Below are 52,996 nucleotides of genomic sequence, written 5' to 3' on the forward strand. Positions count from 1 at the left end.
CACCTATACATCACGAATCTACCGAGAGAGGAGTTTCTCCCGGCGGATCTAGCGACGCTGTATCGGTGTCGATGGGAAGTAGAAACGTTGTTCCGTGAGTTGAAGACGCAGTACGAACTGGACGAATTCGACACGAACAACCCTGATGTCGTGAAGATTCTACTGTACGCAGCGTTGCTGTCACTGCTGGTGAGTCGTGAGTTGTTGGATCTGGTCACTGAGCAGGCCGACGATGAGATCGTGTTTCCGCCGGAACGCTGGGCGGCGACCTTCCGGTCGCACGCCCAGCTCATCCTTCACGAACTCGGTGAGTACCTCGGTTACTCGCCACCGCCGTTGTTGGAGCGGCTAATCGAAGATGCCCAGAAAATCCACCAACAACGACCGATCTTACAAGAGACGCTCGCTACCGCTACACAACCGAGGTGTGAGTCTTAGCTAAAGACGAATACGATTACGAATTGATTAGTAAACGGCCAGTAAATCGTCCCACCCAAATACGCCCGGTTCATTTTGAGACCACATCAGCAACCTCTCATCAAAACTGATATCAGGTTAGTACAGAGGGGATAGTTTGTTTGACTGCGGTGCCTGTAGGATTTGCCACCCGGCCAAACAATCAGTTCCTCTCCCAGTCTGCTAGTGTGCCGAAATACAGAACTGTTGTCGGGGATAACGACACTCATAGTGACTTACACGCCGGTTTCTCACCTTACTTCCGGCAACCTGCTTCCCTTTTGTCGGACTACTGTCGGTGTATGACTCATCGTTGTCATAGCGCCCATATTTGCAGTGACTAATAGTGCATATTGGTACGCTGTCCGGCATGAAACCATCAAATTTGATAATTTCATACACAGGACTATTATTTCTGAGCGCTTTCTGAAGGCATGGCAAATAGTAACTTGACAGGTGCTGGAAACATCGGGGACAAAGACACCGCCGCTGGCGATGGTGGTTTCCTCTCGACCATCCCGAATGGGAGTTCAATCCCCGACGAGACGTGGCAACGCCGCCACAAATATTTCATCATCACAGTCCTTGCGCACATTCCGTTCCTGCTCGCTCTGGGACTTATCGAGACGGCACAGAGTCCGATCATCGGCGCAACCATCCCCGCTGTGCCGACCGGACGGGTGTTTCTTCAGATCGGTATCATTGCTGGGTTTGCGTTCGCTGCAGCCCTTCCGCAACTAGGCCGTCGAGTGCGAACTGTGCTCGCGGTCACAGCCCTCGCGTTCTGTACCGGCACGCTCGTGCACTTCAGCGGCGGGTACATTGAAGCGCACTTCCACTTCTTCATCGCAATCGGCATTGCCGCGGTCTATGAAGACTGGATTCCGTTCGGCATTGGCATCGCGTACGTCATCGCGAGCCACATCATCTTCGGCATCATTGACCCCACGTCGGTCTACAACCACACGGCAGCGCAACTGAACCCCATCGCCTGGGGCGCTGTCCACGGTGGTTTCGCCGCAATGCTGGCTATCGCACTGACAATTCACCTGAGTTCTATCGAGAAGTCTCGACAGAAGGCACAGACGGAGATTGAGCGCGCCCGTAAACGCGCGAACAAGATCGATAACCTCGAAGAAGAGCGGGCCGAAATCGAACAGCAGCGCGAGGAAGCGCAACGCCTCAGAGACGAGGCCGAGCAGGAGCGTGAAGAGGTCGCCGCGCTCAACAGCCATCTCGAACTGAAGGCCCAGACGTACAAAGACGCGATGGAGGAAGTGGCAGACGGCGACTTCACAACACGCGTCGATTCGGACAGTATGAACGACTCGATGGCTGAAATCGGCATCGCGTTCAACGGTATGGCGGACGAACTCGAAGCGACGCTCGGCGAGATTCAGTCGTTCGCAGCTGCCGTCGATAGGCAGGTCACGGAGTCCGATTCAGCACTGCGGGAGGTCGCAACGGCGAGCGACGGTGTGAGCGGTTCTATCCAACAGATCGCTGCCGGCGCTGATGAACAGCGGGGAATGGTCGAAGAGGCGAGCGCCGAGGTCTCGAACTTTTCAGCGGCGGTGGAGGAGATTGCTGCATCGGCTGATGAAGTCGCACAGACCTCTGCCGACACCGCAACAATCGCGACTGATGGGCAATCACTCGCCGAAGACACGTTAACTGATGCCCAAGACGTCAAGGCGTCGATCGATGAAACCGTGACGACAGTGACCGAACTCGACGACCAGATGACGGAGATTGCGACGATAGTGGACTTCATCTCTGACATTGCGGAACAGACGAACATGCTGGCGCTGAACGCGAACATCGAAGCGGCCCGCGCGGGGAACTCCGAGACGGGAGATGCAGGCGATGGCTTCGCTGTTGTGGCTGACGAGGTCAAGACACTGGCCGACGAGACACAGGAGTCTGCAGGCAATATTCGAACCCGAATCGAAAACATTCAGGACCAGACCGGCACTGTTGTCGGTCAGGTCGAACGGGCGAGCGAGCTAGTCGAAAAAGAGATCGAAGCCGTCGAGCGGTCCGTCACTGCGTTCGAGCGGGTTGCTGAGAACGCGGCGGAAACCGATACCGGCGTTCAGGAAATCAGCGACACGACTGATAGCCAGGCAGCGACCAGTGAAGGTGTTGTGTCGATGATCGATGAGGTGGCGGAGATCAGTGTCGAGTCTGCCGATGAAACGGAATCCGTGTCCGCGACGGTCGAAGAACAAACTGCCGCTATCACTGAAGTGAGCAACCGGATGGAGTCGCTGTCTGAGCAGGCACAGCAGCTCGAAACGCTGGTCGGGTCATTCACTGTCAGCACCGACGCTGCTCAGGCACAGTAGCCAGAGTTTCTCCAAATTTCCAGTTTCCGTCTGCACCAACTCCTACAGTTTGTGGCCACTGGCGAAACGCGCACTTACTCTGACTCGGAAACGTCCACAGTCAGGACCGGCACGGACGACTTTGTGACGACCTTCTGTGCTGTGCTCCCGAGCATATTCTTTTCGTATTCGTCTGCCTGCGTTCCCATCGTGATCAGGTCAATGTCGGCGTCGGAAACATACGACACAATGCGGTCCGCTGGTTTGCCCCGCTGAATCGCTGTCGAGACTTCGATTCCGTCCTGTTCCAGCGTCTCTCGGACGGCCGATGTGGCCGCTTCGCCCTCCGCTCGCATGTTCTCAAGCACTTCGTCCTGCATCTCGTCGGCCATCGACAGGAACGCCCGGTCGTCGATGACATACAGCGCGTGGACGGTAACGTCCCGTCCGTCGGCAATATCGAGTGTGTGTTCCAGTACCTGTTTCATTGACGCACTTCCATCCGTTGGAACGAGAATATCGCTATACATCGTTCGTACAAATCAAGTTGTCACAAACATCCCTTTCGGTTCTACCCAGGCGTCCGAACTACGGTCGCGATAGCGCGAGCGGTGATGCTGCTGTGTGGCCCGGTCCCGTTTGCACCCAGTCACAGATAGCCGAGTCGCTCCAACCGCGACTTGACGTCTATGTCGTCAAAGCCATCGATGTCGTATTCGGCCATTTCGTCTTCTCCGGCAGCGAGTGCAGTAATGTCGAGTGACTCACTGTGCTCTGCGGAGTCAGCGACAACGTCGGCCGGCGGGCGGTCGATAGGGGTCCCGTCGCTGGGCTCGGACCGCCGACCATGCACGACCGATTCGTACTCGTCATCCCCCCACGCTGCGCGCTTGTAGACGGTGTCGCCGGGTCCGTCTTGGTACACGAGCGACGCAGACTGTCGGAATCGGTCCGGTTCGTCGGTGTACTGTTCGGCGTACTCCGCCGTCTGCCCGGTCGGTGGTGCCTGATACGCAGTCGTCTGCCCGTTTGGTGCGACGAACAACCCGGAGTCGTCCGCTTCGCCGTCGAAGGCAGCCAGCACGGCGTCGGGAAATCGCGCCAACGTCGCCAGGGACTCGATCCGCCGCCCCTCGGTCTGCCCCGGTCCGCTGACGACCAGTGGAACGTGAAACAGTTCCTCCTGTGTGCCCATGCCGTGCATAACGGCCGGTGGCTCAGTAGCTGCCTGTGGCGGCTCCCCGAACCCGTCGCCGTGGTCCGACGTGATGACGACGAGCGTATCGTCCAGAACCCCTCTCGCCTCCAGAGCACCGATGACCCGCTCCAGAATGGCATCGGTCTGTCGAATCGCCCCGTCGTACAGCGGTTCGAGCAGTTGTCCGACGCCCGCCGGGAGTTGCTCCCCGTAGACGCTCCACTCCCACTTGATCGGGAGTTCGTCGTGCATCGCCCAGTAAAACTCCGTGCCCCACGCATCGTAGGCGTCCCGCGTCGCGTACGGCATGTGCGCGTCCATCAGATTCAGACACGCAGCCCAGGGCTCCGGTTGTTCGTCAGTCCACTCCATCAGCCTGTCAGCGTACCAGAACCCGTCGACACCGTTGCGGGTCTCAGATGGGTCGTCAACGGCTGTCGAATCGGGGCGCTCTGTAACGACTGTCTCGAAGCTGTCGCTGAGTCCGGACGGATGCACCGTGAGATACGGGTTCTCGGTGAAGACACCGGTCTCGTAGCCTTCGTCGTGGAGGAAATCAAAGATAGTCTGGCCGGGTTCCAGCCGTTCGGTTATCCGGAGTGTGTGGCCCTCGGACGGAACGCCGGTGAAGAGGCTCGTATGGGCCGGCAGCGACCAGCTCGCGGTCGTCCGTGCCTGCGTGTACACCGTCGCCTCACGAGCGAACGCTTCGAGGAAGGGTGTGGTCCTGCGTCGATGACCTAACAGCGAGGTGTTCGCCGCGCGTACGCAGTCGAGAACGACGAGTAATACGTTTGGCCGACCCATTGTCAGGCTTTAGAAGGTCTCCACGGCAAAAGTATGTTCTGTAATCGGGATTCTTACTGTCGTACTGGTGACCCGTGTCGACACGTCCATGGGAGAGGACCGCCGTACAGAACCGGGTGCTTCCGTGCCACCCGGCAGGACTGATTTTGTACCAGTGAGTACAGGGGTCACTGCCTACTTCGCCAGCACTCGTCACCGCTAAACGTTCTGCGCTACGGGAGTTTACCATCAAATAGGCGACACATAAACAATCAACAGACAGTGTCCCAGACCCCGCGGGAGTATATTTTATATGGGTCGACAGTCTGATGAGTAATACGTGGTCAAATCAACGGTCCGGTTTCCCGAAGCGGTGATGGACTGCGTCGAGGAGATGGTCGAAGAGGGTGTCTTCTCGAACAAGTCCGAGTTTCAGCGCTTCGCCGTCGAGTACGTCCTATCGGAAATCGAGGACTACGAACCCGAGATGGTTGATTTCGACGAACTCCAGAAAGAGGTCTTCCAGCACCAGCCGGTCTCCAGTCGGGCCGAGATGTCGCCGGAGATCAACGAGAACTTCTACGAGAACGCTGCGCGCGTCCGCCAGTTCGCAATCCGCGGTGACATCGAGACGGCAGAGGAGTACATCGACACTGCCTACCCCGTTACTGACCCTCGCTGCTTGCTCCTCGACGACTTGCTTGAATCCTATCGACAGCGCGAAACCGGCGACGAATAGGGTCCAGATCTGAGACGCAGTTGCCTCCCCGTATTTGATTGAGTAGTCTCCGGAGCGTCAGTCGTCGTCAGCGCGGGCCTCTGGCGTTCTCTCCGAGCGTGGCCCGGCGGCGTGGCCCTCGTGGGCCAGCGCCGTCGCGAACAGCTCTTCGGAGACGGCAGGCACCTCTGTCTCTTCGACTGCCCCCTCGGAATCGATGTCGTCGACTGAACGCGGGTACTTCCTGAGGTCCTTGTGGATAGCGATGCCCGCGTCCGCGCCCTCACCCATAGCGACCGGGATCTGGTTGTGGCCCGGGGCGAGGTCACCCACGGCGTAGACGCCGGAGACACTGGTCTCGCCGTGGTCGTCGACAGCGACCGTCCCGTCATCGTTTCTCTCAAGCCCCAGTTCATCGGCCAGTGCCGCGTGATAGTCCGACCCCAGCATCGGGAAGCCGCCCTTGTACTCTCGAACGCTTCCGTCTTCGAATTCGTAGGCCGATAGCCAGCCGTTGTCGTCGGTCTGCTTCCCGGACATCTCCGTCTCGACAATCTCGACCGGGTGATTGTCGAGCATCGTCTGCGTCTCGTCGCTCCACTCGGGGTCCTCGCCGCGAGTCAGGATGTCCACGTCGTCGGTGTAGTTCAGCATAATCATCGCGACGTGAGCCGCGGACTCGCCGGTGCCCATGACGAACACCGGTTCGCCGACGAACATGAACGCGTCACAGTGGAGACACCAGTGTAGTCCCTTCCCGGTCCGTGGCAGCGGGGGGTCCGGCCGCTCGTCGGCGAACCCGGTCGCCAGTACGACTCGCTTGACAGTCAGTTCGTCGTCGCTCGTCGTCACGGTGAAACCGTCCTCGTCGGCGAGTGAGTCCACCGACTCGACGAAGCCCCGCTCGTAGGTTCCGCCGTAGTCCTGGACCTGCTCGCGGGCCGTCTCCAGGAACTCGTTGCCCGAAACGTCCTCGGTGACGCCAATGACGTTGTGCGTGTCGGTCATCATCGCAGCGCGGCCCCCACCGCGGTTGATAACAACCGTATCCATCCCCAGTCGGGTGGTGTATAGCGCGCTCGTCAGCCCGGCCGGGCCACCGCCGACCACGGCGACATCGTAATCGTACTGCCCGTCAGTATACATCACCATATCGTACGTGCTCAAGCAATAAAAACAGCAGAACGGCGGCGACCGACGCGGCAATTTAGCGCTGGCGAGTCACGCTCTGAGTGGCGCAACGACAGGCTCGCTGGCACCTCACTCATCCGGGGCCAAGGGCTGCGATGTCGGCCCCGACTGTCGCCTGTGCATCGGCCGGATTCGGATCACTGTCAGCCAGATGCGTCCACTCGTGTGCGGGCAGTGCCGACAGATGGTCCGTGATTGCGGTGCTGTACGGAGTCGCTTTCACGGTGCTTTCGCTGTTGCCCCAGATATGGTTGATGACGGTCATCGAATCGATGCGTACCTCGACTGATTCGGGGTCACACCGCGCAGCCAGCGCCTGCAGGCCGAGATGGAGTGCGGCGTATTCGGCGACGTTGTTGTTTGTCCGGGAACCGACCGGTCGGCCGAGCCGGGCAATCGGTGTCTCGTCCGCCTGAATCACCGCTCCGGCTCCGGCCGGCCCGTTACTGTGTGCGCTGCCGTCCACATAGAGGACGACCCGTGACGCGTCGGCATCAGTCGCGGCCTGCTGTGCTGGGGGCGAGCCCGATTCGAGAAGTTCGTCGACTGCAGTCCGTATCTCCGCAGCGGATGTCGCCGGATCGAATAGGCCACCGTAGCCAGCTACGGCACCATTGATTGCATCGATAGCAGGGGTGAGTTCATATCGATACAGTGCAAGCAGCTCGTCGACCCGCGTCGCCAGCGGCGAGAGTGTCTCCGCCGGGAGACGCTCTCTATCACTCGCCGTCGTATCGTGACGGTCCATCAATAGCGCGTAGCCGCGGACGGGTAAAAGGTACTTGGCTGTGACAGGCCCGAGATGGCCAGCGGCGTATCGTAAGTACTGGCTGTTGAGCGAGCATTTTCCCCGGAGTCAGGACCGCAGTTAACAGCGCTGAGACCGTAGCCGTGGCTACAATGGACAGACGAGCGTTCCTTACTGCGAGCGGGCTTGCGGTCGCGGGCACAGTGACTGGCTGTAGTGCCCCCAGTAACGGCCAGCAAGGGGACGGCACGACAGCGACGGATACCGGACAGGGAGACAACGGGGCGACTGGTGTGGCCGTCGAGACCGTCGCCGACGGACTCGAAGCGCCATGGAGCGTCACGCCGCTGCCTGACGGCTCACGGCTGTTGGTCACAGAACGCGTTGGTCGCGTGGTGCTGGTCGACCCGGCGGACGGCACGACCACACCGGTCAGTAACGCACCGTCGGTGTACGCGAGCGGACAGGGCGGGATGCTGGATACAGCGCTCCATCCCGACTTTCCGGACCCGTCTTGGGTCTACCTGACATATTCGGGGGCCAATGACAGCGGTGAGTCGGCCACCCATTTAGGCCGTGGTCGCCTGAACGTGGCTGACGCGCACTTCGAGACGTTCGAACAACTGCACGTCGCCGAGCCGTTCGTCGACTCCGACGGCCATTTCGGGTCCCGCGTCGTGTTCGGCCCTGACGGCCTGGTGTACATGACTGTCGGCGACAGACAGTTCAAGGACTTCGGCCCCGACCACGTCGCACAGGACCGGACGAACGAACTCGGGACGACGCTTCGACTGACCCCCTCGGGCGGGATTCCCGATACGAACCCGTTCACTGACGATCCGAATGCAGTCGATTCGATATTCAGCTACGGCCACCGCAACGCACAGGGAATGACCGTTCATCCTGACACCGGCGCTATATGGCAGGCCGAGTTCGGCGAACAGGACGGCGACGAAATCAACATCGTCGAACGGGGCGGTAACTACGGCTGGCCGGTCGCCGACGAGGGCTGTACCTACGGCAGCGGCGAGCCAATCGGCGTTAGCCACGCGGAGCGCGACGATGTCATTGCCCCGGTGTATTCGTGGGAGTGTGGGTCAGGAGGGTTCCCGCCCAGCGGCACGACTTTCTACACCGGCGATGCCTTCTCCGAGTGGACCGGCGACTTGCTCGTCGGTGGGCTGGCGTCGCAGTACCTCGCCCGGTTCACTGTTGCTGGGCGAACGGTAGAGGAAGCGACGCCGCTCCTTGCCGACCGAGGGTGGCGAATCCGTGATGTCGCAGTCGAGCCCGATACCGGATACATTCTCGCGGCCATTGACTCACCGGACGCACCGATTGTTCGACTCCGCCCCGCCTGAATCAGGTGCGTCGGCGACAACTGGTCTGGACCGTCCCCGTCTCATAAGCCGAACCGAACCCGCATCGATTATACCCGGTTAGCGATCCCGGATCGCGCCATTTTTGCTTCTGAACCCGCTAAACTGGCTGTGAATCAGACTGCGATTCTGCATGCCGCGTTCGGAGTACTGATAGTCGCAGGGTTCCTCGTTTCGGCACCATTGAGCTATGGCTTGTACGGGCTGGGAGCTGTGTGTTTCATCGCCGGCATCGTACTCGCCCGGCAGGATAGCGATGAGCCGGACGCCGCTGACAGCGCTTGACCTCGGAAATCCTGCGACGACCAGTAGGGACTGTCGTGATTGTCAGACTCTCGCCGTACCGATATCTGCTATGAGCTTACACCGATTGGTGGCTGCCCGGTCACGCTTCCTGTAGTCGACCACCGTCGACAGCCACGTTCTGGCCGGAAATGTAGTCAGCCGCGTCGCTACAGAAAAACAGAATGGGTGCCGCAACGTCCTCGAATGTGGCCGGTCGTCCACGGGGGTACTCTGAGACATCCACGACAGTGTTCTCGACCGCGAAGGGCGACACGGCGTTGACTGTAATCCCGTCGTCCTGCGTATCATATGCCACTGTTCGCGTGAACTGCAGGACTGCCTTTTTCGCTGCGAAGTACGGAAAATTCATCGGCACGGCTCGGTCATCGCGCGCGTCCGCCACGCCGAAGTTGATAATCCGTCCCCAGCCGGTCGCCCGCATCGGCGGGAGCGCTCGCTGCGAACACAGATACGTCGAGAATAGACACCCCTCAACAGCAGTTCTCCACTCATCGAGGGACAGTTCGTCCCACCGCCCCTGTGGGAGCGGACCAACTGCGTTGACCAAGATATCGATATCACCTAGTTCCGACTCACAGTCCGAGAACAGCGAATCAACAGCGTCGGGCTCCGTTACGTCGCCTGCTACCGTGGTTGCCTCGACACCGTGATCCCGTGCGCTGGCTGCCGTCTCCGCCGCTGCTTCTTCGCTCGTCCGGTAGTGCACGGCGACATCGGCACCGGCAGCCGCTAACTCAAGGAGTATCTCACGGCCGACCCGCTTTGCAGACCCCGTCACGAGAGCAGTACGCCCGTCTAGCTCCGGCTGAATTGCTACCACTTGTCGATGTATGGCGGGAAACGTCAAAAGTATGAGGGAAAATTCCGCGGAAAGGGGAACCTCACTATGCCAGCAGCCACCCTCGGACTAGTGGCTAGGCTTCCCTGTGTACGGAGTCTTGGAGAACCGAATTTCACTCGACGCTATCGCCGGCGAGTCGGCTACGCATCCTGCCGGCGGTTTTATCAGATCGGTGGGAATATTCTGTCATATGCCTGAACAGCCTGTTGATGTCGGCCCAGGAGGCGAGAACGTCGCTGGTGAGGCACCCGCCGCGGAGCCGGAAACCGTTACCGACGACGCAATCCTCCATGACGACGACGTTGAACTCGAACGGACTATCGGGCTAATCGGCGGGCTGGCAATCGGGATTGGGACGATGATCGGGGCCGGTATCTTCGTCTTTCCAGGGCTAGCGGCCGCCAGCGCTGGACTGGCAGCGACGCTCTCGTTCGCAATCGGTGGGCTGATCGCGTTGCTCGTGGCGCTTCCGACCTCCGAACTCGCCACGGCGATGCCACGGAGCGGTGGCGGGTACTACTTCATCTCGCGGAGTATGGGGACGGCGTATGGCGCGATAGTGGGGCTCGGGCTGTGGCTCGGACTGATGTTCGCCTCGGCGTTCTATCTGGTCGGACTCGGTCACTACGCGAGCGCCGTGTTCGCTGAACTCAATATTGCGCTCCCGGTTAGCCCGGTCATCGGTATCGGGCTGCTGTTTGGGGCTGTCCTGACGGCACTGAGTATCGGTGGCACGGAAAATACGGCAAAGCTCCAGAACGTGGTCGTGGGGGTCCTCCTCGTGGTGCTTACAGTGTTTCTCTCCTACGGTGTTCTCGATGCCGTGGGTGTGTTCGGTGGCGGCACCGTTCCGGAGCAGTTCTTCTCCAGGGGGTACTTCCCGGTGTTGACGACCGCTGCACTCGTGTTCACGTCGTATCTGGGGTTCGCTCAGGTCGCCACTGTCGCGGGCGAAATCAAACAGCCGGGTCGGAATCTCCCACTGGCGATGGTGGGCTCGGTTCTGATCGTCACCCTCTTTTACGTTGTCACAATCTTCGTCGCGACCAGTGCGTTCGGCGCTGAACGACTGGGAGAGTTCGGGGAGACAGCGATGGTCGAAGTCGCCCGTGACTTCCTCGGGCTGCCCGGGGCGGTCGCAATACTTGGTGCCGGACTGTTGGCGACGTTTTCCAGCGCGAACGCGTCGATTCTCAGTGCTTCGCGGGCGGTCTACGCGCTGAGCCGCGATGCATTGCTCCCCAGAAAGGCGAGCAAGGTCAATCTCCGGTACGGCACACCGCACGTCGCGTTGCTCGCTGCTGGCGGACCGATACTCGTCCTCGTCGCGACTGGCCGGGTCGAACTCCTCGCCGAAGTCGCCTCGTTCCTCCATCTGATCATGTACGGGCTGATGTGCGTTGCGCTGATCGTGTTGCGCCGTCGCAATCCAGATTGGTACTCACCCAGCTATCGAGTGCCGGCCTATCCGGTGGTTCCGGCCGTCGGTGCGATCGCGAGTTTCGGACTGATCGCCTTTATGCAGCCAGCGTCAATCGGCATCGGCATCGTGGTCATGCTCGCCTCGTACCTCTGGTACCGTTATTACGCTGGGGACGTGACACTCAAAGGAGATCTCTGAGTATGACGGACCGACAATCGATACTCGTCCCGATTCGCGTTCTCGAGGGGGAATCGGTCCCGGAGGGTGTCCCCGAACTGCTCGCCCATTCGCACGTCGTCCTGGTGGGGTATCACGTCATCCCGGAGCAGACTGCGCCCGGACAGGCGCGGTTGCAGTTCGAGGACCGGGCCACGGAACGGCTCGATGAGTACGAGGAAATGTTCGAAGGTGCGGGGGCCACCGTCGAACGTCGACTGGTGTTCACCCACGACGGCCAGAAAACCATCGACCGCATGATTGCCGAACACGACTGCATGGCCGTTCTTGTTCCGAACGCCACGGGACCAGTCGAAGACGTACTGGTCCCAGTCCGCGGGGCCGTCGGTGTCGACCGGCTCGCCCGCGTCGTCGCGAGTGTGTTCGGGGCGATGGACGCCGACGTGACGTTGTATCACGTTGCGGCCGCAGACACGACGGACGACGATGTCCAGACCCTCCTCAGTGGAATCACGGAGCGTCTGGTGGAGTTCGGGATGGATCCGTCAACTATCGAGACACGGATTGACCGCGACCGGAACCCCCTTGATGCAATTGTAGACGTGGCTAAGTCGTTTGACACGGTCGTGATGGGAGAAACCGACCCGTCGCTGGCGACGTTCGTGTTCGGGATGCCAGCCACGCAGGTCGCCAACCGGTTTCTCGGGCCGGTGTTCGTGGTCCAGCGAGAGCGCGCTTCAGCGGACGAAGATGGGTAACTCACCCTGATTCAGCATCCGGTCGGCTGAATAGTTGTGTGTCTGTCCTCCTGTCGTGCCCTCAGTGCCCTACTGCCCACGGATACCCACCTGTCGCCGCGTGGGAGTGGTCGTGTTCACTGTCGGTTCCGCGCTTGTCTGGGCTGGTCCGCACGATGTCATCGACTCGAAGGATCTGCGTCACGACGGCGACTGCTCGCTGCAGTGCACTCGTGAACACCGTTGCTGGTTCCAGAACACCTGCTGCAATCATATCCTGGGGATGACCATCGGGGCCGACACCGACCGTCTCTGAGCCGGAGTCGTGTCGCTGTTGTATCGTCGCCAGCGTGTTCAGTGGGTCCGTGCCCGCGTTCGTCGCCAGTGTCCGCGGGAGTGCTTCCAGCGCGGTTCCGAACCCATCGAAGACGAGCTGTGTCCGGTCCGGTATGCCACTGGACAGGGCGGCGAGGTCCATTGCCAGCGCGGTCGGCACCGCACCTCCACCCGGCACGAACGCGCCGTCGTCAAGTGTGACACGAGTAACGTCGATACAGTCTGCCGCGATGCGGCGGACCTCGCCTGCAACGTGTGGCGTGCCGCCACGGAGCAGTAGTGTTGCTCGTTGTTCTTCGGGACAGCCCTGTAGCGTGAGCGTCTGGGTGGTCCCCACGGTACGCTGCGTGACCGACGCAACAGTGCCAGTAGTGTCCGCAGTAAGCTCGTCGACGGACAGCACTGGCGTGCTCCCTGTCGCTCGGGCAATGACATCAAACTCGTCCCGCCGAGTCCGCTCGACGGGGAGCACACCTCGCTGGACGAGCGCTGTCCTGACCGCTTCGTCGATGGATTTCTGACAGAACAGGACGGTCGCACCTGACTGCACCACCTGCGCTACGAGTTCCGTTCTCCGGTCCTGTTCGTGGGCCTGCAATTCGCTCCGCTGTGTCGTGTCTTGCAGCGTCACCGACTCGATGTGGCTCGGTTCCTCGATACCGATTTCGGCGTCGACCATCGCGATGGCGGGCTCGGCGTGCGTCTGAGTGCCTGGGTGACTGAGGGTGTCGAGCGATGTCGATGACGTCTCCAGGTCGACCACCACCCCATCGAGACAGACGGACTCACGGAGTTCGCCGCCGGGATAGGACTTGAGCGTCAGCCTCGATGTGTCGAACTCGACCGCCTGCAGCGCAGTTAGGGCCAGTTCGCCGAACCGCTCGGTCGAGGCGTCGTCCCATCGTCCCGTGACGGCGGTCTTTGCAATCTGTGCCAGCCGGTCGTCGTGCCGGCTGTGGAGGCTCCGTTCGTACTGCGCAAGGTGGTCAATAGCAGTCTCGGCAGCCCTGCCGTAGCCGTCGATGATTGTCGTCGGATGCAGCCCGTCCGAACGAAGCGTTGCGGCCTCTTCGAGAAGTGCGCCGATCAGCACGACGACTGTGGTCGCCCCGTCCCCGACGGCACTGTCCTGCGCAGCGGCGGCCTGCTCGACCAGCTGACCGACAGGATGCGTGATATCCATCCACTCGATGATTTTCGACCCGTCGTTCGTGACAATGACCGTTCCGTTCTCGCCGACGACCATCTTGTCCAGCCCGCTGGGCCCGAGCGTCGTTCGGACCGCGTCGGCAAGTTCGCCTGCGGCGGTCTGTGTGTTGTTCGGCTCGTCAGTGCCGTCGTCAGCGGTCGTCTCTCCCAACATCAGTGTCGACAGCCCGTGTTGTCTTTAGCCCTCATTACAGCGGGTCGTCAGTGACACAGATGTCACCGCGGTCAGCGCTATTGTGCTCGATGCCCTCTGGGGACGCATCGAACTCGAACGCGCCCGTCGGGAGCGCCAGCGTCGAGCAGGCGTTCGGTACGTCCACGACGCCGCTCTGGCGGCCCTCGACCGGGACAGTGCCGAGGATGTGCAGCGCCTGCTGGCCGGTGTAGCCGAACTGCTTGAGGTAGTCGATGGCCTGCAAGCACGCCCGCCGGTAGGCGGTGTGGGAGTCGATGTACTTCTGCTCGCCGTCCTCCGTGACTGAGTAGCCACAGAAGGTGACGTAGTCCTCGAAGTTCGGGCCGCGGTGGCCCGGCTCGAAGATCGGGTGGTCGACGCCGAACTTCTCCATCCCGTCTTTCACGAGGTCGAATTCGAGATCGACGTAGGCGGCCATCTCGATTGCGCCACAGAAGGATATCTCGCCGTCGCCCTGCGAGGCGTGGAAGTCGCCGATGCCGAACTTCGCGCCCTCGACGTAGACTGGGAAGTACACCGTCGAACCGATGGAGAGGTCTTTGATGTCGTGGTTCCCGCCGTGTTCGCGGGGCGGGACGGTCCGGGCCGCGACCTCCGCTGCCTCCTCGGCCTCGTCGGGGTCCATCTCGCCCATCAATGCACCGTCGGGCGTCGGTGGGTTCGCCACGCCGGGCTCTGACTCGCCGGTCGGATGGTTCGGTATCGATTCGGGGTCCTCCGCGTGTTTGTCGATGAGTTCCTGTTCGCGCTCGTTCCACGCTTCCAGCAGTTCTTCGCTGGGGGCACATCCTGCGAGGCCGGGGTGGATCTTCCCCTCGTACTCGACATCGGGGATATGGCGCGAGGAGACAGTGTAGCCGTCGATGTCCCAGATGGACTTGGCCGCCTTGGGAAAGTGGTCGGTCAGGAAGCCGCCGCCGTTTTGCTGGGAGAACGTGCCGGTGAAGCCGAACTCCGACCGGTCATTGAGCGGTCCCATGTCGTGGAACTCGACTTTCAGCAGGTCGCCCGGCTCGGCACCGTTTACGTGTACGGGACCCGCGAGGTAGTGGACCTGCGAGAGGTCCACGTCCCGGACCTCGTTGGCGTCGTCATTGTCGGTTATCTGTCCGCCGGTCCAGTCCAGGGCCTCCAGTCGCATGCTCTCGCCGGGGTCCGCTTCGACGACCGCCGGGATGTCCGGGTGCCACCGGTTGAACGGGTTCGCGCCCGGCTGTTCATCTGGCGCACTGTCGACATCTACCTCGAACTTCGTTTCTGGCATTACGGCTACAGTATCGGATAGATTACACATAAGTGTTCGGCTGGTTGACGTTTAGAACGTACAGTTTCAGACGACAGTCAACAGTATCCAAATACGAATTTTCACTAGGCCACTACATATCTGTATAGATAGGGGTTATAAGTGTACATGCGCCATATAAAAATCCCGATTATTTGTCCGGTTAGTTTTGATTATATTATATGTTGGCCTACTCTGAGTGTAGAGTATCTCACCACAGTTATCACGCATCATATAGCTGGTATACGGGCCTATTGAGCACGCAGAATCATCGAAACCCAGTCGGATTGTGAAACCAGTCGCAGACTGGGAACTCTGCAGCATCGATAGACACTCACAACCAGCGTTCATACGAACGCCGGCGAACGGCTGTTTACGAGAGTCACACCAGATTCTCCAAATATTCGAGGGCACAAGCACCGTGTATGCGCCGACGGACGGTTCTCAAATCGACGGGTGCGGTTGGAACAATTGTCGGAGTCTCCGGGTGTCTCGGCGGTAGCTTCGGCGACTCGAACCCTGATGTCGTCCTCGAAGAACCCGACCGGGAGTTCGAGAGCAGCGACGTTCCGTATCCCGCATGGGGTGAACAGATCCCAGACGTACGTGTCGCCACACCGACCGAATCACGCGAGATCCGGTTGCGAGATATTGAAACGCCGACTCTCCTCACGTTTTTTTACAGCCACTGCCAGACTGTGTGTCCGGTTCTCATCTCGACGCAGCGAAACATCCAGAGCCACGCACAGAACAACGGCTACGCGGATGCGGTCACGCTCCTCCCGATGACGTTTGACCCCGCCCGTGATACCGCAGAACGACTTGGAGCGTACGCCGACAAGATGAACGTCGACGCCGATAGCGAAAGCTGGCAATTCCTTCGACCGGCGTCGAAACAGCGGGCGAAGGCTGTCATACAGGACCAGTTCGGAGTCATGTTCCAGCGAACTGAACCCGAGGACATGGATATGTACATGTTCACACATACGGCACTGACGCTACTGGTCAACGCTGATGGGTTCGTTGAGCGTGCGTATCGCTCAAAGTCACCGGACGAGGAAACGATCATTGCTGACCTGAAGGCGGTGAGAACCGCGTGAACCGCCGGCAGGTCATTGCCGCGCTGACTGGGCTCTGTCTCACAGGGGGAAGCCTGTGGGTTTCCCAGAATGGCCTGTCGAGTATCCAGCCGCGGGACACGGAACAGCTTCCGGTCCGGGTGGAAACCCTCGATGCGCGCGGTTCGTCAGCAGGCGAGACACCCGTGCCGACGCCGGGAACCGTCACAGTGGTCGACCTGTTCGCCACGTGGTGTGCGCCCTGTGACGACCAGCTAGAAATTCTCGACGCGATTCGACCCGAGTACACCGACGTGTCATTCGTCTCAGTAACGAACGAGCGGCCGAGCGAGACTTTGACGAGGGCTGACATCAGCGAGTGGTGGAATCGCAACGGCGGTGCCTGGACTGTCGGACTGGACCCCGGAAGCGAATTGCTGGCTGCGTTCGGGGCAGACGGACTTCCGTACATCGCGATTACTGACGAACGCGGGACCGTCCAGTTCAGCCACAGCGGGCTTGCCGCTGAAGAAACGCTTCGAGACGAACTCGACGCGCTGGCGTAAGATGACTGGGGTTGCTGTACTTGGGACACTTGTGTTCGCCGCGAGCGCCGGCGTCGCGACGTTCTTCGCCCCGTGTGCGTTCCCACTTCTCCCGGGGTACGTCGGATACTACATGCGTGAGAGCGAGGGAGATGTCGGCATGCTGCCACCTGCAACTGCCGCTGCTGGCGGAGCACTTGTCGCGCTCACCCTCGTTGCGCTACTTGTCCTCGCGCTCGGGCAGCCACTGAAGAACGCACTCCCGATGCTCGAACCGGTGATCGGACTCGGTCTGGTCACGTTCGGCGTTGCGATGCTCCTGAACCGCGAGCCCGAACTCCGCGTCCCGCTGCCACAGCGACCGGCGTCCGTAACTGGATTCGGCGTGTTTGGGGCTGTGTATGCAATCGCCGCAGCCGGCTGTGTCGTGCCGCTGTTCTTCGGCGTCGTCACCCAGGCGCTTGCACTGCCAGTCCACGCGAGCGCTCTCGCCCTGACGGTGTACGCGCTCGGCGTTGCCCTTCCCCTTGTCGGCGTGACGCTCCTCGCGGGCGTTGGCATCGGCATCTGGCACACCGTCGGCACGTACCTGCAACGGATACACCAGATCGCAGCCGTCGTGATGATACTCGCCGGAGGCGGGCAGATTTACCTCGCAGTGTTCGAACTCGGCGTGGTGTAGGTCCACTCCAGTGGCGACTGACCCCTCTCCAACGAGGACTCGCGTGGCATTCGCACGGAGGCACGCAGATTTACACCACAAGCGATTTATCGGTATATTGACTACTTCGGCACAGCAATGCGCTGTTCCCGCCGCCACGCCCTCCGACTTATCGGCGCGTCCGGGGTAATCACCGCGACCGGCGGTTGTCTCAATCCCGGCAGTCTCGACAACTACGCGCTCATCGCCAGCGAACATGACCTCTCGTCAGTCGGGCGGCCGTATCTCTGGCCCGACCCGACCGCAATTGATGCGACCACCAGAGTCGACTTTACCGCAGAGACGAAACAGCAGTATACGTCCGAACTGTTCGACACCGGCAGTGTCACCGTCCAACAGTGGCCACTCGTCGGACGAGATCGGTGGGGCAAAGACACGCGACCACGCCCAACGTTTCTCCGGCAGGACGGGATCTTTTATCACGTCCAAATCAGCGAGGAACAGCATCTCGAACGGGAACGCTGGCATTTCGCGGTCACACGGACTGACGAGACACCACCAGACGACGCCACGGTCGAACGCACCCCCTTCGACCGCTCGACACAGGACAAACGCGTCCTTGAAGCAGCGCTCGACGCGGTCTACGCGGGCAACGATGGGTTTCTCGGCGAGCCGCAATTCGAAAACCTGCAGGCCGTCGAGTATCACCACCACCTTGACGCCGAAGCCAGTGATCTCGTCCCATCGCCGCCCTTCGATTACGTCGAGTACGAGGACGAATATTTTCGCCCCGTCACGGAACAGCGGACGGTAACCGTCCCGGAGTGGACGTACACTATCGACGAAATCACGAATGATCGCGAAGCGTTCCAGGAGTACGCACGAACGGCGATTCTGGACCTAGATTTTCGCTCGCGCGACCTCTCGGAATCCGCTCGTGGCGTAATCGACGACGCAATCAGCGAGGAGCCTCGCCGCTACGAAGAGGGCGCACCGCCCTCCGACAGACTTGCGGAGGTTTTGGACGCGCTCGGCATTGCTGAGGACCTCCAGCCAATAGACAGTTACGACGACCGAGTCGACTTCCGGGGCGTCGTCGCCGAATACGAGGGCACAGTATATCGGTTCAGCCTGATTGTGACCCCGTGATTGCCCGTCACTGGCCGGAACTCCGCGAAGTCACGGACCTTGAAGAGTGTCGACGGGCGGTACTCTCGGTCGCGTTCTCAGAAGCGACCTCCCGGGCTGTGTCGACCCACCTGTGGTCCGGGAAGGTTTCGGGACGTACATCGTACGTATACCGATACTCACGCCCGTCTCCGTCGAGCGTGATATCGAACGCGTAGATAATCCCATCCTGGACCCCGAGCTGGAGCGTGCCGTTGAGAGGGGGTGAGAGAGTAGTAGCGGTGTCGCGCTCGCCCGAGAGCCGGTACGTAATTACAGGGACCGAATGGTGAGTCGTCCTGTTGATGGCCGTCCATGTGTATGCTTTGAGCATCTCTGTGTGTCGGCCGATATTTGTGGGCGCAATCTGTCCGTACCGCGGGTCGTACCGGTAATACGCGTCAGTAGTGTTATCGTACACATACGCGCTATCGGACTGCAGTTGCTCTCGCTGGTGTTCATTCGGGATACCGTCGGCCCGCTGGATGACCGCGTACGTCGTTCCGTTCCGATAGACTGTAGCGTTGTGCCACCGGTCGGCGAGTATCTCGCCTGTGGTGGAATTGATGTAGTAATCACCCTCCACGAGCCGCCGGTCGGGTGGCTCGGTGTGGACGATAGCATACGAGTCCCAGTGTGTCTGCGGTGTGTGCGATACGTTCATGCCGTGTACCTCAAGTGCCGAGAAGTTGATGTGATCCGGCCCCGCCCCTGCAGGGTATGCCTGACCGGAGTCGGATGCGAGCATCTGTGGAGGCCAGAGGCTCGTGAAAGCAAACGCCGCGACACCGACCACTACGAGTACGACAGTAAGGCCACTGACATAGCGCTGATCCATACTGGGTCGAAAACCAGCGTCGGTAACTAAGTGCCCAAGAGTCAAACCAGACTTTGTCCGTTACATCGGATCAACCCACGTCTCGGTCGTGGAAGAGCGTGCTCTGTGCTGCCTACTCCGAGCCGCGACCGACCGCTCGGTGTCCTCAGCACCGACAGGGACAGCGTAACAATGTGGACGGGAACACTTTAATGTCAACTGTCTGTCTCAGCGCTTGATGAATCCAGTGGCTGCCACGCCGGGCTAGATAAAACCGCGCCGCTAGTCAGTAGCAATTAACAGATATGAATGGTGGCGGCGAACCGCGTTTCCCAGAGGCTCGCGCACTCCAGTACTCCCCGGAACGCTGGTGGGCTTATCTTCCGTGTTCGGGATGGGTACGGGAGGCAACCCCACCGCTGTGGCCGCCTATACAATCCCTCTGGCAGCCACAGTTATAAGAGTAGCTAATCGGAGACGAGAACTATCCGAAACAGTTCAGCCGCTCAACAGTACACAGGTGACACCGATGCTATCTTCAGGCAAGTATCAGGAATTATTACATAATCTATCACAGTCATATACTGCCAATCAAACCAGAGTGTGACCGCGGTTGTCTATCCTACCCTGACACGTCTAAACGGGTCTGTCCAGACTTGAACCGAGGATCGTGTTTGCACTGCAACTGCAGCCAGAGAACTGGTCAGCAGTCAGACGAAGGAACGGCAAGCGATACGCCGGCGAGGAATATCGGGAGACCGGCGATCACAACGGCGGCGGCACTGACCATGACAACTGGGATGAAAAGCACGCCCAGTCCGTACGGCGTGGGGAGTACCGGGAGGACTGGCAGCATCGACAGCACGAACCCGATAGCAGCCGTTTTTATCGCCAGCCAGCGGTTCCCGTGGCCGACTGCGTATCCGGCCGGGAGAAGCACAAACGCAGGTCCAAGAACCAGCAGCGCTGCCACCGGGGGCGTGGAGCCGTCACTGACGACCATCGGAACTGCCGCTATTGTCGCTCCCAAGGCGATACCTGCGCCGACTACAGCGCCGCCAACGACCCTCTGATAGCTCGTGTGCTCACGGATACGCCGCTGTGACAGGGCGATGCCACAGACGAACAGCGAAGTGCCACCGCCGAACAGCGGTGCTACGGTGCCACCCAGACGCAAAACGCCCGTCGCTCCAAGAAACGACAGAACAGTCGATACCGCGCCGACACCGGCGAAGATGATACCCGCGGACTCCCGGACGCGTTTCAAATCCCAATCAAGCCAAGCGACGCCTCCGGCGGCAGCGCCGATCAAGAGGGTAAACACCGCTGTGGGGAGGGTGATGTATGCGAGTGCCTTCACCGCCATCACAGGTCCGAGAAGTGTGCCGACCGCAAGTAGGCTCAACAGCGGCCCGACGGCCGTCTCACGGGGGACAAAGGTTACGATACGCCCGTCGTTGAGTTCGGTCACCGTCATCCGCTGTCCGTCGTCTGAGACGGTCGCGCCATCGATGGGCCGCCCGACTCGCATCCCGTCGGGAGCAACGACGACGAGCCGGTCAGCACCGAGGCCATCGAGGTTTCGATACCCGTAGGCCTCAGTAAACTCGCCTGTCCGGACCGTCCCGCCGATGGACTGCTCGGCGAAATCAGCCTCACGGTAGCGCAACGTTATGACACCATCGCCAGACACGTTCGCGCTCAGGAGTTCGGCGTCCCACATCGCTCTGTCGGCGATAGCGGCTCGGAGGCTCTCGTTTTCCCGAAGTTGTGTTGTCCCCTCTGTGCTAGACAGTCGGTTGTGGACGACCCACGTTGCGCTTCCGTTGTTGTCGACGGTGACGGTAGCGTTGCTGTGAGTGACTGCGACCGAAACACCGTGTGACTCGGCTGTTGATTCAAACGAGTCACCGCAGGCGTCACACAGCGGCCGCGGCGGCGGTGCTGCGCCGGCAGGCACGGCGATACAGAGGAGCGATGTACAGACCAGACAGAGGAGGGCAAGGTGATGGCGTTGATACGGGGCCATGAATGTATCTATCCTGTCATATGTTTATAGATATTGGTTACTCAAACAACGGTTATACCAACACGGACGGCGGACGACACTGGGACCAATACACCTCGACTAACTGTACTGTTCAGTACATATTTCCCCGGCGCTGCCGGCCGTGTTCCCCCATCTTCGGTGTCGCGGCCGAGCGGAGCGGCCGCCGCTTGGGCGTCGTCGATTAGGTCTGGCACCCACTCGCTTATCTCGGGATGCGTACAGCGAATACTGTCGCAGCTGCCGTCGCGTTCGCGGTCGCTGGTCGGGAATGCAGTCTCGTGTCAGGAACGCGGTTTCGCCGTCGGTGAACTCGAGACCGGCGGAGACAGATTCGAGAATTTCGATATATGTGTCCGCCAAGCCGTTATTAACGTATCTGGACTGTTCTTCGACAGTATAACAACTTATACCGACACAACCACGATGGTAGGCAGAACGCCGTGACAGCAATCGAGATCGAGTCGCTCTGGAAGTCGTACGGCGACGTGACCGCGATATCGGACCTCTCGCTCAGCATCGACGATGGAGAGTTCTTCGGACTGCTCGGGCCGAACGGGGCTGGCAAGACCACCACGATGGAGATACTTACCGGGCAGCTCACCCCGGACAGCGGTCAGGCAGCGGTACTCGGTGTCGACCCGGCAACCCGGCCCACGGCGGTCCGCGAACGGGCGGGGATTCTTCCTGAAAAGGAGTCACCGCCGAGTTTCATGACGCCGCGCGAGTACTTCGACTTCGTCGGTGCTATCCGGGATCTGCCCGACGATGTGGTGACAGCGCAGACCGAGTCGTGGGCCGACCGTCTCGGCTTTACCGAGAAACTCGATACACTGTCCTCGGACCTTTCGCGAGGCCAACAGCAGAAAGTGATGATCGCCGGCGCGTTCTTCCACGAGCCGGACGTCGTGTTCATCGACGAACCGCTGGCGAACCTCGACCCGATCGTTCAGGAGCGTGTCAAGCGGTTCCTGCACTCCTACCGGGACGCCGGCAATACGATTGTCGTCACGACACACGACGTCGATGTCGCTGCCGAACTCTGTTCACGGGTCGGCATCATGTACGGCGGCGACCTCGTCGCCGATGTCCGGCCGGCAGAACTCGACGCTGATGTGACGCTCCTCGACGTGTTTCTGGACACCGTCGATGCAACAGTGGACCGGGAGAAACAAACTGCTGACATATGAGTGACGGACGAGTGCGCAGGGTGTTCGTCGAGATGCTCCGCGAGGAGTGGCGACTCCACAGCCGGCTCTTCGGCGGCAGTCACTTCTCCCTGTTTCCGGTGTTCATTTGCCTGCTCGTTGGGGGCGCAGCCAAGCTCCTGTCCGTTACAGGGACTGACCCGCAAACCGTGTTCGCCGGCCTCCACGCACTGGTATTCGTCTTCGGACTCCACACGGGGTCTATCGGCTTTGTGGGCCGTGATGCCCTCCAGAATCTTCTCGGTGACGTGACGCTGCTGGTGTTCTCTGCCCGTACACTCCCGCTCTCGCAGAGTACGCTGCTGGGACTGTTCGTCGTCAAGGACAGTGTCTACTACGCGGTGCTGTTTCTGCTACCGATCTCTCTCGGAACGGTGCTTGCAGTGCAAGGGACTGTCGGCCCGCTCCTCGTCATCGAGACTGTCTCCATTCTGTGGACGACGCTGGTACTGATGTTCGTCTTGGGAATGGGAGCGACGATTGCAGCTCTCGGTCTCGCTGGGCGCGGCGTTCCCGGACTGGCGCTACTCGCGGCCCCACTCGCCGCTGTCGGTGCTGCGGTTGTCAGTGGTGTCGATGTCGTTTCCTACACCCCATACGGTCTGTTTCTCGCGCAGACTCCAATGCGGGTCGGCACGACAGCTATCGGTATCGTCGGCGTCTTTCTGCTGGGTGCAGTCACTTTCGATGCGACCGCGCCTCGCCCCGCTCAAACGGTCGAACCAGCGTTTCGCGCTTGGTGGCGTCGGCTCGGTGACCCAGTCGCCACGAAGAGCCTGCTTGACATCCACCGTAGTGCAGGCGGGTTCGGGAAAGTCCTCTTTTCGGCGGCAGTGCTGTTCGGCGTCACCGCTGCACTGGTCGATTTCGCCGGACAGATCACGGGCGTACCGCCGTCGCCTGGTATCTCATTCGGTGCGATTCTCGGACTCTCAGGGTTTACGACCTACAACTGGCTCACGCAATCTGACGACGTGACCCTGTATTTCGCCCATCCGCTCTCTGTGAGAGCCGTTTTGAGGGGGAAGTTCCGGGCGTTCCTCCTGCTCGGCCCGTTGGTCGGACTTGCATTCTACGGACTCGCACTCGGCTGGCGTGGCGGACCGGTCGCTGAGGCCGCCGTCGGGGCCATCCTGCTCGTCGGCGTCGCCTGCTACATCTTCGGCACCACCGTCTACCTCACCGGCCTCTCTCCGAACGAATTCCTCTTCGACACGGCCCTGTTCGCGGTTTTCGGCGTGGCGATGGTCCTCCCGCTAGTCCCGGTCCTCATCGTTGGGTTCGCCATCTCGCCGCTGTCTGGGACTCTGCTCGCCGCGCTCGGTGGGTCTGGTGGCGTCCTCGGCGCTGTTGGCGTCGGCCTCTACCGTCGGTCGGTACCGAAGTGGGCGACGCGGTATCAACAGGCGTGAGTGGTCGATTGCGCTCGTCACATCGTCCCCGGCACCGACCCGGTTTCATCATCGGATTTTCGTCGCCTGTGTGGCGTCCGCCGGCTGCGATACTCCGGACGGACAGCAGCGGTCGTACTGCGGTTTTCGAATAGCTTTTCTTGATCAGTAGTGGCACTGGAGTATGGACCGTCGTACCGCGAGGCTGCTCAACGGTGCGCTAGCGCTGTGCTGTCTCGTGCTTGTACTCGCCGCTGTGTATCCGGTCACTACCGCAAAATCGCACGCGAAGCAACCGACGGATAAACGGTTCACGGTGCCCGAGTCCGACGACTACCGGACGACGGGAGCGATTGTCGCGGATAGTGAGACAGCGCTGGAATTCGAGGGCGCTGTGGCCGCTGACGGCGGGCGCTACCTGTTCGTTGACGAAGGTGATATCCGAACCGAACAGTTTCAGGCGTCGCCGGGCGCTCCGGTCTACAGTCGTATCGTTGTCGAGGATGCCAGCAGCACCGACCGCCGAGGAGAGCAGATCCAGAGCGATACCGATCGAGAACTCCTCCGAGTGAACCAGACTGAAGGGGCCGTCACGTTCATCGTCAAGCAGGAGTCAGAGAATGTGGCCGACGAGGTCTCGGGAACTGCATCTGTCGTCGTCAGGAGCCTGTACGTCGTCGAATACCAGCGGGACGCCGATCCCTCTCAGGAAGCGACCGTCTACAAGCCGAAAAACGGCTGGTACGATGGCCGCGAACCGTACCATATCACCGGGGCTAGGGGGCAAGTGCGAACTGTCGGTGACACGACTGACGTTCGCTCCGCGGCAGTTACGTGGGACCAGACGGAATCAGCGGGGACGTATGCAGAACTCGTTCTGGTCAGACTAACGGGCGATGCGCCGACAACGTACGACATCTCCGTCGAGTTCGAGTCGGGCGAGACGACAGTGCGTCGACCGGCGTGGGTCACCGAGGTCAAAACCGGATCGGAGGACCGATAGTCACAGGGGGACTGTCCAGTACGAACTCTCTGGAGCCGTCACGTCTCGGGGAACGGTCTGCAAGTGACGATGAAGCGCTGTACGGCCAGAGGTGCAGGAAGCGGTGTCGGAAGCTGCGTTCTGCGTTCTTTCAGCCGATAGTGTCACGTCTGCCGTGTATACGGTCGGTTTTTATCTCTTCCCCTGTGAAGCCCGGACAGAATGGCATCCTACGACGCGTTTGACTCCGCTGTCGAAATTAATGGGCAAACGGTACTCACGATAGTCGAGGCGGCGATGGGGAAGTTCTCGGACGAGTACCGGGACCGCGCCCTGACGGCGCTCGCTTCCGAGGGGATCACCGAACCGGCGGCTGACGAGTGGTACCCACAGCAGGCCTGGCTGAACGCGTTCGAGACAATTGCTGCTGACCTGCAACCGCACGTTCTTGATCGACTCGGCGAACAGATTCCTCACGTTGCGGACTGGCCAAACGACTTTGATACTGTTCCGGAGGCCCTCCAGTCGATAGACGAGGCCTACCAGCGAAACCACCGTGGCGGCGACATCGGACACTACCGCTTCGAATCCGTCGGCGAGCGGACCGGCGAGGTGACGTGTGAGAATCCGTATCCGTGTCCGTTCGACCGCGGTCTCATCCGGGGCGTCGCCCAGCAGTACGCACCGGTCGACGCGTTCGTCTTCCTCGAAGAAACGGGTGAAACGTGTCGCCGGAACGGGGAGGATGCATGTACCTATACGGTCTACTGGTAGCGCGGTGACTACCGCTCGTAAGCCGCAAGTGCTTCGCGGAGTTCGGCGGCCGAGTACTCCGACACGAGCTGTACGATCTCCTCCAGATCTTCATAGGTCCCGCGGAGATTGCGAACGCGCTCTTCCTCGCGAGTATCTGCCGCTACCTGCTCTTCTGCCCGACGGATGGTTCTGAGCGTCGTCTGGACCTCCCGTTGGATGTATTGCTGGAACACGTCCTGTAGGATGAACCAGATTTCACGTTCAGCCTCGAACCGGACTCGCCTGCCGCCTCCCGTGGACGACCTGCGGTGGATAAGCCCGAGACGCGACAGCGTCCGTGTGACGTTACTGACCGTCGATTTCGCGTAGCCCGTCTGGTCGACGAGTTCCGGGATAGAGAGCGGGTCTGCTGCGAAGTACAGCACGCCGTAGATGCGCCCGGCACTTCGACTGAGACCGTACACTTCGGCTGATTGCTCCATCGATTCGATGACGCGTTCCCGTGCCACCGAACTGTCATCGTCACTCATGCATCCGAGTCGCCTGCCCTGTTTGTCGCGTGTCCTGCTGTGTCATATCTCCGGCTATTACTTTCGTAAGTATTAAATTGTTTGATTGGTTTGTTCGGATTGAGCCGAACAAAGAAAAACATCCGTCGATACACCCACAATCCATGGCAAGCGCCTTCCCCCACCACCCGCCGGTTGACTATGTACCCCGTGAGCAGACGAACGTCGTAGTCAACGGTACCGAACCGACTGACGTTCTTCAGATTCTCTCGTCCGAAGCCGCTCAGGAGATACTTGGAGCAGTCAGAAATGAACCGCGGACCGCCTCGGACATCGCCGACGCAGTCGACCGCTCGCTCCAGAGCGTCTCCTATCACCTCGACCGTCTCTGTGAAGCTGACCTCATCGAACCCGCCGAAACGTGGTACTCGGAGAAGGGGACGGAGATGACAGTGTACGCCCTCGCTACGGAACGGCTGGTCGTGCAGTTCGGTGATAGCGCTGACCGATCCGTCTAGTGTCCAGCGGCTTCACGGACTGCCTGCTCCCGAAGCATGCAGTCAGATTTGGCTGGCGTTGTTTTCGCCGCAGAGACTGAGACAAACAGACCTATTGGACCGTTTCTCGTGTGTCGAATATGGACGAGGGGGCGGGCACCGAACGATCCGAGGCGACAGTACTACAGCGGGTTTCGAGCGTATTAGACGCCGATGCTCACGACGTGACGAAACTCGATGGCGGAGAAGTCGGATCGGTCTACCACGTCTCGTTTCACGACCGGCCTGACGTGGCGGTGAAAGTCGACGACTCGCCACTTGGAATCGAGGCGGCGATGCTTCAGTACCTCACCCGTACCACATCTCTCCTCGTTCCGGAAGTCCTCCACGTCGAACCGAACCTGCTCGTACTATCGTTCATCCGTGGCGACGGCCGATTCGGTGAACAGGCCGAGCGCGACCTCGCGCGCCACGTCGCGTCCCTCCACGATATCTCGGCCGATGCGTTCGGCTTTCAGTTTGACACCCTTTCGGGCCCGTTCAGCCAGTCAAACCCATGGACCGATTCGTGGGTTGATTTCTTCCGCGAGCAACGGGTGCTCCCGTTTGCAAGGGCCGCACGGAGCGATGGCACCTTGCCGGCCGCCGAGTTCGACCGGGTGCAACGACTGGCGGAAACGCTCGACGCCCGACTCGTCGAACCGGCCACGCCATCACTGCTGCACGGCGATATCCATCCCGGTAACGCTGTGGTGGCAGATGGAACCGTTCGGGCGGTCCTCGATCCGGCGATATATTTCGGCCACGCTGAAGTGGACTTGGCGTACGTCGACCGACTGGATTCGATCGGTGCTGCTTTCTACGACGAATACCGCCGCCACCGTGATATTTCCGCGGAGTACTTCGAAAGGCGACGCGACGTGTACGTTGCTTTCCACGCACTGGAGAACGTCCGATTTTTCGGCGACGACAGACTCCCGAGGCTCGATAGCGCGTTAGATCGTCTCGGTCTGTAAAAGCCACAAACGGCGGTCTGACCGCCCGTTCCGATAGCCGGCTCAGTCAGCCAGCGAGATATTCTGCCGGAGGTCGTCTTCGATTGCTTCCAGCGTCCGACCCTTCGTTTCGGGGACAGTACGGTAGACAAACACCAGTCCCGCGAGGCTGCAGAGGCCGAACAGCCAGAACGTCGCCGATGTTCCGACGCTGTCAGTCAGGACGGGGAACGTCAGCGATACGAGGAGGTTCGCACCCCAGTTGGCGACGGTGACGACGCCCATCGCCGAACCGCGAACGGAAAGCGGATATATCTCTGAGATAAGGAGCCAGAAGACCGGGCCGAGACCGATAGCAAAGAAGGACACGAACAGCATCAGACTGATCGTGGCGATGATACCGAGGCCCCCGCTCAGACCAGGCAGGTAGAACACGGTACCGAGGACGGCGAGCGTCGCAACCATTCCACCGACACCGACAAGGAGCAGTCGGCGACGACCAACGCGGTCGACAAGCATGATCGCCACGACGGTCATCACAACGTTTATCGTTCCGATTCCAACTGTCGCGAGGATCGATGCCACATTTCCGAGGCCGGTCGATTCGAGAATCGTCGGAGCGTAGTAAATGACCGCGTTGATACCGGTGATCTGCTGGAACACGGCGAGTCCGAGTCCGACAACCAGCGCGGGGCGGAGCCACGATGCCAGCAGATCTCGAACGCCGGTTTCGGCCTGTGTTTCGACGGTCTCTTGAATCTCGTCGAGTTCCTGCTCGACACCGCCGGACCGCGTTCGCTTGAGCACGGCTCTGGCTTCGTCTTTCCGCCCGTGTTCGAACAGCCAGCGCGGGCTCTCGGGCATCTTCAGAATCCCGATAGCAAGCACGACGGCGGGGACCATTCCGGCACCGAGCATCCAGCGCCACGCGCCCGCGTCGGCGAACGCGTAGTTGACGAAATACGAGAGCAGGATACCGGTAGTCACCATGAGCTGATTGAGCGATGTGAGTCCACCGCGAATATGCGGCGGTGCAATCTCTGAGATGTACAGCGGCCCGACAATCGAAGCGAAGCCGATAGCGACGCCGTCGATAAGCCGTCCGGCGACGAGGACGGGAACGGTCGGCGCAACGGCCATCGTGAACGAACCGACGAAGAACACAATGGCTGCAATGAGGATGAGTCGGCGGCGACCGAGGCGGTCGGCTAACTGGCCACCCACGGCCGCACCGGCCGCGGCCCCGGCCATCGCGCCACTGACGATGATCCCCTCGACGAGCGGCGACATGACGAACGAGTCCTGAATGAACAGGAACGCGCCCGAGATGATCCCGGTGTCGAACCCGAACAACAGTCCGTTCAGCGCGGCTAACGCGGAGACGACGTAGACGAACCGGTCGCCGTCACCACGGAGGACGTTCCGTATGGTAGCTGTGGACATCTATGTAAAATTGAACTCGAATCTGTGTAAAAGTCTTTCCAAGTCTATTCGCACGACAGCGGGGCCGTGGGTCCGACCGGCTTCCATTACGGTACTGATATTTGGCTACGTCCGACTGAATACGGTTCCGCGATGAGCGGAGATTCCTATCACTCAGATATTCCTTCCGTGATGATCTCAGCGAGGTGCGCCCGGTCGAACAGGTGCGTCTCGGTAAACTCGTCAGGGAAGTAGGCCTTTGCGTACCGTTCAATCATGAATAGGTTATGCAGCGGGCCGGTGTAGATCGGACCGCCGCGAAACACCCTGTCATTCTGGACGGCCCGCAACTGGCTGCCCACTTCGTGGTCTTTCATGTATGCAAGTACTGAGTTCTCGAACTCCTCACGGGTCTTCCCCTCTCGGTGATATCGCAGCAGGAGTGAGTCCGGATCTATCTCTATCAACGTCTCGTAATCGAGCGATTCAGAGCCGGAGTACCCCTCGACTCCGGTATCGGCAAAGGCGTCGGAAATTCCGAGCGTTTGGAAGTGTTCCTTATTTGCCCCGTTTCCGCTGATCCGGTACGGCGTGAACTCCTCCGGTTCCTCACCAGCGAACACCAGCGCGGCGTTTGGCCGGTCCGCTGGTGCCGGGAGCCGGGCCTGCACCGTTTCGACCAGCTCGTCATGTATCGAGCGGATTGCCTCGAAACGCGCCTGTTCCTGAACCATTGCAGCGACCTTCTCGAACGCCTCGTACAGGCTGTAGTACCGGTAGTCGTGCCAGTCATCAGTCTGCCGGAAGATGAGGTTCCCGATAAACGGTGCGACGTTCTCCCGAATCTCTGTGAGGTCAGACTGATCCCACGCCCCGAGCCAGTCGATAAGCGCGTTCGGATCGATGAGGTGCAGGTCTGCGTCCATCTCGTAGAACGGTTCCTTCGAGACGCCGTCGTTCCAGAGCTGTGTGAGCCCGTCGAGGTCAATAGACACTCCATCAAGCTCCTCGTAGTGCAGCGTCTTGTACCGCCCACGGTACCAGATCGACTGTACTGCGTCGCCGTGACCAAGCGCGACCAGCATGTCGATGTAGTCCGCAGTGAACGGGGCGATTGTCTCGGGCACAGAGTCGAACTCGACGGTACCGACCGGTTCCATCGTCACCGAGTACGCTTCGTTGGAAGTCGCTGGTGCGGTCTCAGTACCGCCAGCTCCGGTATCTGTGGGTGTGTCGTTGCTCTCCGCCGCCGAAGACTCCTGCCCACTATCGCTCAAGCATCCGGCGAACAATCCACCGAGAGCGAGTGCGCCACCACTTTTGACTATATCCCTCCGTGTCGGCCGCTGGCACGCTGTGCTATCCGGATCAGTCATTCGAAATCACCCGTGACGATATCGGCGATTTGCTGCCGGTCGAAGAGTTCGGTGTCGGAGGTCACGTCGCCGAAGATATCGGGATAGAGCTGTTGGGCTGCCCGTTCGGTCAAGAAGAAATTATGAATCGGACCTTGGCGGAGGTAGCCACCTCGATACACGCGTCCGTTCTGTACCGCAGTCAGCTGACTGCCGACGCTGTGGTCCTCCATGAACTGCAGGACGGTCTCCCGGAACTCGGTCACTGATTTCCGCTCGTGGCCGCGGATGAGGATCACGTCTGGATCGACCGATAGAAGCGTTTCGTAGTCGTATTCACCCCGGTTGGTCGTACTGAGATTGTCAATATCGGTTCCGGCAAGCGCATCAGTAACGCCGAGGTCACGCCATTGCTTCTTGCTCGTGCCCTTGTCGCTCAGTCGATAGGGAGAGAACGACTCCGGTTCGTTAGTGCCCTCGAAGGTGAGGAGAACGCTTGGACGCTCCTCGGCCGGCGGGAGTTGGCTCTGGATCCCCGCGATGTAGTCGTCGTGTAGTTGCTTGAATGCCTCGTACCGGGCCTGTTCCTGGAAGACCTCCGCGATCTTTTCGAAGGCTTGATAGAGCGTATAATACCGGTAGTCATGCCACTCGTCGGAGCGACGGAATATGAGATTCCCTATGAACGGAGCGACGTTCTCGGCGATTTCGTCGATGTCCGATTCCGACCAGTCGAACCAGTTGACGAGCATCTGTGGGTCATAGAGGTGTACGTCGCTGTCGAGTTCGTAAAACTCCTCTTTCGTTCGGACCTCCGGATACTCGTCAATCGTCTCTTGATCGACGGAAACACCGGGCAGCTCATCGTAGACGTAGGTGTAGTAGCGATCCGCGCCGCCGATACCCGTGATACCATCGGCTTGCCCGAGAGCCACGCCCATATCGGCGTAGGCACCGCCGTAGGGAAGCCACCGCTCGGGAGCCGTCTGGAACGTAACGTCACCTACCGGCTCCATGGTGACGGTATACGATTCCGTCTCGGTTGTGGTGGGCGTCTCGCTGTGCTCTGTTGCGGTGGAATCTGAGACAGCATCGCTGGCACACCCAGCGAGTAAACTGCCGCCCGCGATCACCCCGGCACCCTTGATGTAGTCTCTACGTGTTGGTCGGGCACGCGGCGGTTTCTCGGCGTCAGTCACTGTCCCTCACCCGTGATTATATCTGCGACCCGCTGGCGATCAAACAGCTGTTCCTCGGCGGGGATTTCGGGATACGGATCGCCGTTAGCGTAGCCCGGCCACTCACCGAACTGGTCGGGATACAGTTGTTTCGCGGTCATCTCAGTCTGAAACAGGTTCAGAATCGGACCCTGCCGACGCGCACCTTGAGCGTATATCCGCCCCTCTTGCACGGCAGTCATCTTTCTCAGCACCTCGTCGTCTGCCAGTTGTGACCGAATGTCGTCGAGGTTGTGGTACTCTGTCATCGGCCCGAGGACAAGCAACACGTCCGGATCGGCATCGAGAAGCAGTTCGGAGTCGAGCGTGATGTTCCGACCGTCATCGCCGTACCCGTCACCGACGGCATCGGCCTACGCGTCAGTCGCACCCAGTGGACGAGTGTGTGCAGCGTAGTAGCCCGGGTGGTTCATCTTATACCCCCAGATTTTCTCGTCGGACGTGGAGAACAGGACCAGGGCCGCGCTCGGTCGGTCACTCTCCGGCGGAAGGCCCGCGCTGATGGTTCGCATCATCGAATCGCGGACAGATCTGAACGCCTCATATCGCTCTCGTGCCCGAAAGACCTCGGCGAGCTTTCCGAATATTTCCCAGAGGGTATAGTATTCGTACGCATCGGCCCAGCCGGATGGCGGGTCCTGCTGCGTGCCGCTGAGTGTGTTCCCGAACCACGGGCCAACGTTCGAGCCGATCTCTTGGATGCTGTTGTTGTCCCACCCCTCGGCCGTCGCAACCTTCGCTGGGTCAGCTACGTGGACGTCGCTGTCGAGTTCGTACAGTTTCTCCTTCGACGGTGGCCACGAAGAATAGAGGCCCTGCCAGTCGATTGAGACACCCTCAAGTCGGTGAAGGAACTTCTGATACAGTGACTGGTGGTATTCGGGCGCGTGCATCGCGTTGATTGCATCGCCCTGACCGAGTGCGACCAGCATATCTACGTGGTGGCCCAGTATCGTGAACACGCTCTGGGGAACCGAATCGAACTCGACGGTCCCCATGGGTGACATTGTAACAGAATATCCGTCGTCATCCGTCGTCGGGTCGGCTGTTGTGGACGACTGCCCGCCTGAGTCTGTCTGGGCCGGGGTTGCTTCTGCGCCGGACTGATCTACACAGCCCGCTAGCAAGCCGCCAGCCACCGCTGCGCCGCCATACTTCATGTAGTCACGTCTCGTCGGGGACCTGTGGTCCGGCTCGTCTTTCGACATGAGTGTTAGGCCAGCCTAAAAATATATAACTGCTTCGGATTTTAGGCAGACCTGAAAATCTGGGGGCTGCTGTGGGTTCCATCCGACTATTTCGACGAGACATCCGGTGAGGACGCCGTCGAGCATGAGCTTCTATGTCTATACGACTCGACGACAAGGTGGTAGTTGCTTCAGATTCGGGAGAGCGTGCGTGACCGGACCGTTCGCACTGATGTCACATCTATTTCTCGGCGTCACAATTCTTCGCTGCTACAGCAATCAGACCTGACCCATCGGCCGATAGCGCGAGAGCGGTCGAAGCCGCCGCGGTGTTGTTGCCAGCCACAGCAGCGATATCGGGGGAACGTACAACAGTAAAGTGTCCTTGCTCCGGACACACTAGTATGGCCGACGAGGAAATCGACGACGTGGACAGGGCAATCCTGTACGCATTACAGGAGGACGCTCGAAATATGTCGTCCGGCGACATCGCAGAGCGAACCGATACGTCCGACAGTACCGTCCGCAAGCGCATCAATCATCTGGAGTCCAGGGAGGTCATCAAGGGCTACAGCGCCGATGTCGACTATCAGCAGGCAGGCTACCCGCTCCGGATGCTGCTTTACTGCACTGCGTCGATCCCAGACCGGGGCGAGTTAATCCCAAAAATCCTCGATATAGACGGTGTGGTATCGGTACAAGAACTCGTCACCGGCGAGGAGAACCTCCTTGTGACGGCTGTCGGCGAATCAGATAGCGATATCACCCCAGTTGCGCAGGCACTGCTCGATATGGGGCTGACGGTGGCCGACGAAGTTCTCGTCCGAAGTCACGAGACCACGCCGTTCGGTAAGTTCGATTCCGAGAACGAGAGCTAGCGGGGGACGATGCTGTTTTTGCGGAGCCGTTGGCCGGACGACTGCGTACCCGGGAGTACACGACCGGGCGAGTTATCGACGTGACTGCCTCGTCTTCTGTAAGGTCTTGCTTTCGAGCGGCCGCGACGAACAATCTGGTTATCTCGGCACCCTCCATACTCAATTAGTCCTCGACAGCCGATTCCGTGCGTCTATGAGTGCGGACCCTATTTCGAAGAAACTCGCCGGTTCAGGCTGCGAGGTGCCTGGCTACTACCGTGAGAGTGCGTTCGACTGAACACCATTCAAAAAACATAATGTTCTATAATATACTTTTTCAGGAACAAATTGGTAGTATAGAAGGATTTAATAACCAGTCCGTTCGCACTAGGGGTGAAGACAGCCAGAATCGGTCAATCACAGTCCGTGATTGCCGTGATTGGTCACGAACAACGATGTCAGGACACAACTCATCGAAAACGGTCGGATCACTCCCGGACACGACGGCTGACTCGCCGCTCGTGCCCGTCGCACTCACATGGCTCGTGTGGTCGATGTTTGCCGCGAGCATCGCTGTGCTTGCCGTCCGGGTCCGAACCGGGTTCGCCTGGGAGATACCCGGCGCGGTCGCCATTGATGGGTTGACCGTTCTGATGTGGGTGGTCGTCACCTTCTTCAGCGGCATCGTTCACAGCTACTCGCGCCGCTATCTGGCGGGGAGTCGCGTCAAAACGGCCTTTTTCGCCACCGTGTTCGGCTTCACGGTGGTCGTGATGGGGCTGGTCGCGGCGGACCACCTTGCCCTGTTCGGAGCGCTGTGGCTCGCCATGGGGCTGCTGATGGCGAAGCTCATCGGTATCGCCAGCGGCTGGGACCAGGCACAGGCGGCCGCCACGGTCGCCCGAAAGTACTTCGTCGCCAGCAGCGCGCTTCTCACCGTCGCGCTAACGGCACTGTGGTGGGCGACTGGCGTGACCACGGTCTCCGGAATTGCGGCGGCCGCCGACTCACTCGGTGGCCCGGTGTGGCTGGCCGCCGCAGGCGCGCTCGTGCTCGCGGCGATGATTCAGTCCGCCCTGCTTCCGTTCCACGGCTGGCTCCTCTCTTCGATGACCGCACCGACGCCCGCCTCCGCACTGATGCACGCCGGATTCGTCAACGCGGGCGGCATTCTGTTGACCCGCTTCGCCCCGGTCATCACCGTCGATCCTGCGCTCATGCTCGCAATCGTCGGTGTCGGCGGTGCCAGTGCCATCGGCGGGAAACTCCTGAAATCGGTTCAGACGGACATCAAGGGCAAACTCGGCTGTTCGACGGTCGGGCAGATGGGATTCATGATCATGCAGGCCGGCCTCGGCTTTTTCGGGGCTGCTATCACCCACCTCATCCTGCACGGCTTCTACAAGGCCTACCAGTTCCTCAGTGCCGGCGGACAGGTGGAACACACGAGCCCGAGCGAGGGAACGCCACATACGATCGGAACGACAGCGAGTATCGTTGGCGTCATCGGTACGCTGCTGACCGGGCTCGCCGGCGGCGCGGTGTTTGCACTGTTAACAGGCAAAGGGATGACAGTCGACAGTGGGCTCTTGCTGACCTTCTTCGTGGTGTTCACGACGCTCCACGCGGCCAGAAACGCCGTCCAGCAGACCTCGCTTCCGACGGTGGCCCGCTACGGGGCCGTTCCGGTGGTTTTCTTCCCGGCCATCGTCGTCTACGCCGCAGTTTACACCGGTGTCTCGGGACTCATGCCTGTCAGCCCTGCAACGACTGAACTGACGCTCCTACACGGCGTCATCGCCGTCGTCTTCGTCGGCATTTACACCGCTATCGAGACCGGGATTCACGAGCGGAGCCAGCGCCTCTACGTGGCGTTGCTGAACGCTGGCCAACCGGCGGCCGACACTGTGCTGACCACGACGGAGGACTACAATGAGTACTGAATCCACCATCCACGACAGTATCGACACCGCAGCAACCACCGTCGGCTCCCTCTGGCCCATCCACTCGTTCGTGACGGCGAACCCACTCGCGGGGTTCGAGGACCAGCCGTTCAGTGAGGCGGTCGCGCAGGCGGCCGAACTGTTGGGCGGCCGTGGCTACCCCAGCGCGGAGACGTTCCGTGCGGCGCTGGAGCGCGGCCAGATCGATCTGGAGGTTCTCGACGCGGAACTCTCCGAAGCCGGCTACGAGAGCGACCCCGAGACACTGCTCAACCGGCTGGCAGAAGTGACCGATGCGACAGACAGTGACTCCAGCACGACTCCAAATCGCGTCGACCAGGTGTTGACAAAATGGCTGTCGGCGTTCCTCGACGAGGGGAGCGCCCACTGGTCGATGCCGAACCGCGAAGCGGGGTTCTACACTGCTTTCCGCGGGGTGGCCGAACACGACGACGAAATCCCCGAGGCGGCCGTCGACGCCCTCGCCGAGACGCCGACCGAGACTATCGAGTCGGTGCTCGCGTCGTACCCGGAGCATCAGTGGGAGGCCATCTTCGAGGAGCAACTGGCCGCCCTCCCGGGCTGGACGGGACTCGTCAAACAGCGCGCCGACGACGAGGGCGCGTGGCAGTCGGCGTACCCGATTACGCTCGCGGGATACCTCGCAGCACGTCTGGCGCTGCTGGATGCCGTCGGTGCCGACATCGCCCCCTCGGACGGCGGCATCGACCCGGACCCGACCGCCGAACTCGCCGGAGCGTTCCTGCGTGCCTGGGAGGCGACCTATCGCGGCGACCTCGTTGAAACCGTCGCCACTGAGAGCCAGTCACTCACCAACAGCGACACCGACGGCCGCCCGGACGCCCAACTTGTCTTCTGTATCGACACCCGATCGGAAATCATCCGCCGCCATCTTGAGGCCGTGGGCGACTACGAAACCCACGGGTACGCCGGTTTCTTCGGGATTCCGATGGAGTACCAGGGCTACGACACTGATGTGTCGGTCGATGCCTGCCCGCCGATTCTCGACCCGCAGCACCACGTCACCGATGTTCCGACTGACAGCGAGACCCAGAAGAGCCACGACCGCTTATCGGGCCTCCGTGAGACTGCCGACGAAATTGTCGAGACACTGGAGGCCAACGCCGCCACGGCCTACGGCTTCGTCGAGACTGCCGGGAGCGGATACGGCCTTGCGCTCGCGGCCCGCACGCTCGTCCCCGGGCGCGTGCAAGACCTGTTTGACGCGGCCGAGGACTCAGTGCCGGACGACCACGAGTTCTGCGACCCGCTCGTCCATCACCAGCACACCTACACCGGTGACTTGCCCGTTGGGCTGACCACCGAGGAGAAAGTTGAGTACGCCGCCACCGCGTTCGACCTGATGGGCTGGGAGACGTTCAGTCGCCTCGTCGTCTTCACCGGGCACGCCAGTGAAACAACCAACAATCCCTACGATTCGAGTCTGGACTGTGGCGCCTGCGCCGGCAACCCCGGCGGCCCGAACGCCCGCGTGCTGGCTGAAATCTGCAACGACGAGGAAGTCAGGGCCGCGCTTCGCGACCGCGGATTCGAGATTCCCGACGATACCGTCTTCCTCGCCGGTGAACACAACACGACGACCGCTGAGGTGGACCTGTACGACAGCGATGTCCCCGAGAGCCACGCTGATGACCTCTCGCAGTTGCGTGCCGACCTCGCGACTACCCGCGAGAACGCGGCCGCCGAGCGTGCCGAATCGATGGGCGTCGACGGTTCGTCGGGGGTCAGCGAAACGGAACGCCGCGCCGCCGACTGGGCCGAGACCCGCCCCGAGTGGGGGCTGGCCGGTAACGCCGGCTTCGTCATCGGTCCCCGCGAACTGACGAGCGGTGTCGACCTCGACGGCCGCGCTTTCCTCCACTCCTACGACTGGTCGACTGACCCCAACGGTGAGGCGCTCGAAGCAATACTCACCGGCCCAATGGTCGTCACGCAGTGGATCAACACCCAGTACTACTTCTCGACGGTCGACAACGCTGTCTACGGCAGCGGGTCGAAGGTGACCCACAACCCCGTCGGCAACGTCGGCGTCTACCAGGGCAACGGCGGCGACCTCATGACTGGCCTGCCGCTGCAGTCGCTCATGGCTGCCGACGACGAGCCGTACCACCAGCCGCTCCGCCTCTCGACGGTCATCCACGCGCCGGTCGACCGCGTCACCGACATCCTCGCCGACCACGGGGAGCTGGCAGCACTGCTCGACAATGACTGGCTCTCGCTGACGGTCGTCGACCCCACACAGGACCACCGGGCCTTCGAGTACGAGCATGACCTAGAGTGGTCGCCAGTGTCTGCCATCTCCGAAGCCGATGTTGCGGAGTCGACCTCGCCTGCGGCCGCGGACGACTGACACAGGTTCGAGTAGGTGGTATCTGGACGCGGAATAGACTGTCGATACTTGTAACACGCTATTCTCGAGCTACGTTCTGAGTTCCAGTTCTCGTCTCGTAAATTAAACCCTACGTATATCCAGACCGACTATATACAATCAGATTTGCACTACGAAGGAATCTATACGGCAGTTATGATCTTGTCTATCGGAGTCACAACTGCAGCAAACCGGCCGTGCTTCACAGCGGGGTGCCACAGCTTGGGCATAGCGGGGGGCCGGAATCGGGGATTGAGAGTCCGCAGTGTGGGCACTCGCCATCGCCCCCTGACATCCGTATTTCTGAGACAATGTCGGCTGTGTGCGTACGAATCGTCTTTTTTGTAGCTATTTCCGCACATCCACTAGCAAGCTCCTCGCCACGGTTCTGGGATAGAGCAAACTGTACTCGCTCTGCGACAAACTCGTGGTCGTCGGTAAGTGCGTCGAGCTGGAGTTGTGGGAACGGTTCTATATCATCAGTGGCGGCGAGCAAACCAAGCGCTTCGGCCGCCCGCCCACGGACGTATCTGCTTTCGTCTTCGAGACATGAAATGAGCGCTTCCCTGGCGTCTGCAAGCTGTTCAGGATGCTCAGAACCGATAACGACGAGCGCCGTGCTCAGGTGATATCGGACCAGTTCGTTGTCCGCGTGAAGATGCTCGGCGAGTGAATCGACCTGATACCGGAGTCTGTCGGGACTACCTAGGGCGATGTGGGCCAGGGCCTTCGCCAATTTCTCTCGTACCTCTGGTTCGTCGAACTCCAAGCCGATACGCAGGTCTGCTACGACCTCCGGTGAGACGACGGCATCAGGATGGTCGATGGCGACGTAGCCCAGCGCCTCCGCACACCGGGCACGGACGTAGTAGAACTCCGATTCGTCCGCGAGTCGCTCGACAAGCGCCGGGACAACTGGAACCACGCTGTCCGGCGCGCCCTCGCTGACTGCGACGAACAATTTCGCGGTCGTAAGCCGCGTTGGCCGCTCGCTGTCCTGTAAAAACTCCGTGAGCGATGGCAGGACGCCATCGAACAGCTCCGGTTGGCCCTCGGCGGTGGTTTTGAGTGACTGCAGGCACGTCTGTTGGGTCTCTGGTTCGGCCCTCGAAAGACCCTCAAGCGCGGCCCGCGCGTCAGCTTCCTTCCCTTCTTCTAGTAATGTCGCAACTTTTGTCTCTGGAGGTGCACCGGGTTGGTCGTCCATCGGTCCGTTGTCGGTGTTTCTCACAGAATCCACAAAATCCCTTGCCTCCCGGTCGTTGCTCGACACAAATACAACCGCTCACCGCTGCAACTGCTATGCCGCGACTGAGGCACTATCTAGTGACGGAAATAGCTAAGTATAGCCATCTATGCGTAATCTAATCTACGAGTGCAAAATTCGGAGATATTGGGGCGACTGAAACACAAATTCGGACTGTAAACGGAATTAAAATTGCTGATATAATACAATATACCGTCCGATGGGGAACGGAAGATGAGCGTTGAGCGACACCATCTGTTGGACTGTCATCTCTTTCAGACAAAAATTAAATGATGGTGTAGGTTTTCGGTTCAGGTATAGATGGAAAGCAAACGCGCTTCGTTCGAGGGATCTCTCGAAGCATTGGGTGTGTCAGTGTCCAGCACACCTGAGGCTGAACTTGCAGCCGCTGTCACGGAGGCAGTCACGGAGCCAGCAGTCGGGATCGCTCTCAACGAGTCGATCGGCGGCGAGGCGTTTTCTCTCGCAGAGACGCCGGTCACGGTCGACCCGACGCCGGTTGCGCTCCGCGAGGCGACCACCGGCGTAACCGGTGCCGAACTCGGTGTCGGCGACTACGGCTCACTCGTCCTCACGATGACCGAACAGGCCAGTGAACTCGTGAGCCTGTTCGTCGAGCGCCACGTCGCTATTCTTTACGAGGAGGATATACGGCCTGATATGGACGCAGCGGTGGCAGAACTGGACGAGCGGTTTACCGAAACGAACGGGAGTGCGATCATCGCAACAGGACCGAGCGCGACAGCCGATATGGGTGCGCTCGTCAAAGGCGCACATGGGCCTAAGGAGGTCCACGTCATCATCGTCGAGGAGGGGGCCTGACAATGGCGACGGCCGACGAAATCCGCGAGCTGATGCGGACCGAAGGGGCAGCAATTGCGGAGAACACGCAGGGGTTTAACGCGGGGCGCTACGACTCTGTCGGGGACCTAGAAGACTACGAGGACCTCAAGCGAGCAGCCCGCAGTATCAAGGAGGACGCGATCACGGAACTACCGGAGCTTCTCGACCAGCTCACGGAGACCGTCGAAGCGAACGGCGGGACAGTGTACATCGCAGACGACGCCGCCGACGCGAACGAGTACATCCGCGAGGTAGCCGACGAGCGAGCGGCTGACCGGGTCGTCAAGAGCAAGTCGATGACCAGTGAGGAGATCGAGGTCAACGAAGCGCTCGAAGCGGACGGCGTGGACGTGGTCGAGACGGACCTCGGCGAGTGGGTGTTGCAGGTCGCCGACGAAGCCCCGTCACACATCGTCGCCCCCGCGATTCACAAGTCCCGCGAGAGCATCGCTGAGCTGTTCAACGAGCGGTTCGACCCCGACGAGCCACTGGAGACGGCCAAGGAACTGACACATTTCGCCCGCGAGAAACTCGGCGAGCAGATCGCCGACGCGGAAGTCGGCATCACCGGTGCGAACTTCATCGCGGCCGACACCGGGACAATGGCGCTGGTCACCAGCGAGGGCAACGCCCGCAAGACAGTGGCCGCGACGGACACGCACGTCGCTGTCGCTGGCGTCGAGAAGGTCATTCCGACAGTCGCGGACCTTCACCCGTTTATCGAACTTATCGGTCGGTCGGGTACCGGGCAGGACATTACGTCGTACGTCTCCTTGCTGACCCCACCAGTTGACACGCCGGTCGTCGACTTCACGGACGACGAAACACCGCTGTCGGAATTTGATTCCGACCGCGACTTCCACCTCGTACTTATCGACAATGGCCGACTGGAGATGCGAGACGACGAACAGCTCCGGGAGACGCTGTACTGCATCCGCTGTTCGGCCTGTTCGAACTCCTGTGCAAACTTCCAGAGCGTCGGCGGTCACGCCTTCGGCGGGGAGACGTATTCGGGCGGTATTGCGACGGGCTGGGAAGCCGGCATCGAAGGGCTGGACGTGGCCGAAGAGTTCAACGATCTCTGTACCGGGTGTACGCGCTGCGTGAACGCCTGCCCGGTTGGCATCGACATCCCGTGGATCAACACCGTGGTCCGGGATCGGATCAACCGCGACAAGGAGACCCCCGGCGAGTGGCTCGTTGACGGCCTCACCCCCGACGAGGAAGACGACGGCGCACCCCTCCAGAAACGCTTTTTCGGAAACTTCGAGACCGTCGCAAAGCTCGGCAGCGCCACCGCGCCGGTGTCGAACTGGCTGGCCGATACGGGCGTCTCGCGGCAGGTCATGGAGCGAGTGCTTGGCATCGACCCGCGGCGCGACCTGCCGACCTTCGAACGGGAGACGCTCGTCGACTGGGCCGCTGCCCGTGACTCACAGGTCGATGATCCCGAACGCCGGGCGGTGCTGTATCCGGACCTGTACACGAACCACGTGCAGGTCGAGCGCGGGAAAGCCGCGGTAAAGGTGCTCGAATCGCTCGGCGTCGATGTGGTGGTTCCGCCGGCGCCGTCCAGCGGCCGTGCGCCGTTTTCCCAGGGGATGGTTGCGACGGCGACAGACCACGCCGAACGGGTCACGGAGGCTCTGGACCCCCACATTCAAGCCGGCCGCGACGTGGTCGTTATTGAGCCGAGTGATCACGCGATGTTCACACGGGAGTACGAACGCCTCGTTGACGAGTCGACGTTCGCTGACATCGCGGCGAACAGCTACGAAGTGTTCGAATACGTGTTCGGGCTGCTCGACAACGGAGCGTCCGTCGACGCGCTTTCGACCGTCGAAGGGGCCGAAATCGCGTACCACAGCCACTGCCAGCAGCGGACGCTGGGACTCGAAGCCCACACCGTCGCTGTACTTGAGGAGTGTGGGTACGATGTCGTCACATCTGATGTGGAGTGTTGTGGCATGGCTGGCAGCTTCGGGTACAAGTCCGACTACTACGAACTGAGCATGGATGTCGGCGACAGACTCCGGACACAACTACGAGACGACGGCGTACAGGACCGGCCCGTTGTCGCCAGCGGGACCTCGTGCCTGGAGCAGATCGATGCTCTGCTGGAGCGGCAGCCCCGTCACCCTATCGAACTGCTGGCGACGTGACTGGCTTTGCGTCCCAGCCGACTGCTGTTCTGGCTGTCTCACACGCACGTTCGACCCGTCCAGGACCTAACGTGTGTACAGCCGTTATTTATCCCGCCTTTATTAGATCGTATGTCGAGATTGTGAGATCACTATCCCCGGAAACGCGAATGCGGAGGGACAGGCTCCCGACGGCTATTCGCGAAGCGACGGGGTGACGAACCGCCCGTCGTCGAACTCGATTGGCGATGGCTCCTCGACGACGCGCAGGTCCTCGCGACCGCGCGCGGCCTCGACCAGCGCGGGTGACGCGTAGAGGCGGTGGAGATGCATCGTGTCGGCCGCGCGAAGCACGCGAACAGTATCGGGGTCGACGACGCCTATCGTCGACAGCGCAGCGACGATGCCAGCACGGTCGGTTTCGACCACCGGTGGCAGCTTCACCCCGCGAATCGTGCTTGCAGTGAGTGCATTGATGAGCGACGTTTGCGCGTCGAGTTCTGCGACAACATCTTCGTGAACGACATCCGCTGAGCCGACGCCCATCGCGTTCCCGTGGGTCTTCTCCGTCAGCCCGCGCGTATAGATACGCTTGACCTCCGGCGTCTCAGGTGCCGGTTCATTTATCGAGAACGGTCGACGGCCGATGACGTTGGTATCGAGTCCCTGACCGCTGATTTCCTTTCCTTGGCGGTCAAATATCACGAGGTCAAGATCATCGAACGGGAGCGTCGGCATCAGTTCGTAGGCAGTCTCTAACAGCTCCGCCTCGCGGTCGAGGAAGCCACTGGGCGGTACACCCTCTATCAGCGTCGTCTCGTCGTGCTGATCCTCGACGATTGCGACGCCGCCGACGATGGGCAGTTCTTCGAGCAACTGCCCGGTGATCTCCGGAATCATCCGGCGGAACGACCAGTCGACGGCCCACTTGTGGGCTATCTGAGCGCCCCGTTGCTTGCCCATGCCGATGACGAGCATCTTCGAGAGTCCGCTTTCGACGGGACCGTCGAAGTCCGTATGCGGCTTGACGCGATTGATTGGGATGATTGCATCAGCCGCCACAGCGGTGTCGTCGGCGACAACGGGCACGTCCCGGTCCGGCGTCCGTCCGACCTCGACCACATCCATAGTCGACCGGATTTCACAGCCGATTGCCGACTCTGTCACGCCCAGCTCGTTCAGCATCGTTCGCTGGCCCTCGCCGGTCGCGCCACCGTGACTCCCCATGGCTGGGAAGACGAACGGCTCGTAGCCGGCAGCAGACACTGCTTCAACGACGCCGGTGACGATAGAGGGAAGGTTCGCGATACCGCGACTACCAACGCCAATCGCGACCTCGCCGCCCGCAGGGATGTCGGCAAAAGATAGTGACTCGACTGCTCGCGCTGCGTGTGCTGTGACGTCGTCCGGCGCTATCGGGTCTGTCTCCCAGCGCTGTTCGATGATGCCGAGTTCAGGGAGTGGCGGGTCGCCACAGGCATCGACGATTGTCTCTTCCGGGACGGAGAGGGCGTCCGCCGCGACCTGTTGATCGGGTGTGTTCATACGCGGCATATCAGCCCGTCTGCTGATAAACGTGATCCACGGATCGAACAGAAGCTGCCACTGTCCCGTGCTACAGCAGGCCGGTAGTACCACCTGAGAGTAGCCACCGCGTACCTGTGGTGCCCTTATTCGCTCGGGGCTGGAACAACGAGTACAATCACGTCGTTGACGTTCGTCCCAGTCGGTCCGGTTTCGACTGTCGCCTCGATTTCTGAGAGGTGTGGGCCGGCATCATTTGCAAGCAGCGCGCCGCGGGCTCGTTCGCGGTCCTCGATGCTGCTCGTATTGGCGATAGCCCCGGCCACGTCAGAGCTTCCGTCCTCGCCATCAGTGTCAACTGCAGCGATGACCGCGTCGCCGTCGTGGGCCAGTACTCCCGAGAGAACAACTTCCTGATTAGGGCCTCCCTGTCCGCCATTTCCGCTTACCGTGACGGTCGTCTCGCCACCGGCAAGGAGGACTGCTGGCGGTTCGACCGGTGTGCCAGTCGCTGTAGCTTCTTCGGCGATAGCGACGAGCGGCTTCGCTACCTCGCGGGCCTCGCCGCGCAGCCGAGACGTGAGGACTACTGGTTCGTAGCCGGCCTCCCGCGCGACGGCAGCGGCGGCATCAAGTGCGGTTGCGTTGTCCGCGATGAGGTGGTTCGTAACACGGTCGAAGGCAGGGTCGTCGGGAGACGGCGTTTCCGGGATTTGGCCCTCCCGCCCAGCTTCGAGATGGTCGTGAACGGCTGGCGGCGGCGCGAGGTCGTATCGGTCGAACACATCGAGTGCATCTCCATACGTTGTTTCGTCCGGGACTGACGGACCGCTACCGATGGTCGAGAGGTCGTTTCCGACGACATCGCTGATTAGTACCCCGGCGACAGTAGCGGGAGCCGCGCGCCGTGCTATCTGTCCACCTTTCAGGTCTGAGAGGTGCTTCCGGACCGCATTAATCCCTGTAATCGGAACGCCACCACTGAGAAGTCTATCGGTCGTTGTCTGGAGATCCTCCAGTGTCAGGTTCCCAGCCGGAGCCGATAGCAGCGCGCTGGCTCCGCCGGTCAGGACAAACAAGATGAGCGTGTCCGTGCCGGCTTCATCGACAGTCTCTAGTATCTCGGTCGTCGCCCCAACGTTCTTATCTGACGGTAACGGGTGGTCCCCGACCGAAATCTGAACGGTTTGAGTGTCGACGGCTTGCTTGGAGACGATGTGGCCGCCGCAGAGGCTGTCGCCGAGTACAGACTCAAGCGCCCGTGTCACGCCGCCTGCGGCTTTCCCGCCGCCGACAACGACAACATCGGTGTACTCGTCAAGATCGTAAGTCGTCCCGGCGATCGTCAGCGTCTCGCCGTCGCGGCTGACGGTCGATTTGGTGGCTGCCGCAGGTGCAGCCGCGTCCACGGCGGCTTCGATACAATCGAGTGCCACCTCGTGTGCAGCGCTGGCAGTCAGTGCGCTCCGGTTATGAATCATACGACCGCTTCCGTCCGAACCGGTAAAAAATCCCACGCACAAACAGTGACCAGTGGTCCAGAAGTCGCGTCCAATCTGGAGGCAGTGCAGGCTCTGTGAATCAGCCCTTTGATGACTCCACAACGAACCGTACTGTCGTATCTGCCGGGATATAACTGGGAATGTCAGCAGGCAACAGCACGGCTGTCCTCGTTTTCAACTGCGTTTATCAGAATCAGTGTTAGACGCTATTTTATATCAGTATGCCTTGATTATCTCATCGCTGTGTGGGGACAAGTACTGACTTCGTGACAGAAAAGGTAACTATCTCGGTACTATCGAGAGCAAGAAAATTGGCCTGAATGAGACTCTCGCCCCGAATTTGCAATATCCGTTAGCAGCAACAGGAGGTGTCTATTCGCCTTCAGCGCTGAGCGTTGATTCAAGCCCCTCTCGAAGAGACACGGTTGGTTCATATCCGAGCAATGTGCGTGCATCACTGAGGTCCGCTTCGCTCTCCCTGATATCGCCCACCCGCTCGGGGACGTGTTCAATTGCCACATCCGTTCCAACGATGTCCCGGACGGTTTCGGCGAGTTCGTTGATACTGACGCTTCGTCCAGTTCCGACGTTGAACGGCCTGCCGGTAGCATCTGTCGTGGCTGCAAGCAGGTTGGCCCGGACGACATCATCGACGTGAACGAAATCCCGCGTCTGGTTTCCGTCTCCTTCGACTGTGAGAGGGGTGCCAGCCTGCGCCTGACGGATGAACGTGCCGATGACACCAGCGTATTCCCCGTCAAGCCCACGCGGCCCATAGACATTGAAGTACCGTAACGGGACTGTCGGCAGACCGTACTGCTCTGTATAAAACCGCGCATACTGTTCACCGAGATGCTTCTCGATTCCGTACGGAGTGCGTGGGTCAGCCGGTTCCGTTTCGGTAATTGGGACCGTATCGGGGGTACCGTATACAGCGGCACTTGAGGCGAGTACGACCCGTGCATCTTGTCGTCGAGCGCAGTCGAACACAGTGACGGTTGCCGATCCATTAAGTTCGTGACAGGCGACCGGCTGCTCGATTGACTGTGGGACACTAACCATTGCGGCCTCATGAAAAACTACGTCAACACCATTCATCGCCTCGTCGAGCGTTTCCTTATCTCGTATATCGCCCTCAACGACAGTCACATCGGCTGGGAGGTTGGCACGCCGTCCTGTTGAGAAGTCATCAAGGACTCGCACATCGTTCTCCCCCGCTAGCGCTGACGTAAGATGGCTCCCAATGAATCCACCGCCGCCAGTAACTAACACCCGACAATTACGGATCTCATTCGTCGACATACTACCCAAACAGGGGGTTTTCATGGCTTAAGTTATTCGTAGACATACGCCTCGGTTCCTGGGCGAGTACTCTTGGTATCACAGGGTATATGCCGAAGGAAAGTCCTGTGAGACCGTAGCGGCCATGTGTCGTATCCCCACAGCAGTCCATACTTTGTTACCGTCTTTTTGCGGATAATACAGAACTGGCGCAATCTCGGAAAGCTGGGAATAACAATATGATAACTCGTACACAGCAGAGCACAACGGAGTCCACTATTCGCCACAATGACACCACTGAACGTACCGGAGCGTGTGGACGATCACACCGGACGACCGCAATCGAGCGCGGTTCCGGAGTGGAACTGAGATGTCGGATAGAATTCAGCAATCGCCCGCTAATGACAGCACCCGGGAGGTTTCGAAGAACTTGCCCGCCGTTGGATTAGTCGCAACCGAGTCAAACGCAGAGTGGATTGCGGCTGAGATTCTTCGTATACACTCACGGGCGCACCAAGCAATTGTTACGGCTGCAGTTGATGCTGATCTTCAGGCACTCACTTTTGCCCGGTGGCTCGATGCAGAAGTGGTTCTCCCCTCTGGAAACTGGGCTGAGGCCGATTCCCCCCGCGAGCGACTGCAGCTGTTCGCTAAGGAAGCTGGGTATCCCGGACTTCTCTACCATGGTGAGGAGGATGGGTCAGTTAATCTCCCGGCAAGCCGGGACGCCCTGAAAAATACCGAGAAATTCACCGTCGACGCCCAACTTGAACCCGTCACCGAGGCGGATCCGACTGTTATGGTCGGAATTCCGGCGTATAACGAGGCGGCGACGATTGGTACGGTGGTGGAGTCAGCCAAGAACTATGCAGACACCGTTCTGGTGGTCGACGACGGGAGTACTGACGACACTGTCGAAGTCGCAGCGGCAGCGGGCGCGACAGTGTACGAACACGACCGTAACGTCGGCTATGGTGGTGCCCTCAACAGTATTTTCGACCAAGCTGACCGGGGTGATGCCGACTACCTGGTCATTCTTGATGCTGATGGGCAACACGATCCCAGTGATATCCCGGAATTGATCGAACAGCAGCAGGAGTCGGGAGCCGAAGTCGTTATCGGAAATCGGTTCGATGAGGACGCAGACACCGAGATGCCGTTGTATAGGCGGTTTGGTCTGTTTGCGGTGAATCTCATGACTAATCTCAGCCTTGGAATCCTCAGGCCGACCAAGCAGATCAGCGACACTCAGAGCGGTTTCCGTGCGTATAGCACAGAGGCGATAAGCTCACTCGCTGAAGACAACTCAATCGGCGACCACATGGATGCAAGTACCAATATTCTCTATCACGCACACTCGAACGGCTACCAGGTCGTCGAGGTTCCAACGACGATAGATTACGACGTGGAGGCTTCTAACAACCTTGGCCCAGTTGAGCATGGGCTCACCCTCGTCGGCAATATTATTCGGACGGTTGAGCGAGAGCATCCTATCATGTTGCTCGGTGTGCCTGGAGTCTCCTGCGTTCTGATGGGATTTGTCTTCACCTACTTTACGATGTTCAATTATCTTCAGTCCGGGAGCTTTCCGCTTGGATATGCTCTGGCTAGCACTACGTTCACGATCATTGGGATCCTCGCATCCTTCACCGGAATTATTCTTCACTCCTTGGAGTTGTACCGGAAATAGCCAGCGGTTCAGGAGTTGAGCGGCCGTATTATGTGGTCCAGACGCCTTTATCAGGTCTGGGTTTACCATGATGTCATCTCTATTACTAGAAACAACTTCTGCATAACAAAGGGTAATCTATATGATTCGTAAGTCAATGCGAAGCGAATCAACATCAGACTATCCGGCACAGCGACAGCGTGGCGAATCAAAACCGAAACGATCGAGCCCACAGAGAGCATGAGTATCTGCGTCCATGGCCTCGGCTATATCGGGCTCGCGACTGCATCGTTGTTCGCCAACGCAGGTACTGATGTCACTGGTTTCGATGTTGACGAAGGCGTAATCGATCGCCTCAACGAGGGAGACCCGAACGTCAGCGAGCCTGAACTTGAGTCGTACATTCAGGATGCGCTAGAGTCCAATCTAACGCCGAGCCACCGTCCACAACCCGCTGATGTACATATTATCTGTGTTCCAACCCCGTACGACGAACTGAACGATGGAGCGGATCTGACATATGTGAAAGATGCCGGACGAACCGTGGCGAACGTTCTCAGGTCGGGCGACACCGTGGTGTTGGAGTCAACAGTACCGCCGGGCACAACGACCGGAATCCTGGCGCCAATCCTGTCACAAGGTGACCTCGAGATCGGTGAGGATGTACACTTAGGGTACACGCCTGAGACGGTGATGCCAGGGAATACGCTCACAGAGCTCCGAACCAACGATCGAATCGTTGGTGGTGTTGATGAGGACTCAGTCAGCGCCATCAAATCTCTGTATGAACCACTCACCTCAGGAGAGATACATGTCGCCGCAGACCCAACGACTGCCGAGTTCGTGAAGCTTGCACAAAACGCCGAACGAAACGTCAGTATCGCGTATGCTAACACGCTTGCACTCCTCGCAGAGAACTACGGCATTGATGTTCGGTCTGCAATTTCCCTCGCGAACAACCATCCACGGGTTGATATTTTGAGCCCTGGTCCGGGCGTGGGTGGGCACTGCCTTCCTGTCGATCCACATTTCCTGAGCGATGGGTCTGGTGCCACAGAGCTACTCGATATCGCGAGCCAAGTCAACAGCAGGATGCCCGAACACGTCGTCAGAATGCTCGAAGATGCCATCGACTCACTCGAAGACAAGACTGTGGCCGTCCTTGGAATCACGTATAAGGGCAACGTCAGCGACACTCGCAATTCTCCGGGGTTGGAAATAGCCAAACTGCTCGGGACTGTCACGGTAGATACACGCCCGGCCATGGATGGGGGTTGGGACGAGGGGTCAGTCACGATTCATGACCCACGGGCAACGGACTCCAGATTGCAGCTAGTACCCCTCGATGTAGCAGTTGACGGCGCTGACGCAGTGATATTTGGGGCTGCACACGATGAGTTTGCAGCGCTCGACCCAGAGGACATCAGGTCGAAGATGGCGGGCCGAACTGTGGTTGACCCGGTCGATGTCATCGACACGGCGCAGTGGACTGAGCAGGGATTCGATGTCCGGACACTCTGAGCTAGTGCTACGAATAGCCGTCTGCTAGAACCAATTCTCCCACAGGCAATCAGCAACGGCGTAGGAGGCCTATAACAAATCTTATCGGCTACTCACGAAACCGCTATGAAACTGACTAGATGGACTCTCACCGGGCGTTCAACTAACGGAATCGGGAGCAACAATGACTGACAGCACCGTTGGGTTTGTCCTTGGAACGCGCCCAGAGATTATCAAGTTAGCCCCGGTGATCCAGGAGTGTCATCGGCGTGGCGTCGATACACACATCGTCCACACTGGTCAGCATTACTCGGACTCGCTTGATGCCGTCTTTTTCCGACAGCTCGGGTTATCACCACCAGATGTGAACCTCGAAGTCGGATCTGACGATCACGGGGCACAGACTGGTGCGATGCTCGCTGGTATCGAGGAAGAACTTCAGGCTACCGAACCCACAGTGGTGTTTGTCCAAGGGGACACGAACTCGACTCTTGCGGGCGCACTCGCGGGGAGCAAGATGGATGTCGACGTGGCTCACGTCGAAGCTGGGCTTCGAAGTTTCGATGACGAAATGCCCGAAGAGACAAACCGCGTCATCATTGATCATATCGCTGAGTATCTGTTTCCACCGACCGCCGAGACAGCAGCGTTACTCCGAGACGAGGGGATTCCCGAGGACCGTATCACAGTCACTGGAAATACCATTGTCGACGCAGTCGAAACCTTTGACAATGAGGCTGCAACCAGCAGTCAGATTCTGAGTGAGCTCGGCGTTTCGGAGGGCCAGTTCGACCTCTTGACCGCTCACCGAGCGGAAACAGTCGACGACCGGGAAGCGTTCGAGCGGATTCTCAGCGGCGTCGCACGAGCAAGCGCTCAAGCGGAGCGGGAAGTCATCTACCCGATTCACCCCCGAGCGGAGGACCGCCTCGAAGAGTTCGGCATCGCAGTTCCCGACCAAATTCGTCTTATCGAACCACTGGATTTCTTCGATTTCCTCAGACTAGAGAGTACAGCGGACCTGGTGTTCACCGATTCAGGAGGTGTGCAGGAAGAGACCAGCATCCTCGGAACACCGTGTGTGACGCTTAGGTATGGAACTGAGCGCCCTGAGACAGCATTTGTTGGTGCGAACTGCGTTGCCGGCCGGGAGCCGAGTAGTATCACCGCGGCGGCGACACAAATGCGCGGAAAGGCTGGGGACTGGAACACGCCGTTCGGAGATGGGACAGCCGCTGTTCAGATTCTCGATGCAATCCCGGAACTCCCCGACAGAGAAGCAGTCACGGCCCCTGAGTGACCAGAGCCGGCAAGCGCTGTCTCTCAATAGTGAGTCTATTCTTGAGTACGAGTTGACTGGTCCCCGAGGTTGGCCTGACTGGGGGGAGACGGATGACGACTCAATTGCGTACAACTGGACGCTCATGGACTGCACAGTTGCTTTCCAAGTGGCAGTTCATCAACTGACAGCAGTCTCCTTGCCATCCAGTGAGTAAATAGAGAGGCCAGATTACGGACGACAATCTTTGATCTGCCTGTCTGCACTGGTAGTAACTGTCTAATTTTATTACTTCACTCTCATCAAACGATAATGGCTACTGATGCAGGTGCGAACATCGAGACGGAGTCGTTCCCGATCGATCTTCTGCTGGTCGGACTCCTTGGCCTCTGGCATCTCGCCGCCGTCGAAGGGTATATCGGACAGTCGCCCGCAAGAGTTCTGTTAGGGTTGGTGGCGGTGCTTATCGCGCCGGGATACGCTCTGATTGCGCTTCTATTCCCGCGCGGTTCCGCCGAGTCAGATGGATTGTTTGACAACTGGAGGGGAGGAATATCCACAGGCGAACGATTTGTCCTTGCAGTCGGAAGCAGTGTCTGTATTGTCCCGCTACTGGGGCTAGGAGTAGTCTTGGTTTCGCCTGGTGGGACTACTGGACCGTACCAGCTCTCTATCGGCGTAACGACTGTTCTTCTCACGATTGCTGCAACGATTCGACGGCTGCGAGTGCCAGCAGACGAGTGTTTCAGTCCCGTAGGTTGGGTGATAACTATCCGGAGCAGAGCGTCTCTACCACCAATTAGGAGTGTTCCGACGCTGCGGGTTTTGCTTGTATTCGGGCTTCTTCTCTCCGGTACCGGGATCGGTTACGCGGCCATATCGACTGAACGTGGTGAACAGTTTACTGAGTTTGCGCTGGTAACCGAATCCGACAGCGGAGAGCCTATTGCGTCTGAGTATCCGTCAGAGATTGCACTCGGCGATTCCCGGACTGTGCAGGTCACCATCGGCAACCATGAGGGACAAGAGCTAAATTATACAGTTGTAGTCATCGCTCAGAGAATCGAGAACGGCAGTGTCCTGGCTACCGCGCAGATTGGTCGGTTCAGGAGCCGCGTTGCCGCTGGTGAAACTCTTGAGCGATCGCACGAAATGTCTCCCACGCTGGTTGGGGATGATATTCGCGTTTCATACCTTCTCTATCGGAACGAAGCCCCAGTTGGATCGAACCCTCGCCCCGAGAACGCGTACCGACGGACGCATATCTGGGTTAGCGTTACTAGTGATTGATAGCACCGGCACACTTTATTATGAAGTTATCGCCCGTCTACACCTGTATGACGCCTTCGTTTGAGAACCCCCACCTGTCTTGGAGCTATCACAATGAATGGCTGTGTTGAATCGCCATACAGCAGTGGAATTCACTGTTTCACGGCTCGCTTGATGTTATAGACGACACACATCAGCGCGATTTCACGGAACTCCCGGAACCAAGTACGCGCTCGCACGGCGAAGCCGAGCGAGCGCTTCACAGCCGAGTTCACAGTCTCGGTCATCGAGCGCTGATTGTAGCGCTGTTCGTCGATTCTGGCGTTGTGCGCGTGGTCGTAAGGTGCGAAGATACGATGTTTGATG

Annotated in this window: 42 protein-coding genes, 1 rRNA gene and 2 pseudogenes; 25 read left to right on the forward strand and 20 right to left on the reverse strand. The window is 59.8% G+C overall.

What is annotated here, in order from left to right; translation table 11 throughout:
• Both AMS69_RS18910 and AMS69_RS18915 read left to right on the forward strand, forming a co-directional pair.
• Window positions 1–438, forward strand: a 438-nt coding sequence (locus AMS69_RS18910; protein WP_155120012.1) for a transposase, incomplete at its 5' end; no start/stop codon positions are given.
• 452 nt (window positions 439–890) lie between these two features.
• Window positions 891–2,804 carry a methyl-accepting chemotaxis protein gene (locus AMS69_RS18915; RefSeq protein ID WP_053969586.1) on the forward strand — a complete coding sequence of 638 codons (1,914 nt, stop codon included), beginning with the start codon at window positions 891–893 and terminating at the stop codon, window positions 2,802–2,804.
• 74 nt (window positions 2,805–2,878) lie between these two features.
• Here the strand turns inward: AMS69_RS18915 and AMS69_RS18920 are convergent, their stop codons facing one another.
• Entirely contained in the window at window positions 2,879–3,313 is a 435-nt protein-coding gene (locus AMS69_RS18920; RefSeq protein ID WP_053969587.1) for a universal stress protein, read from the reverse strand.
• 119 nt (window positions 3,314–3,432) lie between these two features.
• Window positions 3,433–4,788, reverse strand: a complete 1,356-nt coding sequence (locus AMS69_RS18925) for a sulfatase (protein ID WP_053969588.1) — start codon at window positions 4,786–4,788, stop codon at window positions 3,433–3,435.
• 319 nt (window positions 4,789–5,107) lie between these two features.
• Between AMS69_RS18925 and AMS69_RS18930 the strand changes: the two genes are divergently transcribed.
• Window positions 5,108–5,506, forward strand: a complete 399-nt coding sequence (locus AMS69_RS18930) for a ribbon-helix-helix domain-containing protein (RefSeq protein WP_053969589.1) — start codon at window positions 5,108–5,110, stop codon at window positions 5,504–5,506.
• Between the two features lie 57 nt (window positions 5,507–5,563).
• Here the strand turns inward: AMS69_RS18930 and AMS69_RS18935 are convergent, their stop codons facing one another.
• A complete protein-coding gene (locus AMS69_RS18935) occupies window positions 5,564–6,631 on the reverse strand; it encodes an NAD(P)/FAD-dependent oxidoreductase (RefSeq protein WP_053969590.1) in 1,068 nt (355 codons plus the stop codon).
• 118 nt (window positions 6,632–6,749) lie between these two features.
• A complete protein-coding gene (locus AMS69_RS18940) occupies window positions 6,750–7,424 on the reverse strand; it encodes a ribonuclease HI family protein (RefSeq protein ID WP_053969591.1) in 675 nt (224 codons plus the stop codon).
• Window positions 7,425–7,576: 152 nt separating this feature from the next.
• On the opposite strand from AMS69_RS18940, the gene AMS69_RS18945 reads away from it, so the two are divergent.
• Window positions 7,577–8,785 carry a PQQ-dependent sugar dehydrogenase gene (locus tag AMS69_RS18945; protein WP_053969592.1) on the forward strand — a complete coding sequence of 403 codons (1,209 nt, stop codon included), beginning with the start codon at window positions 7,577–7,579 and terminating at the stop codon, window positions 8,783–8,785.
• 403 nt (window positions 8,786–9,188) lie between these two features.
• On the opposite strand, the gene AMS69_RS18950 is transcribed toward AMS69_RS18945, so the two are convergent.
• Window positions 9,189–9,887: an SDR family NAD(P)-dependent oxidoreductase gene (locus AMS69_RS18950; RefSeq protein WP_077067846.1), complete on the reverse strand. Its 699-nt coding sequence runs from the start codon at window positions 9,885–9,887 to the stop codon at window positions 9,189–9,191.
• Between the two features lie 253 nt (window positions 9,888–10,140).
• On the opposite strand from AMS69_RS18950, the gene AMS69_RS18955 reads away from it, so the two are divergent.
• On the forward strand, window positions 10,141–11,571 hold the full coding sequence (locus tag AMS69_RS18955; protein ID WP_053969593.1) for an APC family permease: 1,431 nt from the start codon (window positions 10,141–10,143) through the stop codon (window positions 11,569–11,571).
• Between the two features lie 2 nt (window positions 11,572–11,573).
• The gene (locus tag AMS69_RS18960; protein WP_053969594.1) at window positions 11,574–12,308 is read left to right on the forward strand and encodes a universal stress protein; all 735 of its coding nucleotides are present in this window, start codon (window positions 11,574–11,576) and stop codon (window positions 12,306–12,308) included.
• 61 nt (window positions 12,309–12,369) lie between these two features.
• On the opposite strand, the gene AMS69_RS18965 is transcribed toward AMS69_RS18960, so the two are convergent.
• Window positions 12,370–13,986 carry a TCP-1/cpn60 chaperonin family protein gene (locus tag AMS69_RS18965; protein WP_053969595.1) on the reverse strand — a complete coding sequence of 539 codons (1,617 nt, stop codon included), beginning with the start codon at window positions 13,984–13,986 and terminating at the stop codon, window positions 12,370–12,372.
• A 34-nt stretch (window positions 13,987–14,020) separates the two neighbouring features.
• Complete coding sequence (gene fmdA, locus AMS69_RS18970; RefSeq protein WP_053969596.1) at window positions 14,021–15,292, reverse strand: formamidase; 1,272 nt, start codon at window positions 15,290–15,292, stop codon at window positions 14,021–14,023.
• 443 nt (window positions 15,293–15,735) lie between these two features.
• On the opposite strand from fmdA, the gene AMS69_RS18975 reads away from it, so the two are divergent.
• The 4 genes from AMS69_RS18975 to AMS69_RS18990 all read left to right on the forward strand — a co-directional run bounded on the left by AMS69_RS18975 (window position 15,736) and on the right by AMS69_RS18990 (window position 18,723).
• The gene (locus AMS69_RS18975; RefSeq protein WP_053969597.1) at window positions 15,736–16,410 is read left to right on the forward strand and encodes an SCO family protein; all 675 of its coding nucleotides are present in this window, start codon (window positions 15,736–15,738) and stop codon (window positions 16,408–16,410) included.
• A complete protein-coding gene (locus tag AMS69_RS18980; protein WP_053969598.1) occupies window positions 16,407–16,934 on the forward strand; it encodes a TlpA family protein disulfide reductase in 528 nt (175 codons plus the stop codon). The genes AMS69_RS18975 and AMS69_RS18980 overlap by 4 nt, the downstream gene beginning before the upstream one ends.
• Before the next feature lies 1 nt (window position 16,935).
• Entirely contained in the window at window positions 16,936–17,595 is a 660-nt protein-coding gene (locus tag AMS69_RS18985; protein ID WP_053969599.1) for a cytochrome c biogenesis CcdA family protein, read from the forward strand.
• 117 nt (window positions 17,596–17,712) lie between these two features.
• Entirely contained in the window at window positions 17,713–18,723 is a 1,011-nt protein-coding gene (locus tag AMS69_RS18990) for a hypothetical protein (protein ID WP_053969600.1), read from the forward strand.
• Window positions 18,724–18,730: 7 nt separating this feature from the next.
• Here the strand turns inward: AMS69_RS18990 and AMS69_RS18995 are convergent, their stop codons facing one another.
• The 3 genes from AMS69_RS18995 to AMS69_RS19005 form a co-directional block, all read right to left on the reverse strand.
• Window positions 18,731–19,579 carry a hypothetical protein gene (locus AMS69_RS18995; RefSeq protein ID WP_053969601.1) on the reverse strand — a complete coding sequence of 283 codons (849 nt, stop codon included), beginning with the start codon at window positions 19,577–19,579 and terminating at the stop codon, window positions 18,731–18,733.
• Between the two features lie 289 nt (window positions 19,580–19,868).
• Window positions 19,869–19,991: ribosomal RNA gene (rrf, locus tag AMS69_RS19000) — 5S ribosomal RNA — on the reverse strand.
• 270 nt (window positions 19,992–20,261) lie between these two features.
• Window positions 20,262–21,587 carry a hypothetical protein gene (locus AMS69_RS19005; RefSeq protein WP_053969602.1) on the reverse strand — a complete coding sequence of 442 codons (1,326 nt, stop codon included), beginning with the start codon at window positions 21,585–21,587 and terminating at the stop codon, window positions 20,262–20,264.
• A gap of 461 nt (window positions 21,588–22,048) precedes the next feature.
• Here AMS69_RS19005 and AMS69_RS19010 point away from each other — a divergent pair, with 461 nt between their 5' ends.
• The 4 genes from AMS69_RS19010 (at window position 22,049) to AMS69_RS19025 (ending at window position 25,960) form a co-directional block, all read left to right on the forward strand.
• Entirely contained in the window at window positions 22,049–22,795 is a 747-nt protein-coding gene (locus AMS69_RS19010) for an ABC transporter ATP-binding protein (RefSeq protein ID WP_053969603.1), read from the forward strand.
• A complete protein-coding gene (locus AMS69_RS19015; protein ID WP_053969604.1) occupies window positions 22,792–24,225 on the forward strand; it encodes a hypothetical protein in 1,434 nt (477 codons plus the stop codon). Before AMS69_RS19010 ends, AMS69_RS19015 begins: the two co-directional genes overlap by 4 nt.
• A gap of 163 nt (window positions 24,226–24,388) precedes the next feature.
• On the forward strand, window positions 24,389–25,207 hold the full coding sequence (locus AMS69_RS19020; protein ID WP_053969605.1) for a hypothetical protein: 819 nt from the start codon (window positions 24,389–24,391) through the stop codon (window positions 25,205–25,207).
• A gap of 201 nt (window positions 25,208–25,408) precedes the next feature.
• A complete protein-coding gene (locus AMS69_RS19025) occupies window positions 25,409–25,960 on the forward strand; it encodes a hypothetical protein (protein ID WP_053969606.1) in 552 nt (183 codons plus the stop codon).
• Window positions 25,961–25,968: 8 nt separating this feature from the next.
• On the opposite strand, the gene AMS69_RS19030 is transcribed toward AMS69_RS19025, so the two are convergent.
• Window positions 25,969–26,472, reverse strand: coding sequence for a GbsR/MarR family transcriptional regulator (locus AMS69_RS19030; RefSeq protein WP_053969607.1), 504 nt, complete (start codon window positions 26,470–26,472; stop codon window positions 25,969–25,971).
• Between the two features lie 143 nt (window positions 26,473–26,615).
• Here AMS69_RS19030 and AMS69_RS19035 point away from each other — a divergent pair, with 143 nt between their 5' ends.
• Window positions 26,616–26,969: an ArsR/SmtB family transcription factor gene (locus tag AMS69_RS19035; RefSeq protein ID WP_053969608.1), complete on the forward strand. Its 354-nt coding sequence runs from the start codon at window positions 26,616–26,618 to the stop codon at window positions 26,967–26,969.
• Between the two features lie 119 nt (window positions 26,970–27,088).
• Window positions 27,089–27,964 carry a fructosamine kinase family protein gene (locus tag AMS69_RS19040; RefSeq protein ID WP_053969609.1) on the forward strand — a complete coding sequence of 292 codons (876 nt, stop codon included), beginning with the start codon at window positions 27,089–27,091 and terminating at the stop codon, window positions 27,962–27,964.
• Between the two features lie 42 nt (window positions 27,965–28,006).
• On the opposite strand, the gene AMS69_RS19045 is transcribed toward AMS69_RS19040, so the two are convergent.
• The 4 genes and pseudogenes from AMS69_RS19045 to AMS69_RS19060 all read right to left on the reverse strand — a co-directional run bounded on the left by AMS69_RS19045 (window position 28,007) and on the right by AMS69_RS19060 (window position 32,956).
• Window positions 28,007–29,386, reverse strand: coding sequence for a sugar porter family MFS transporter (locus AMS69_RS19045; RefSeq protein ID WP_053969610.1), 1,380 nt, complete (start codon window positions 29,384–29,386; stop codon window positions 28,007–28,009).
• 149 nt (window positions 29,387–29,535) lie between these two features.
• Window positions 29,536–30,741 carry an ABC transporter substrate-binding protein gene (locus AMS69_RS19050; RefSeq protein ID WP_053969611.1) on the reverse strand — a complete coding sequence of 402 codons (1,206 nt, stop codon included), beginning with the start codon at window positions 30,739–30,741 and terminating at the stop codon, window positions 29,536–29,538.
• Window positions 30,738–31,919, reverse strand: coding sequence for an ABC transporter substrate-binding protein (locus AMS69_RS19055; RefSeq protein ID WP_053969612.1), 1,182 nt, complete (start codon window positions 31,917–31,919; stop codon window positions 30,738–30,740). The genes AMS69_RS19050 and AMS69_RS19055 overlap by 4 nt, the downstream gene beginning before the upstream one ends.
• A pseudogene (locus tag AMS69_RS19060) lies at window positions 31,916–32,956 on the reverse strand (ABC transporter substrate-binding protein). Before AMS69_RS19060 ends, AMS69_RS19055 begins: the two are co-directional and overlap by 4 nt.
• 593 nt (window positions 32,957–33,549) lie before the next feature.
• Here AMS69_RS19060 and AMS69_RS19065 point away from each other — a divergent pair.
• From AMS69_RS19065 to AMS69_RS19075, 3 genes are all read left to right on the forward strand, one after another.
• Window positions 33,550–34,023, forward strand: coding sequence for an Lrp/AsnC family transcriptional regulator (locus AMS69_RS19065; RefSeq protein WP_053969613.1), 474 nt, complete (start codon window positions 33,550–33,552; stop codon window positions 34,021–34,023).
• 434 nt (window positions 34,024–34,457) lie between these two features.
• Window positions 34,458–35,945 (forward strand): proton-conducting transporter transmembrane domain-containing protein, encoded by a 1,488-nt coding sequence (locus AMS69_RS19070; protein ID WP_053969614.1) that lies wholly within the window; start codon window positions 34,458–34,460, stop codon window positions 35,943–35,945.
• Window positions 35,935–38,337 (forward strand): DUF2309 domain-containing protein, encoded by a 2,403-nt coding sequence (locus AMS69_RS19075; protein WP_053969615.1) that lies wholly within the window; start codon window positions 35,935–35,937, stop codon window positions 38,335–38,337. The genes AMS69_RS19070 and AMS69_RS19075 overlap by 11 nt, the downstream gene beginning before the upstream one ends.
• Before the next feature lie 220 nt (window positions 38,338–38,557).
• On the opposite strand, the gene AMS69_RS19080 is transcribed toward AMS69_RS19075, so the two are convergent.
• A complete protein-coding gene (locus AMS69_RS19080) occupies window positions 38,558–39,562 on the reverse strand; it encodes a HEAT repeat domain-containing protein (protein WP_053969616.1) in 1,005 nt (334 codons plus the stop codon).
• A 360-nt stretch (window positions 39,563–39,922) separates the two neighbouring features.
• Between AMS69_RS19080 and AMS69_RS19085 the strand changes: the two genes are divergently transcribed.
• Entirely contained in the window at window positions 39,923–40,444 is a 522-nt protein-coding gene (locus AMS69_RS19085) for an LUD domain-containing protein (protein WP_053969617.1), read from the forward strand.
• 2 nt (window positions 40,445–40,446) lie between these two features.
• Window positions 40,447–42,627, forward strand: a complete 2,181-nt coding sequence (locus tag AMS69_RS19090; protein ID WP_053969618.1) for an LUD domain-containing protein — start codon at window positions 40,447–40,449, stop codon at window positions 42,625–42,627.
• Between the two features lie 174 nt (window positions 42,628–42,801).
• Here the strand turns inward: AMS69_RS19090 and AMS69_RS19095 are convergent, their stop codons facing one another.
• The 3 genes from AMS69_RS19095 to AMS69_RS19105 form a co-directional block, all read right to left on the reverse strand.
• The gene (locus AMS69_RS19095; RefSeq protein ID WP_053969619.1) at window positions 42,802–44,151 is read right to left on the reverse strand and encodes a hypothetical protein; all 1,350 of its coding nucleotides are present in this window, start codon (window positions 44,149–44,151) and stop codon (window positions 42,802–42,804) included.
• 125 nt (window positions 44,152–44,276) lie between these two features.
• Window positions 44,277–45,611, reverse strand: a complete 1,335-nt coding sequence (locus AMS69_RS19100) for a glycerate kinase type-2 family protein (protein ID WP_053969620.1) — start codon at window positions 45,609–45,611, stop codon at window positions 44,277–44,279.
• A 393-nt stretch (window positions 45,612–46,004) separates the two neighbouring features.
• On the reverse strand, window positions 46,005–46,934 hold the full coding sequence (locus AMS69_RS19105; RefSeq protein ID WP_053969621.1) for an NAD-dependent epimerase/dehydratase family protein: 930 nt from the start codon (window positions 46,932–46,934) through the stop codon (window positions 46,005–46,007).
• 349 nt (window positions 46,935–47,283) lie between these two features.
• Between AMS69_RS19105 and AMS69_RS19110 the strand changes: the two genes are divergently transcribed.
• The 4 genes from AMS69_RS19110 to AMS69_RS19125 all read left to right on the forward strand — a co-directional run bounded on the left by AMS69_RS19110 (window position 47,284) and on the right by AMS69_RS19125 (window position 52,651).
• Complete coding sequence (locus AMS69_RS19110; RefSeq protein ID WP_053969622.1) at window positions 47,284–48,603, forward strand: glycosyltransferase family 2 protein; 1,320 nt, start codon at window positions 47,284–47,286, stop codon at window positions 48,601–48,603.
• A gap of 219 nt (window positions 48,604–48,822) precedes the next feature.
• Entirely contained in the window at window positions 48,823–50,103 is a 1,281-nt protein-coding gene (locus AMS69_RS19115) for a nucleotide sugar dehydrogenase (protein ID WP_053969623.1), read from the forward strand.
• 163 nt (window positions 50,104–50,266) lie between these two features.
• Window positions 50,267–51,382: a non-hydrolyzing UDP-N-acetylglucosamine 2-epimerase gene (gene wecB / locus AMS69_RS19120; RefSeq protein WP_053969624.1), complete on the forward strand. Its 1,116-nt coding sequence runs from the start codon at window positions 50,267–50,269 to the stop codon at window positions 51,380–51,382.
• Between the two features lie 291 nt (window positions 51,383–51,673).
• Window positions 51,674–52,651: a DUF1616 domain-containing protein gene (locus tag AMS69_RS19125; protein ID WP_053969625.1), complete on the forward strand. Its 978-nt coding sequence runs from the start codon at window positions 51,674–51,676 to the stop codon at window positions 52,649–52,651.
• A gap of 131 nt (window positions 52,652–52,782) precedes the next feature.
• Here the strand turns inward: AMS69_RS19125 and AMS69_RS19130 are convergent.
• Window positions 52,783–52,996 (reverse strand): annotated as a pseudogene (locus tag AMS69_RS19130) (IS5/IS1182 family transposase); the annotation flags it as partial.

Origin of the sequence: Haloarcula rubripromontorii (genome assembly GCF_001280425.1) — an archaeon.
In the GTDB taxonomy this organism is placed as follows: domain Archaea; phylum Halobacteriota; class Halobacteria; order Halobacteriales; family Haloarculaceae; genus Haloarcula; species Haloarcula rubripromontorii.

What these genes read in the sequence shown, in the direction of transcription:
- AMS69_RS18915 (WP_053969586.1), top strand. Translation starts at nt 891, where the DNA reads ATGGCAAATAGTAACTTGACAGGTGCTGGAAACATCGGGGACAAAGAC.
- AMS69_RS18920 (WP_053969587.1), bottom strand. Translation starts at nt 3,313, where the DNA reads ATGTATAGCGATATTCTCGTTCCAACGGATGGAAGTGCGTCAATGAAA.
- AMS69_RS18925 (WP_053969588.1), bottom strand. Translation starts at nt 4,788, where the DNA reads ATGGGTCGGCCAAACGTATTACTCGTCGTTCTCGACTGCGTACGCGCG.
- AMS69_RS18935 (WP_053969590.1), bottom strand. Translation starts at nt 6,631, where the DNA reads ATGTATACTGACGGGCAGTACGATTACGATGTCGCCGTGGTCGGCGGT.
- AMS69_RS18940 (WP_053969591.1), bottom strand. Translation starts at nt 7,424, where the DNA reads ATGGACCGTCACGATACGACGGCGAGTGATAGAGAGCGTCTCCCGGCG.
- AMS69_RS18945 (WP_053969592.1), top strand. Translation starts at nt 7,577, where the DNA reads ATGGACAGACGAGCGTTCCTTACTGCGAGCGGGCTTGCGGTCGCGGGC.
- AMS69_RS18955 (WP_053969593.1), top strand. Translation starts at nt 10,141, where the DNA reads ATGCCTGAACAGCCTGTTGATGTCGGCCCAGGAGGCGAGAACGTCGCT.
- AMS69_RS18960 (WP_053969594.1), top strand. Translation starts at nt 11,574, where the DNA reads ATGACGGACCGACAATCGATACTCGTCCCGATTCGCGTTCTCGAGGGG.
- AMS69_RS18965 (WP_053969595.1), bottom strand. Translation starts at nt 13,986, where the DNA reads ATGTTGGGAGAGACGACCGCTGACGACGGCACTGACGAGCCGAACAAC.
- fmdA (WP_053969596.1), bottom strand. Translation starts at nt 15,292, where the DNA reads ATGCCAGAAACGAAGTTCGAGGTAGATGTCGACAGTGCGCCAGATGAA.
- AMS69_RS18975 (WP_053969597.1), top strand. Translation starts at nt 15,736, where the DNA reads ATGCGCCGACGGACGGTTCTCAAATCGACGGGTGCGGTTGGAACAATT.
- AMS69_RS18985 (WP_053969599.1), top strand. Translation starts at nt 16,936, where the DNA reads ATGACTGGGGTTGCTGTACTTGGGACACTTGTGTTCGCCGCGAGCGCC.
- AMS69_RS18990 (WP_053969600.1), top strand. Translation starts at nt 17,713, where the DNA reads ATGCGCTGTTCCCGCCGCCACGCCCTCCGACTTATCGGCGCGTCCGGG.
- AMS69_RS18995 (WP_053969601.1), bottom strand. Translation starts at nt 19,579, where the DNA reads ATGGATCAGCGCTATGTCAGTGGCCTTACTGTCGTACTCGTAGTGGTC.
- AMS69_RS19005 (WP_053969602.1), bottom strand. Translation starts at nt 21,587, where the DNA reads ATGGCCCCGTATCAACGCCATCACCTTGCCCTCCTCTGTCTGGTCTGT.
- AMS69_RS19015 (WP_053969604.1), top strand. Translation starts at nt 22,792, where the DNA reads ATGAGTGACGGACGAGTGCGCAGGGTGTTCGTCGAGATGCTCCGCGAG.
- AMS69_RS19020 (WP_053969605.1), top strand. Translation starts at nt 24,389, where the DNA reads ATGGACCGTCGTACCGCGAGGCTGCTCAACGGTGCGCTAGCGCTGTGC.
- AMS69_RS19025 (WP_053969606.1), top strand. Translation starts at nt 25,409, where the DNA reads ATGGCATCCTACGACGCGTTTGACTCCGCTGTCGAAATTAATGGGCAA.
- AMS69_RS19030 (WP_053969607.1), bottom strand. Translation starts at nt 26,472, where the DNA reads ATGAGTGACGATGACAGTTCGGTGGCACGGGAACGCGTCATCGAATCG.
- AMS69_RS19035 (WP_053969608.1), top strand. Translation starts at nt 26,616, where the DNA reads ATGGCAAGCGCCTTCCCCCACCACCCGCCGGTTGACTATGTACCCCGT.
- AMS69_RS19040 (WP_053969609.1), top strand. Translation starts at nt 27,089, where the DNA reads ATGGACGAGGGGGCGGGCACCGAACGATCCGAGGCGACAGTACTACAG.
- AMS69_RS19045 (WP_053969610.1), bottom strand. Translation starts at nt 29,386, where the DNA reads ATGTCCACAGCTACCATACGGAACGTCCTCCGTGGTGACGGCGACCGG.
- AMS69_RS19050 (WP_053969611.1), bottom strand. Translation starts at nt 30,741, where the DNA reads ATGACTGATCCGGATAGCACAGCGTGCCAGCGGCCGACACGGAGGGAT.
- AMS69_RS19065 (WP_053969613.1), top strand. Translation starts at nt 33,550, where the DNA reads ATGGCCGACGAGGAAATCGACGACGTGGACAGGGCAATCCTGTACGCA.
- AMS69_RS19070 (WP_053969614.1), top strand. Translation starts at nt 34,458, where the DNA reads ATGTCAGGACACAACTCATCGAAAACGGTCGGATCACTCCCGGACACG.
- AMS69_RS19075 (WP_053969615.1), top strand. Translation starts at nt 35,935, where the DNA reads ATGAGTACTGAATCCACCATCCACGACAGTATCGACACCGCAGCAACC.
- AMS69_RS19080 (WP_053969616.1), bottom strand. Translation starts at nt 39,562, where the DNA reads ATGGACGACCAACCCGGTGCACCTCCAGAGACAAAAGTTGCGACATTA.
- AMS69_RS19085 (WP_053969617.1), top strand. Translation starts at nt 39,923, where the DNA reads ATGGAAAGCAAACGCGCTTCGTTCGAGGGATCTCTCGAAGCATTGGGT.
- AMS69_RS19090 (WP_053969618.1), top strand. Translation starts at nt 40,447, where the DNA reads ATGGCGACGGCCGACGAAATCCGCGAGCTGATGCGGACCGAAGGGGCA.
- AMS69_RS19095 (WP_053969619.1), bottom strand. Translation starts at nt 44,151, where the DNA reads ATGAACACACCCGATCAACAGGTCGCGGCGGACGCCCTCTCCGTCCCG.
- AMS69_RS19100 (WP_053969620.1), bottom strand. Translation starts at nt 45,611, where the DNA reads ATGATTCATAACCGGAGCGCACTGACTGCCAGCGCTGCACACGAGGTG.
- AMS69_RS19105 (WP_053969621.1), bottom strand. Translation starts at nt 46,934, where the DNA reads ATGTCGACGAATGAGATCCGTAATTGTCGGGTGTTAGTTACTGGCGGC.
- AMS69_RS19110 (WP_053969622.1), top strand. Translation starts at nt 47,284, where the DNA reads ATGTCGGATAGAATTCAGCAATCGCCCGCTAATGACAGCACCCGGGAG.
- AMS69_RS19115 (WP_053969623.1), top strand. Translation starts at nt 48,823, where the DNA reads ATGAGTATCTGCGTCCATGGCCTCGGCTATATCGGGCTCGCGACTGCA.
- wecB (WP_053969624.1), top strand. Translation starts at nt 50,267, where the DNA reads ATGACTGACAGCACCGTTGGGTTTGTCCTTGGAACGCGCCCAGAGATT.
- AMS69_RS19125 (WP_053969625.1), top strand. Translation starts at nt 51,674, where the DNA reads ATGGCTACTGATGCAGGTGCGAACATCGAGACGGAGTCGTTCCCGATC.